The following is a 56,895-nucleotide window of genomic DNA, read 5'->3' as shown; positions in this document are numbered from 1 at the left end:
CCGCCCACGGAACGCATCTGGAAGACGCCGTCCGGCAAGGCGCGGTTCCTGCCGTTCAAGGGCCTGCGCGAAGACCCGGCCGCGCCGTCGGACACGCTGACGCTGACCACGCTGCGCAGCCACGATCAATACAACACCACCATCTACGGGCTGGACGACCGCTATCGCGGCGTGTTCGGACGGCGCGACGTGCTGTTCATGAACGCGGCCGACCTGGCGCGCCTTGGCCTGGAACATGGGGACGAGGTAGACATCAACACCGGCCTGCCGGGCGAATCGCACCGCCATCTGCGGCTGACCGCCATTGCCTACGACATTGCGCCCGGGTCCGTCGGCGCGTACTACCCGGAAGCCAACAACCTTTGCCCGCTGGACTACCAGGACAAGCAAAGCGGCACGCCCAGCTACAAGTCCATCCCCGTGCGGATCCGCAAGGCTATCTGAGTTCCAGCGTGGCCCCGATGACGCGCAGCGTCGGCATCAGCTGACGCCACGCGTCGCGGGGGATGGCGGCGGGACGCTTCAATTCGGCCGCGGCCGGATCGTTCAGCAAGTCGCCCTTGCAGGCGAACACGACACTGTTGGTCATGTCGTCATCCACCACTTCAAACATTGACGAGCCGAACGAGGCCCGCACGCGCGCCAGGTACTCGTGATGCATCGGGTGGTTCACGTGGTAGTTGATGACCAGGATGCCGTTCTCGCGCAGCGCGCGGTGGCAGTCGGCGTAGAACGCTTCGGAACACAGCGCATCCGGAATGCCACCCACGCCATAGCCGTCCAGGAAAATCACATCGGCATGGTCCGACAGGCCGCGCAAGTGGTCGGCCGCGTCGGCCTGCACCACGCGAAAGCGGGCGTTGTCGGGTGGCACCATGAAGGCCTCGCGCAGGGCGATGACGGCGGGGTCGATCTCGACCACTTCAATGTCGGCACCGGCCAGGTAGCGATAGCAAAATTTGGGCAGCGAGCCGCCGCCCAGGCCCACCATCAGGATGCGCGCGGGCTCGGGGTTGAACAGCACGAAGCCCATCATCATGCGCGTGTATTCAATTTCCAGCGCGTCGGGATTCAGCAGCGACATGCTGCTTTGGATTTCTTTCTGCGTGAAATGCAGCATGCGCCGCGTGCCCACGTTCTGGACGAAAGGCCGGTGGATGGCTTGGGGCTCGTCGGACGGGGTGGTCGGCGCGGAAGGTACGTGGTCGGACATGGGGCGGGTGGCGTCTGCCTATGCATCTACATAAAAAACAGACACAAGATACCACTCGCCCCGGACGCTCGGGTTTGGCGGCCGCCGAATTCCTAGAACACAGTCGGAACGCTGCGGACCGCGCGCTCGGGCTCGCGGTAGCCCTGCGGCTTTTGCCGCTTGGGCAGCGTTATCTTTGCCCGGGGCAGCGCCTTGTACGGAATGCTCTTGAGCAGGTGGCTGATGATATTGAGCCGCACCCGTCTTTTGTTATTGGAATCCGCCACGAACCAAGGCGCGTAGTCCGTGTCCGTTTGCGCGAACATATCGTCGCGGGCGCGCGAATAGTCATACCAATGGCTGTACGAATCCAGATCCAGCTTGGACAGCTTCCAGATTTTCCGCTCGTCGTGAATACGCGCCTGTAGCCGCCGCGTCTGCTCGGCTTCGCTAACTTCCAGCCAGTACTTGATCAGAATCACGCCGGAATCGATGATGGCACGCTCGACCAGCGGCACCGCTTTCAAGAACGCCTTGGCCTGGCTTTTGGTGCAGAACCCCATGACGCGTTCCACGCCGGCGCGGTTGTACCAACTGCGGTCGAAAATCACGATTTCGCCGGCCGCCGGCAAATGCGGCAGATAGCGTTGCACGTACATCTGCGTTTTTTCGCGGTCGGTGGGCGACGGCAGCGCCACCACGCGAAAGACCCGTGGGCTGACCCGCTCGGTAATCGCCTTGATGGTGCCGCCCTTGCCCGCGCCGTCGCGCCCTTCGAACAGGATGCAGACCTTTGCCCCGCTGTGCACCACCCATTGCTGAAGCTTGACCAGTTCAACATGAAGCTTGGCCAGTTCGCGCTCGTACTTCTTTGCCGACAACCCCGCGACACCGGGCGCGCCGTTTTCAAGTGCGGCGCTGACGGGTTCGTCCTTTGCGATTGCTTTTTCGGTTTTCATCATCTCGCTCCTTGATCGGCCCATCGGGCATTGTGAGCCGAGTCGCAATTGAAGGTCCATGATGATTCCGGCGAAAAATCGTCAGGTTCGAATCACCAGAATCGCGCCCCGTGCGCACGGTGGTTGCAGCGTTATTGCGGATGAAAACGATTGCGCGTTGCGGAAGGCGTTTCAAGGAACAGCGCGCGGTATTGCGCCGCGGAATGCGTGGAATAGGGATAGCCATGCTGCAAGAAGCAGTCGGCCACCGTCATCCGTTTGTCCTCGCCTGATGCCAGGTCCCAATACACGTCGTGAAGCTTGCGCAGGCAAAGATAATGTCCTGGGCCCATGCCGAAACACGTTTGGAAGAAGTCGCGCAAACCGCGCTCGCTGATTTTCAGGCCCCGGCGTATGTCTTCGACGTGGGCGTTCTCATTACGCTCGCGAAAGACCGTCAGCGTGGCGTCGCACAACCATGCCAGCGATGACGAGGGGCGGCCCTTGCACCGGTCGTGCGGGAAACGACAGGCCATCAGGTCAAACAGCCTGCGTTCGATCAAGCGGCGGCCGATCGCGGGCGGACAAGCCGGGGTCATCGCCATCAGGGCCGCTTCGCGCAGGGCGCCCCATTGCAGGGGGTCTGTTTTTTCCATGCCGCCTGTACTACGCCAACGCCTGAGCGTCTGCGCCAGCAGGCCATCGCCTGTGAACAGCTCGGCATCAACCGGCAACGCGATACTGATCCATTCGTTGGGCCCTGCCGCGCGAAAGACGTAACCCTTGCCCGGCGCCAGGATGCCCAGCGCCGCCGCATTCAAGGGTGCCCCATTCAGCCAGGCCTGGCAGGGAGAAGGCTGCGACAACAGCAACGTCAGGTGAGTAGACCGGCACACCGCTTCGCACACGTTTGAAACGGCGGCGCTACCCTGCTGGAGGTCGATGCCGTCAATGTCGAAACGGCTGATACGCCACCCCCCGCCCCCGCTTCCCAAGAGAAATACGCGTGCCTGGGCGTCGAAGATGGCGCCAGCGTAGGAATCGAACGACTTGAAATGATGAAGATCCATCTGTTTCCCCTGGCAAGGTACCGACGACGTGGATCTGACAACATATTGCCGAAATTAGCATAGACACATGCTTGGGTCACTGGCGAAAATCAATTTGCTGTTTCGCAATAAGCCACCTTGGCAACGGTTGAGTTATTGGCATCCCATAGGGAAAAGGGGCGCGAAATGTCTTTGGCCCGTTCACGACATGGATTTGCCGTGGCCTTTGCCGTAGCCGCCGCAATGGCGCCGGGCACCGGGCACGCCGCGGCGGGCCATTGGGAAGACGCCATCGCCGACGTGCTCGTCTGGGTGGTGCTGGTTCTGGTGCCCATCCTGGCCGTCTGGATATTCTGGAAGCTGCACGTCCTGCCGGAAGTCATCGCCGAAAAGCGCCACCACCCGCAAGCCGAAGCCATCAAATCGCTATGCCTTTTATCCCTGGCGTTCGGCGGCATGCTGTGGCCCTTTGCCTGGCTGTGGGCGCACACCAAGCCCATCGGTTATCAGATGGCGTATGGCCGCGACACGCACGATGAGGCGCCGGTCGCCACGCCCGCCACCGATCTACCGCCCCCTCCATCCCGACCAGACGGTTGATGACCGGCGCGCCAGAGGAGTACGTGTCGCGTGGGCGCGTTTGCGAGACATGTGGATGCCGCACTTGTCCAGGAGGTTTGCATGCTTGAACTCATTGCTCTCTTCTACGGCGTGCTGGTGTGGCTGATCTTCATCAAGCTGAAGCTGCTGCCCTGGAATATTCAATCGCAGGTCGGCGTGGTGGCTGTGGGTGCGGCGGGCCTGACCGCACTTATTTTCATCATCAACGTCGTCACGCCTTCGTCCGCCGAATTGCGCGTGACCAACTACGTCGTCGAAGTCGTACCCCGCGTGACCGGACGCGTGGTTGAAATTGCCGTTGAAGGCAATCGGCTGATCAAGAAGGGCGACGTGCTGCTGCGCCTGGACGACGAGCCCTATCGTTTGAAACTGCGGCAACTGGAAGCCAAGTTGATCGATGCGCAGGCCACGCAGCAATCGCTGGACCGGGATTTGTCCTCGGCCAAGGCGATGACGGCGGCCGCGTTGGCGCAGGTTGATCTGGCCCGCATGCGGCTGCGCCAAAGCACCGCGCTGGCCGCGCGCGGCGCCGGTAGTCAATACGACGTGCAGAGCTTTCAAAGCGAGCTGAAGGTACGCCAAGCCAACTGGGAAGCCGCGCGCGAAGCGGAACAGAAAATCCGCTTGAACATCGGCGCCATGTACGAAGGCGACCAGGCCGCCGTGGCGCAGGTGAAAGCCGAATTGGACACGGCCAAGTGGGAGCTGGCGCAAACCACGCTGTATGCCCCGGCGGACGGATACGCCATCAACCTGCAAGCGCGCGTGGGCTCGTATGCCGCCGCGATCCCCTTGCGGCCCATCATGTCGTTCGTTGAAACCTCGCAGCAGGTCATCGCGTTCTTCGATCAAAACCAACTGACCAAGGTCAAGCCGGGCGACGAGGTCGAGGTGTCCTTGCGCACCATCCCCGGCCGCGTGTTCAAAGGCAGCGTCGATTCCATTGTGTGGGCCACATCACAAGGCCAGTTCCAGGCGTCCGGCGCCTTGCCGGGCACCACGGCGGAAGGCGCCAGCGCCGCCGCGCCGATGCAATACGCGGTGCGCATAGACCTGCAGGCGCCCGAGGACATCATGTTTGCGATGGGCGCGCGAGGCAACGCCGCCATCTACACAGACAGCCTGCGCGCGCTGCATATGGTGCGCAAAGTCATCTTCCGCGTGTCGTCCAAACTGGACTACCTGGTTCTCAAGCTGCACTGACCGGCCTTGCCTATGTCCGCGCCCCCGACCCTTCTTTCCCGCGCGCTGCCCCTGGCATGCATGGCCATGCTGATGGCCGGCTGCGCCAACCTGAACCGGCCGGCGGACGATGCCATGGTCAAGGACGCCATGGCCGGTACCGATGTGCCGGCGGCGTGGACGACCAGCGCGCAAGCTGCCGCGTTCGAGCCCGCGTGGGCGGGGTTTCCGCAGACCGGCACCTTGCAAGCGCTGATCGAGGAAGCGCTTGCCAACAATGTGGACCTGCGCGTGGCGGCCAGCCGGATGCAACAGGCCGCGCACCAGGCGCGGCTGGCGGGCGCATCGTTGCTGCCCACGGTAGGCATTGGCGCGCGCGCGGCCACGGACCCGACGCCGGGCAGTGCGTTTTCCGCCAACGGCTACGCCGTCCTGATGAACTGGGAGCTGGACCTGTGGGGCAGGGCCAGGGCCGAGAAACTGTCCGGCGAGGCGGGCTACCGGTCCTCGGAAGCCGACTACGCCTACGCGCGCCAGTCCATCGGGGCATTGACCGCAAAAAGCTGGCTCGCGGCATTGGAGGCAAGCGGGCAGCTTGCGCTGGCTCGCGAACTGGAAGGTGCAACAAGCGACCAGCTCAAGCTGATTCAATACCGTCGCAGTATCGGCCGGGTCGGTGAATTTGAAGTGGCGCAGTGGTCCGAGCAGGTTGCCGCGGCGGCGGACGTGGTGGCCCAGCGCGAACTGGCGCGGGTGCAAGCGCTGCGCGCGTTGGAATTGATGTTGGGACGCTATCCCGCCGGCGTCGCGCAGGCGGACGAAGCCATTCCCGATTCGCCCGCGCCGCTGGCGCCCGGCTTGCCGCTGGCGCTGCTGGACCGCAGGCCTGACCTGGTGGCCGCGCGCGAACGCCTCGTGGCGGCCTTTTTCGGCGCCGAGGAAGCCAAGGCAGCGCGACTGCCCACCATTGCGATATTTGCCGGCGCGGGGCGCTTTACCAAAGACTATTCCGGCTTGGCCACCAGCATGCAAAGCTGGGTCTTCCCCGTGGGCGCCTCGTTGGCCTGGCCGCTATTTGACGCCGGCCGTCGCCAGATCACGCTCGAATTGCGCACGGAACAACAGCGGGAAGCGCTGGCGTTGTACGCGCGCGCCATCCTGGGCGCCATGGCCGAAGTGGAAAACGGCTTGACCGGCGAGCAGCAGTTGGCGATGCGAGAGCAATCGCTGCAACGCCAGTATTCCGAAAGCCGCCGCGCGCTGGCGTTGGCGCAGGTGCAACGCCAGATTGGCCAGTTTGACGACTTCGACGTATTGCAGCGCAAGCGCGACGCGCTGCGCGTGCAAAGCGACCTGATGCACGTGCGCGCCGAAAGGCTGGTGCAGCGCGTGAACCTGCATCTGGCGCTGGGCGGACGCTTCGAGTCGGATGCGCCGACGACCCCCGCGACGCCAGCGTCAACGCGAATCAGCCCCGACGCCGATCAGGCCGCGTCGCACGCTACGGCTGCGGCTGCGAGCCCGCGCCAAACAGATCCGCTTGCCGGGGGTCCGCCGACGCCAGGTCATAGCCAATCTGCGCAGCCACCTCACGCAAAATATTCTGCGCCAGATTGAACGCCGTATTGGCCGCCGGCACGCCGGCGTAGATGGCATTCTGCAACAGCACTTCTTTCAACTCATCGGGCGTCAGGCGCGACTCATCCGGCGCGGTCAGCGCGGCGCGCACGTGCAGCTCGAATTCTTCCCAGCGGCCCAGCGACAGCGTCACGGCCAGCACCATCATGCGGCGCGCCTTGTGCGGCAAGCCCGGACGGCTCCAGATATCGTGCCACGCGTAACGCGTGATCATGTTCTGGTAGTCGGCGGTGAACGTGGTGGCGCGGTCCAGCGAACGCTGCACCCATTCGTCACCCAACACGGCGCGGCGGTTCGCCAGGCCGCGCTCGAAGTCTTCTTCTCGGCTCATCGTGTGCTTCTCCCTGCAACGGGTTGAAAAGGGAACGGGCCAACGCCGCGCCCGTTCCCGTCGGTGGATCAGTTCACCGTGATGTTATTGGCTTTCACGACCTCGGCCCAACGCACTTGCTCGGCGTCGACGAACTTGGCGAAGTCGGCCGCGCTGCTGCCCACGGGGGTCAGGCCCAGCTTGGCCAGCTTGTCGCGCGTTTCGGGACGCGCCAGCGCCTTTTGCACCAGGTCTTGCAGCTTGGCGACCACTTCCGGGCTGGAGCCGGCGGGCAGGAACAGGCCGTTCCATTCGACCACGTCAAAATTCTTGATGCCGGCTTCGCCGACCGTGGCCACATCGGGCAATTCCGGCATGCGCTTGGCCGAGGACACGGCCAGCGCCTTGAGCTTGCCGCCGCTGACGTAGTTCAGGCTGGATGCCGCGTTGGCGAAGTACACGTCCACCTGTCCGCCCATGACGTCCACGATGGCCGGCGCGCCGCCCTTGTAGGGCACGTGCACCACGTTCACGTCCGCATCCTTCTTGAGCAGTTCAGCAGCCATCTGCGCCAGGCTGCCGGGGCCGTACGAGGCAAAGGTGTACTTGCCGGGGTTGGCACGCGCGGCCTTGATGAAGTCGGGCAGGTTGTTGAACGCCGAGCCCGGCGCCGCCACCAGGATGTTGGGCACGCTGACCGCTTGCGAGACCGGCACGAAGTCCTTCTTCGCGTCGTAGGGCAGCTTGCGCAGCACCGGGTTGATCGAGAACGCGGACGCGTCGAACAGCACCGTGTAGCCGTCCGGCTTGGCGCGTGCCACGAAGGCCGCACCGATCGAGCCGCTGGCGCCGCCCTTGTTTTCGATCACGACGCTTTGGCCGGCCACTTCGCTCATGCCCTGGGCGATGATGCGCGCGGCATTGTCAGCGCCGCCGCCGGCGGAATACGGCACCACCATCGTGATGGGCTGCTCGGGATAGCCGGCGGCGTTGGCCGCGCCGACTGCGCCGACCAGGCCGATGGCCGCAACCAGCGGACGCAATGCGGCCAAGGCCGCGAAACGGGTCTTCTTCATGTGTGCTCCTCACAACTCCCCGACGGGGATATTCGATTGATGATGAATCGTTGCGCGATCCGCCTGACGGGGTCAGACGGTCGCGATGGGGTTGACCGGCGCGCCGACCAGACCGGGCACGTACATGGGTGCGGCGGTCAGGAAGAAAGCGTGTCGGCCATGCTGGCGCAGCCAGTGCGCCAGCGGGGTCAGATGCCAGAGCTCGCCCAGTGGCAGGCCCAGCTTGAAGAGGCATTGTTCGTGCAAGGGCAGCAGCGGCCCGGGGCCTGCGTCCAGCTGATGGTTGCGCAGTTCCACGGCGTGGTTGTCCGCCGCGATGGCGGCAATGCGGCTGTCCTTGATCCAGGCCAGCAGTTGCGCGTCCGCGCCGTCCAGCACGCAGCAGCTGGTCTTGAGCCGTTCCTGTTCGTGCTCGCCCAGCGTCAACGCCAGGTCGGCCAGGCCAGTGTGCAGGCACAGCACGTCGCCGGGCCGCACTTGCACCCCGTCGGCCTCGATCACGTCCATGAGGTCGCGGTACGACACCTTGCGGTGTTCATCGCCAAAGCGGGCGCGCAGGTCAACCATCACGCCGCGCCCCTGGATGCCATGGCGCGCCATCGGCGCGATGGACAGGTCTTGCGTGCCGGTGAAGTTGTCGGTGGAAGGCTCGCTGACGGTAAAGCCGTTGTACCCGGTGGGCTGCGGCTGGCCCGTGCCGTGGGCGTCATACATCGAGCCCACATGGCCCAGTGCGTCCCATTGCGTCGAGTACTGCGGCGACAGCGTGACGCGGTCGTCGCTGACGACGTCGGTGGCGCCGGGCACGTCCAGGCCCAGCGGATATCGGTACACCGGCACGCCGCTTTTCTCGGCGGGCTGGATCGACGGCCCCTTGCGGCGCGGGTTCAGCACGGGCGCGCGCGGCACTGTCAACGGCAAGCTGAGCGAAAACGAAATCCCGGTCTTGATTTCCGCGACGGCGGCCAGACGCGCCTGGCTGTCCAGGTGGTTCAGCGTGCCCAACTGGTCGTCGTGGCCGAAATCGCCCCAGTTCGAACCCTGCGGGCGGCGCAGGTATCGTGGTGTTTGACTCATGGTCACTGTCCCCTCGTCCTTGGCGGGACGAATTTGTAAACGTTGTTACGCTTATTGCAACACGTTGCGTCGCAATTTCAGGGGGACAACAACCCGGGTGTATCTCAGAGTGGACAGTTTTTTGTCGCGCAGCCTTGACGCCTAGCCGCCGCAGCTGGAGCCGGTTCTTGATGCAGGCAGGGGCGTATCGCCACCGGTGTTGCCGGCAAACTTGCGGATCTTGTCTGCCAATTCCGGCGTCGGGTGCTCGTAGCCGTAACAATACGGCGGCGTCGGCGCGGCATCGGGTCGGTAGTCCTGCAACACCGGCTTGGCATCGCCCAGGTACAGGTTGTCTTTCAGGCGCAGGAAGGCTTTGTAGTCGCGCGTGTAGCCGTGCTGCGACTTCAGTTTCTCGTACGCGCCGCGATCCGACTCGCCGTTGTCCAGCGCGCTGCGTTTGGCGGCAATGGGAATGTAGTGGCAGTAATTGACGTTGACGCCTTCCACCGTGGGAAAGAATTCGGGCTCGACGCACTTGCGCTGCGCCGTGTTGTTGAAGATGTTGCCTTCGACCAGCGCCTTGGCTTCCAGGCTGAAGCTCATGCCGTAGAAATCCCAGTCTTCAAGCAGGTTGTTGAACAGGTGGAACGTGCCGAACTGCCCGCGCGGATTGCGCTGCACGGTGTTGAAGAAATAGTTGTGATGCAGCGTCACGCGGGCGATCGAATCACGTTCGTAGTTCTGGAACAGGTTCTTGGACGTGATGTTGTTCAGCAGCATGACCTTGTTCGAGTTATGGAACTTGGTCCATGAAATCGTCACGTCGGTGGACCCGTTCTTCACGTTCAGCAGCCGGTCCGACATGCGCGACAGATCCATATGGTCCACCCACACATCGCGGCTGCCATTGGCCACGTTCACGGCCTGCGTCAGCCGGTTTAGGCGGCCGTCGATGGTCAGGTGCGTCAGGATGACGTTCTGCACGCCGTACACGCCCAGCCCGTCGTCGATCAAGGCAACGCGCTTGCCGCGCCCGTCGATCGTCACGTTCGAGGGCACGCGCAGCTGCTTGTCCAGCACGATCGTCATATCGGATGCGAAGCGGATCCAGGTCGGCCCCTTCTTGGCTTGCGCCAGCGCGGCGCGCAAGGTGCCCGGCCCCGAATCCTGGTCGGACGTCACCTCGATGAACTTGCCGCCCAGGCCGCCCGTGGCCTTGGCGCCGTAGCCTTCGCGTTGAGACAGCAGCGATGAAACGAGCGGGCAGTGTTCGTCCGGGCTGGGGCAGGCTTCATTCGCGGCCGCCGCCCCGCCTTGCAGCAGGGCCACGGCAAGCAGCCAACGCATCGTTTTCATTGCAGACTTCATCAAGGCTTGTTCCTATTGCTGCGCGGAGCGATCCGCGGACTGCACATGACGCCAGATGCCGCCGCTCAAGCGCAGATTTTCAGGGGGACCGGCCACGTGTTCGCGCAACCGTTCGAAATACGCCTTCTGCCATCGCAGCGCGTAGGCATCGGCGTCTTCGCCGGGATTGGCCGCCGGCAGCATGGCCAGCGTGTACGTCACCTGGCCGTTTTCCCAACGCGGCGCGTAGAACACCGACGGCACGCCCATGCGATGCGCCAGGTGCGACGCAAAGGCGGAATACGTTACTTCCTGACCTTCGAAGGTGGTGCGGGGCGCGGCGGGATTCGCCGCGCCGTCGATGGCCAGGCACAGCACAAAGCCCGAGTTGATGGCGCGCATGCAGGCTTTGGCCACCTGCGCCTCGGTTTGATCGGCGGTGGAAATCAAGGCCGTGGCATAGCTGCTTTGGGCCACCGTGGGCGCGGTGGCGAGCCAGCGCGACGGAATGCCCAGAAGCTCCAGCGCCATCAGCCCGGCATACATGGGGCCGACGTGCGCGGTCGCCACCACCACGCCCTTGCCGGCCGCCAGCAACGGCGCGAAAAAGCGCTCGCCAGTATCCAGTTCGCCCAGCAACTGCATGGCCTCTTCGACATCGTCTTCGCGGCATTCCAGCCAGTCGAACAGCAGATGGTCGATCATGTGGCCCCAGCGCGCGCGGCGTTCCCAATCCGCGCGGTCTGCATTGGCGTCGCCGCGCAGCGACCACGCCCAATCCAGCCGCGCCTGTGGAATCGGCGCCATGTGCAGCCGTTGCTCCATCTGCGCCATGGCTTCCTGGAAGGTCTTGGGCAGGTGTGCGCTGCGCGTGGCGACGTACTTCGTGTACAGCGCCTCGGCCTCTTGCTTGCGGCCCGCCTGCGACAGCGCCCCGATGGCCGAGCGCTGCCAGATCAGCTTGTCGGGAGACTTCTCGACAAGCTTCAACATCTGCTCGGCGGCCTCGTCGTACTCCAAGGTGTAGCGCAGCGCACGTGCATACAAAGCACGCGTCTGCTCCAGCTCGGGCGCCAGTTCAATGGCCTGCGCCAACGGCGCCGCGGCCTCCTTGTAGCGGCCGGCACGCAGCAGGGTTTCGCCGTACAGCGTCAACAGCCGCACGTCCGTGGGCGCGGCGGCCAGGCCCGCTTCAAAATGGGTCAGCGCGTGCACCTTGCGGTCATCCTCAGTCGCACGCCGCAGATGCGCCATGCCCAACGACGCGCGCAAGGCGGGGCTGTCGTGGCCAGCGTTCAGCGCCCGGTCGCCCAGTTCAATCGCCGCCTGGGCGCGCTCGTCTTCCAGCAATGCGCGCACGGCCATCGTGGCCACGCGTTCATTCGGCAGCTGCGCGGGGTCCAGGCTTGCGGCGATGTCGGCGGCCAGGGCCGTGTCGCCATTACGCGCAAAGGCCATCATCCAGGCATACGCCTCGGCGGGCTCGTCGCGCGCCATGGACACGGTGGCGCGTGCGACCTCGGCGGCTTCCGACACGCGGCCCGCCTGCACCCGCAATTGAATGCGTGCGGCGTGGTGCGATGCGTTGGCGGGCTCGATGCCGGCCGCGGCATCCACCTCGGCAATAGCGCGGTCCCACTGCTTGGTGCGGCCCAGCAGGCTGGCCAGCAGGCGGCGGTCATCGGCGCGGGCCGGGTACGCCGCAATCAGCGTTTCCAGGGCGGCGATGGCGGGCGCAAGCTTCGCTTCGCGCATCCAGGGCGCGACCAGCAGGCGGCGCACATCGCGCCAGCCCTCGTTCGTCTTCGCCAGCGCCGGTCCCAGTCTTGCCAACTGGCCGGCGGGTTCGTCGGCCGCCAGAATGTCGCGGATGACTTCGCGCAGCTGCGTGGTGGCGTCGGCCTGGGCGCGGCGTTCTTCAATAGCGGTATCAACCATGGCGCAGCCCCCGCAACAATGCCATTGCCACGCGCGACACAAACATCAGCACAAAGCCTAGCGCCAGCGCTTGCAGCAACAGGATGGCGGTACGCGGGCTGCTGGGGCGGTCCGTGGGCACCGGCTGCGCGATGATGGACAGATAGCGTTGCAGGCGCAGCGCGTCCGTCATCGCCTGTTGGTACGACTGCTGCGCCAGCGTCAGGTTGGAATCCGCGAACGCCTGGGTGTTACGCAGCGCCTCGTAGGACTTGAGCTGCTTGGCTTCGGCATTGCCGTCGCCGCTGAGGCGACGGCGCACCGACGCAATGCGCTTTTGCAATGCCACCACCTGCATCTGGGCGGGCTTGAGCATGAAGTGGTCCTTGTTTTCCAACGCGCGGATCTTGTCCAGATTGATCTGCGCGCTGCTCAGTTCTGTTTCCAGCTGGCTGGACAGGTTCAACAGCATGGCCACCGTGGCCGTCGGGTCGATGTTGCCGTGCGTGGTGCGCCACGCCGTCAAGGCTTCGCGCGCGGCCAGCGCCTTTTGCTCGGCCAGCCTGACCGACTCTTCGCTGACCTTCAGCTTGTCGGCCACGCCTTTCTCGTTCATCGAGCTGACGAATTCTTCGGCCAGGCCGATCAGCGCCTTGGACAGCATCGCGGCGTCTTCCGGCGAGAACGCGCTGACGCGCAGCACGTCGATCTGCTCCAGGGCGTTGAACGAGACGTGTACCGCCGACTGATAGGCGCGGTACAGGTCGTCTTCGCTGGAATCTTCGGCCAGGTGGTTGAAGGGGTCGATACCCGTGTGGATCAGGTACTGGCGCAGGCCGACCTTCTTGTCCAGCTGTTGCATGGCATCGCGCGATTTCAGGAAATCGCTGACCGCCCAGCCGTCGACAAAGCCGCCCAGCATGCCGCCCATGTTGCCCGTGGTCAGCAAGCTTGCCGCGCCGCCTCCGCCGCCTTGCTGGCCGGAGCCCGACTGCACGAAAAAGCGCGATTCCGCTTCGTAGCGCGGGGTGGCGACGCACAGCACATAGACCAGCGCCAGCGCCACCGGCGCAATGACGATGAACGCGTTGATCCAGCGGTGGCGCCGGCGTTCGCGCAGCGCAGCCTGCCGTTCGCGACGGCGGCGTTCGATTTCGGAGCCGCCCTCAGATCCCGAGCTGGCTGTCTTCGAAGCCGCCTCCGAAGACGTCATCGCCGGTGCCGGAGTCGCTTCGAGATCGTCGCGGGGGGTATTTGCTGAGGCATTGGTCGAGGTCGTCTTCGATGCTGAGAGCGCTTCGTTCATAAATCAAGCCTTTGAGGCAGTAGTCCGCCATCTGGTTCTGGCGATAGCTAGAGAGAATTAGGGTCCGGCCGATCAACCGCTCTTCGAACAGGGCCAGCCAGAGCCGGGTGAACCGGCAGGGTTCGAAAGGGATGGCCCCTTCGATCACGTAAACGTCGAAAGCCGGCGCCAGCGCCAGGGCGAACGAGAATTCCTGCCGTGCGTAAAGCGGCCAATGTTCCATGGGTTTGGCCAGCACCTTGGGGTCGCTGATCAGGTCCGCGACCAGTTCGTGCGTGGCTTCGATATCGATTTCGTACATCTCGCAGACGAAGTCGATGATGGAAAGCCCGTTGGCCTTGCCCCGGATAAAACCTTGCCGCCCAATCGCCCACGACACATTGCCGTCGTGCTTGACGAAGCCCTGGCGCGGCGGCCGCAGATTGCACAACACGTCGACAATCTGGCGGTGCATCTCGGGCGTATGCGACAGCAGGGCGTAGCGCCCGACGGGTATGTCGAGCGTGGCGTTGGCCAGCAGCGGTTGCCGGCTGCCAAAGGCATAGGGTTCGTCAGTGACGCCATTCAGATGAATCATCTGGCCCCCTTACATCGGCTGGACATTGGGGCGTGCAAGACGCTCGGCCGCCAGGGCGACCACCATCATGAACACCAATGCCGTCAAGAAATAGCCCAGGCTGGCATCGTGGGAATCGTAGGCCGCGAAGTAAGCCGAACGCAGCAGCTGCATGCCGTGCGCGAACGGCGACCACAGAATCCATGGGCGCAGATGCTCGGGCAACTGCTCCGACACGAAGAACACGCTGGAGAATATCTGCAAGCCCCGTTCGATGACGGGCGCCAGGCGCAGGAAGAAATGCCAGAAGGTCGCGATTGACCCGAACAGCACGCCCATCGCCGACCCGCAGCAGCCCATCAGCACCACGAAAAGAATGAAGCCCGCCCAACTCTCCGGCAGCGTGATGAGTCCCAGCGCGTGGCCCGCGCTGATCAGCACGGCGAACACCACCAGGTACACCGATACGTAGATCATCGCCTGCACCAGCGCGCACATCAGCGGGGTGACGCCCTGGAAGTTCAACAGCCCGCGCGCCGAGATATAGGCGGTACTGCTTCGGAAAACGATCTGCCGGAACATGATCCATGTGGTGGCTCCCAACAGCGAAAACGTTTGCACGTCCATGCCAAGAATGAAGTGCGTGCCCATCAGGATGTACAGCGACGAGATCAACGTCAGCAGTACGACAGGGCCGACCAGCGCCCACAGCAGCGCGATGCGGCTTTCGCCGTGGATCACGCGCAGCTGATACACGAACAGCGCCATCAGCGTGCGCCCCACGGGCTGCCCACGGCCGGCACTGTCCGGATGGTGCCCCTCATGCAGCACCTGCAAGCGCTGCCGCAGAATGGCAAGATCCGCGGCCTCGCCCTGCGGCAATTCGATTTCCAGCGCGATGTCGTTGCGCGACGCATGGCGGCGCGCATCGCGCGCCTCGTCCTGCTTGCGCCGTTCGACGCGCCGCGCGTGCGCCGCCGCCAGCCGTTCGTCTTCCGCGATCAGCTTGGCGGGCATGTAGCCCGACGCGAAGACATCCACGCCCGCGCGGATATCCGTTTCCAGCAGGCGCACGATCAGGCGCAGCCGCCGCCGTGAAAAATCGGCCAGCGTCTCGTCGACCTTGCCGCGCGCGATCTCCGCGTCCAGCTCGGCCTGCACCGCTTCGTACACCGCCCGGCGGGCGGCAACGGAGTCGTGCGGCTCGCCCAGCAGCCGCGCAAGCAATGGCTTGAGCAGCACGCTGGGCGTGGCCTTGGCTTCAAACAGCGCGGCCGGGTCCAGGCGCCACGCATCGACGCCCGAACCCACCGCGTAGTTACTGTCCTTGCGGCGGTTACGCCACCCCTTGATCCGATCCTCGTTACTCATCGACACGCTATTGGGTCACGCCGGAAGAGCTGGAGCCCGAATCGCTATCGATCGCACGCGTGGCGCTGAAGCCCGCGCTCATGGTGACACGGAAGGCCGACAGCACCTTCTGCACCTGCGTGAACGGCGCGTCCGAAATGTAGATGGCCTGCCCTTCATGCACGGTGAATTCACGCGCCAACGCCACTTGCTCGGGCCGCGTCAGGTCAAACTGATACACCACCGGCAGCATGTCCGGCTTGCCGGCTACGCCGGCCTTGGCGGGCGTGAACAGGAACACGGAACGCGGGTCGGCCAGCTTGTCGTCCAGGCCACGCGAATCGGCCAGCGCGTCCAGCACCGAGTAATTGCGCTTGCTGATCGCCACGCGGCCCTGGTTGCCCGCCGCGCCCAGCACGGTCAGGTATTCGCGCGAGTCGTAGGCGGTAATGACATCACCCGGCCGCAGCAGAATGTCGTTGTTCTGATTGCGGTAGATGTCCGACAGACGCACCGAGGCCACCTGGTTGTCGCGGCGCAGGCTGATGACCAGCTGCTCGGGGTTGGTCTGCACCGGCGCGGCCTGCGCCAGCGCGCTGCTCAGGCGCTGCGCGGTCTGCGTGATCGGGTACATGCCGGGCTTGGTCAGGTTGCCCTGCACCGTCACCATCTGGCCGCGCGCATCGGTCACGCGTGTGACGCTGACGTCCGCGCCCACCACCAGCTTGGCCAGGCGGCCCACCACGGAATCATGCAGCTGCGCCAGCGTCAGCCCTTCCGCGCGGAACTTGCCCAGGATGGGGAAATAGACGTTGCCCGACCGGTCGATCTCCTGGTTGCCCAGGTCACTGACCCCGGACGGGTCCGCCGCGAATACGCCCAGCCCACCGCGTTCCCACACGCGCACGTTGATGCCGTCGCCAGGCACCAGGCGGTCGAAGCCGGCTTGGGTCAGGTCGCGATAGCGGACCGGAAAGTCCGCCACGTCAGGCACCCTGCTGGCTTGCACCAGTTCGCGCGAGGCGGGCATCACGATGACGTCCTTGTCGTCGTGTGCCCCCGTCATTTCGCTCAACATCGGACCGGAACGCGGCAGCTGGCAGCCCGAAAGTGAAAGTGCGGCCAGCACCACCATGGCGAAGGCCGCGTTGCGCCGCAGGCCGAAAGCCGGGACGTTCATGTGCATAAAACCCTTAAATCTATTGGACCTTGAAAAGACTTGCCGCCGATCACGCAAGCATGCGTTGCATCTGCGGGAAGTCGATGCGTTCGTCGTTCTCCGAGACGGCCATGACGGGCACGCACAGGCTCAGGAACTTGGACAGCATCGCGTCGAGCGAAAACAGGTCTTGTGCCCGTTTGCGGCTCTGCGCCTTCAATGACTCGTTACTGCGCACCAGGTCGACCATCGACTCCACCTTGTCGCAGGCTTCTGTCATGTCGGGATGTTCGACGTCGCTAAGCAGGTGGCCCGTTTCGTTTTCGACGAAGCATTCGCCAGCACCACCGGCGGGTGTCGAAATCACCGGAACGCCCAGCAGCTGCGCTTCGATCAACACGTTGGGCAAGCCTTCATAGCGCGACAGCAGCACGCTGGCGTCCATCTGCGAATACCAGTAGCCCACGTGATTGGACAAGCCCACCAGCAGCAGCCGGTCAACCACGCGCAGCTCTTCCGCCAGCGCGACGATGTTGTCGTGCAGGCGTCCATCGCCCACGATGACAAAGCGTGCCTGGGGTCGTCGCTTCAGGTACATCGCGGCCATCTTGATCCATAGCTGCGGCCGCTTGTCCGGCTCCAGCCGGAACACGCCGCCGACCGTCTCGGTGGCATCGGCGGTGGCTTGTTTGAAGGCCTCCCACTTCTGCTCGTCAACAGGCGACGCGTTGGTGGCCAGGTCAGGCACGCCGTTGTACAGCACGTGAAAGCGCACGACCGGAATGCCCAGCCACTGCGCATACGCCTCGGCGGCGGTGCGGCTGTTGCTGACGAAGTACACGCCCGGCACTTGCGCCAGCGCCTGGAACAGCTCGGGATACTCTTCGCGGAATCGGTCCTTGCGAATGTTGGGCGGCAGCCCGCGAAACACCAGGTGGATGGTGGGCACACCGGCCAGCAAAGCGGCCAGCGCGCCGAACAGGCAAGTGCCGTCCTGCCACAGGCTGACAACATCGAACGGATTGGCGCGCAGCACCGGCGCCAGGCGCGTCACACCGTAGTGCACGGGCGGCGGCAGCTGTTCCAGCATGCGGCCCAGGCGGCCATCGGGCACCGATTGGTGCGCCACCGAAATGGCGGGCAGCTTGTTGATCTCGGTCACCGGTATCTGCGCCTGCACCAACACCGGCAGGAAGAAGTCCAAGCCCTGCTTCTTCTTGGTCGAACCCGCCGGTTCGGTGTGCTGCTTGACCATGACCTCGACCTTCTCGGGCCGCATCACGACGTCAGGCAGTTGCCGATCCGGCTGAGCCGCCATGCGCGTCAACTCGCCGGCCAGGCGGGTCAACTGGCGCTCGGCGCCGCCAGGCCCCAGGCTGCCCGTCACCAGGGCGACGGACACGGGCTTTTCCGGCGGTTGCTCGGCGATCTTGCGGTTGCGAAAGTGCAGGATGGCGTGCTTCATCGACACGATCCGCACGTCCTTGCCCGCCAGGCCACCTTCGGGCTCCAAGCCCTTGAAGAAGGCGTAGTCGGCCGCCAGCGCGGTGGCCAGTTCGGCCGCCTTGCTGCCGGGCGCCAAGTGCGCGGCGACCGGGCGGATCGCTTCATACGCGTCCGCCAGCAAGCCGCGCTTGCGCAGCCGCTTGGCGAATTCGACGCGGATATTGCGATCCGTGTGTTCCAGGATCAGCCGCCGGAACAGCTGGTCCGACTGCTCGTGCGCGCGGATGTCGCTAAGCAGCTTGGCGCGCGAGAACAGCCGCGACGGGTTCTCGGACGAGGCCGGCAGATGCCGGTCGACCAGGGACAAGGCCTCGTCCAGATGCCGTTCCTTGACCAGTCGCGTCGCGCAATAACGCACGATCTGCAAGTCGTCGGGGCATTCTTGAAGCAAGGTTGCCCACTGCTCGGCCATCCCTTCGTTCAAGCCCGCCGATTCCTTCAGCCGAAGCAACAGGAAACGGACCTTGGAATCTTCCAGATGATCGCGCGCCAACGCTTCGGCGCGCGCCAGGTTTTCTTGTGCGACCTGGACCCGCACCGACGCCGTGACGATCTCCTCCAACTGGGCATGCACCCATTGGAGATCGGACGAAACGTCCGCCCGTTCGGTAGTCAGTGGGGTATTCATGCTGCCTTCCTTCGGTTGGCTTTTTCGATCCACACCAGGCAGCGATCGATGTAGTGATCGAACTGCGTGGGGTTATCGGACAGTTCGCGAAGGCGGCGCCAGTACGGCAAGGCCTGTTCGAAGCGATGCAGGCGCATGGCGCCGACAGCGGCCAGGCGCAGGCCGATGGCGTCGGTGGGCACCAGTTCCACGATGCGTTCGCCCAGCGCCAGGCGCTCGGTGGTGCTGGCCGGATCCAGCGCGCGTGCCTCGGCGTACAGCACGGCGATGATGCGGCGCTTTTCGTGCTCGACTTCCGTCATCTGCGGCCACGACTGGGCGACGCGTTCCAGCAGGTTCCACGCGGCGCGATGATCGCCGGCGGCCAGCAGTTCGCGGGCGCCTCGAATGGCGCGCGGGCCGAGCCTGCCCAGTTGGCGTTCGGCTTCGTCCTTGGCGCTTTGGTCGGCCGAGGCGTTGGCCAGCACCGCCTGGTAGGCGTCGATGGCTTCACCGAACCAGCCACCATTGAAGGCCACGCGGGCAAAGTACAGCTGCGTGCTCAAGGGCGCGGCCTTGTCGGCGGCGGCCTGTTCCAGATGGCGCATGGCGGTTTGCTTGTCGCCCAGCGCATCGGCGGCGCGGCCACGCATCGTGTCCAGCTCGGGGAAATCAAGCTGCGTGTCCAACGCGACGTCGGTCAGGTCGATCACTTCCTTGTGGTTGCCGGCCAGCAGCGCGGCGCGCACGCCAAGACGCATCGCGCGTTCGAACGCACGCTGTGCGCGCACGGCGGTCAGGGCGTCGGGGTTCAGCAGGCGGTGCGCGCAGATGCGTTCGGCGGCGTCACGCAGACGGCCGTCTTCCAGTGCGCGAGTACCTTCTTCGGCCCATGCGGTGGACTGCGATTGCAGCCAGGCGCCGATGTCTTCGTGCTCGCTATTGGCCAGGCCGCAAGACGCGGCCAGCGCGGCGGCGGCCATGATGCAACCGCGCCACGAAGCTTCTTTGACCAGCTCCAGCGCGTCCATGTCTTCCAACGCGGGCGATTCGGCTGCCAGGGCGCGCAGACCAGCGCGGTCACCGGCCAACAGGCGGTCGCGCCACAGCACGGCAAAGCCGCGGCCATGCGTCGGGATGGCTTCGCGCACTTCATTGACCCAGCGGATCACGGCTTCCATGTCGCCGCCGGTCTGCAACAGCGACAGCACCGTGTCGGCCGCTTCCAGCGCGGTGGCGTCGGTGGGCGAGGAGATGCGGAACAGCTGCTTCCAGTTGCCCAGCGACTCATCCACATAACCCAGCTGGCCGGCGGAAACCGCCGCGATGCGCACGATTTCGGGCGTTTCGATTTCGTCGCCCAGAAGGCCGGCGGCAAGCGAGTACGCCAGGTCGTGACGGCCCAGCTTGAAGTGGTTACGCATCAGGATCTGCTCGGCCTTGCTGCCGGAGGCCAGGGCGCCGTCGGCGCTGCCCAGCAGGGCGAGCGAGCCTTCGTAGTCGCCCAGTTCTTCCTGGATGCGCGCAAACAGCAGCGTGTGTTCGGGCAGGCCAGGGTGGCGGCGCAGCACGTCGCGCACGCGGCGCGATGCTTCGCGCAGGTCGCCGGCATCCCAGATCTTTTCGATGCGTTCCGCGCTGTCGTCGGCGCCCAGCTTGGGCACGGCCACCTGCGTGGTGGACGCGCTCATGCGCGGACGCATGTAGTTCTTGAACCATTCGTGGCACAGGCGTTCGGCGAAGACCTGCGTGTAGTGCGTCAGGTCCAGCCCGCCGTCTTCCATCGCGTCGGCCTGGCCGATCTTGCTCATCAGCGGCGTGGGGTCGTAGCACGGCACGCCGATGCGCTGCGCGCTGGCGGCCACCGTGGCGATCAGTTGCGCGCGTTGCTCGATCGGCACGTTGTCCGGCGTCAGCGCGTTGACGTGGGTGACGAACACCACCTTGTCGTGGCCCAGCAGCGCGACCAGGTCACGCATTTCGGCTTCGATCTCTTCGTCGGTCTGATCGCGCTTGACGATGCGCGACAGCAGTTCCTGGTCATCGCGCGACAGGCTCTTGAACACGGCGTCCTGGTCCAGCTGCGCACGGCGCTCGGCAAGCCGATCGGTGCTGGCCAGTTGCCAGAACATGCGGGTGCGCGTGCGGTCAGCGAAGAACTCGCTGAAGTAGCGCCCCAGGTAGTTCGATTGAATGGGATGGCCGTCGATGGTGAGCAGTTTGCGCGAGGACAGCTCAACCATGTAGAGGTCGGCCGGCTTGTGCGTGCCACGGCGAGCCTGCTCGCCATTCGAAGGACGGAAGATCAGGCGCTGTACGTCGGCCGGAATGTCGGCCTGGCCGAACATGAAGCGCGCCTGTTGCAGCGCCTCGGCGCTGGTGTGCACGAAACCGTAGTTGCGCCCGAGTTGCAGCTTGATCGGGTAGCGTCCCACGGCATCGCGCAGCGGCGTATGGATCCGGCAGGTGCCGATCGGAGCGATAGTAAATGCAGTCATCCAGGGTCTCTCCTGTAGTGATGGATAGCGAGCCTGAACTTAAAGAGTCCAGTACAAGAGGTCGGGGGCAAGGCGTTTGCTATCCAGCACCGACTTCAAGTCGCACACCATGCCTCCACTGTTGACCAAGCCGGGGATGTCTTCCCAGATGGTCTCCATGGTTTCGCGGTGGGGCACCGCGAGAATCAACACGTCCATGCCGCCAAATTGCGCGCGGGGGACGAGCTTGATGCCGTATTCGTGTTCCATCTGCTCGGGGTCGACCATCGGGTCGCAGGCAACCGGCGTGATGCCGTAGCTGCCCAGCGCCTTGTACAGATCGACGACCTTCGAGTTACGGATGTCGGGCACGTTTTCCTTGAACGTCATGCCCAGGATGCCGACGCGGGTGGACGCATTCAGGCGGCCATTGCGGGCCAGCGTCTGCACGATGCGCTGCGCGACGTGGTTGGCCATGCCGTCGTTGATGCGGCGGCCCGACAGAATGACTTCGGGGTGGTAACCCAGTTCCTGCGCCTTGGAGGTCAGGTAGTACGGGTCCACGCCGATGCAGTGCCCGCCGACCAGGCCGGGCGAGAACTTCAGGAAGTTCCACTTGGTGCCGGCGGCGTTCAGGACTTCCGAGGTACGGATGCCGACCAGATCGCAGATCTTGGACATCTCGTTCATCAGCGCGATGTTGATGTCGCGCTGGGTGTTTTCCAGCACCTTTGCGGCTTCGGCGACCTTGATGGACGAGGCGCGGTGCACCCCGGCGTCGATGATCTTCTCGTACACGCCGGCAATGATTTCCAGCGACGCTTCATCCTGGCCGGATACGATCTTGACGATCTTTTCCAGCGGATGCTCGCGGTCACCCGGGTTGATCCGTTCGGGGCTGTAGCCCAGCTTGAAGTCGATGCCGCAGCGCAGGCCGGACACTTTTTCGAGCTCGGGGCCGCAGATTTCCTCGGTGGCACCGGGGTGGACGGTGGATTCAAACACCACGATGCAGCCTGGGCGCAGCACGGGTCCGATGGACTGGCAGGCGCGCACCAGCAAGGAAAAATCGGGGTTGTTCTTTTCGTCGACGGGCGTGGGAACGGCAACCACGAAAAAGTCGCACCCTTCCAGTTCAGAGATCTGGTCGGTAAAGGTCATTGCAGAGGCACGCAGGGCGTCGTCTTCAATCTCGCCGGTCCAGTCGTGTCCCTCTTTCAGTCGTGCGATTCTCCGCTTATCCACATCAAAGCCGATGACATCAAAGCGCTTGGAAAATGCAACGGCTACGGGCAGGCCGACATATCCAAGGCCACACACTGCGATTCTCTTTACCACGGGGGCCTCACTGTTTTCGTCGTGTCGTAGACACTAGAAATCGACACCCAAGGACGCGTATTCGATTCGAAATCGATATACGACTGTCCCTATTGGGCGGACTGATTACTTAAGGAAAGTTACGGCTCGAAACGTATACATACCCGTTTCTTGATGAGCCAACGAATCGTAGAGGGGCCAGACAGCAATATTCTTTCTAAAAATTTTTATTGCTGTGGAAATGAGTCAGAGCGCCCGTAATAAACCCCGGGATTTCCCTCAAATAATTACATTCATTACACAAACCGCAACACAGGAACGCCGGGTAATTGTGAGTGAATATAAAAAATGGTATTTCTTATTTTTGTTTAACCATACTGAAAAACATAATGCCCGTTCAGCGGCAATTTATTAATAGCCTAAAGCAATAATTCTGTAATGCAAAATCGTTGTGTACAAGGCAGTCATAATCGGCCGGATAATGCCCTGCAAACAGCTGCCATCAAACGCACTTGGCCCATCGCATGCGGTGGGCCAAGTGCTTGATATGAAAGACGCTTACCGTTCATGGCCGGCGCCGCGTACTTAGGTCTCCACCGCATCAGGGCGTCATTGCGTCGTCGATATTTCTTTGGCGGCCGCCTGGGCGGGTTCGCCGACCGATGTCGTGTCCGACCAGCCCGCGCCCAGCGCTTTGTACAAGGCTATGCCTCCCTGTAGTTGCGCCACCTGACTCAGCGCCAAGGCATCGCGCGTCTGGTTCAGGCTGCGCTGCGCCACCAGCACGGGCAGATAGGCGCTCAACCCTCGCGCGTAGAGCTGGGTGGCTTGTTGCAGGGCCAGTTGGCTGGCGGTCGCGGCTTTCTGTAACGCGGCTTGCCGTTGGCGTTCGCTGGTCCATGCCGTCAAGGCGTCCTCTACGTCGCGCAGCGCCGAACGCACGTCCCGCTCGTAGACGCGCCGCACGGCGTCGGCGTTGGCCTGTGCCGCGGCCACGCCGGCTCGCGCGCTGCCGGCGTCGTAGACAGACTGGCTGCCCTGCATCGCCGCCGACCATGCCAGGCTGGCGCCTGAGAACAGGTCGTGGATGACGCTGGCGGTGGTGCCGAATCCCAAGGGAATACGGAATGTGGGAAAGCGTGCGGCCTGCGCCACGCCGATTTGCGCCGTGGCGGCGGCCAGGCGCCGTTCGTCCGCGCGCAGGTCGGGGCGTTGGCGAATGACGTCCGAAGGCAATGACAGCGGCAAGTCGGCCGGCATGGGCAACGCTGGCGCGGACGTTGCGAGGGCTGCATGCCAGTCCCCGGGAAACCCGCCCGTCAGCACACCGATGGCATGGCTGAAACGGGCGATGTCTGCTTCCCGCAGGGGCGGCTGCGCCTCGGCAATCTCGCGCTCGGCACGGGCCTGGGTAACGTCGGCCAGCGTGCCCAGACCACCGCGGTGCGCCTGCTCGGCCAAGCGTTCAGCCTCGGCCAACGAACGAATGTTGTCTTGCGCGATGGCCAGGCGCAGTTGCGCGGCGCGCAGCCCGGCGTAGTCGGACACCAGTTCGGCCACCAGGCTCACTTGCAGCGCACGATGGTCCTCGGCCAACGCCTGGATACCGGCGTCGGCGGCCTCGACCGCGCGGCGCGTGCCGCCAAACAGGTCCAGCTCCCAACTCGCATCGAAGCCCAGATGCCAGGTTCGCGCCCGCCCGCCCGGCTGCGAGCTAAGTGCCTTGCTGCCGAGTGCGGACTCGCCGGCGGCGCCGACCGAGACCTCGGGCAGGGCGGCCGAGGCAATTTGCACGCGCTCGGCGCGTGCCTGGCGCAGGCGTGCCAAGGCGATGTCCAGATCCTGATTGTGCGCCAGGGTCTGTTCGACCAGCCGGTCCAGCAAGGGATCCTGGAAGGCGCGCCACCAGGTGCGCAAACCATCGTGGTCGCCGTCGGACATGGCGGCGTCGGCCTCAATCCAGTGCGCGGGCACATCCAGCGTCGGCGTGCGGTAGTCCGGGCCGACGGCAGTGCAGCCGGCCAGCAATGCCAACAGAAAAGGAAGCGGTGCCTGCCGAAGGCGTGCTTGCGTGCGAGGGATGGGTACATGCATGGCCTTGTCCTTACAACCAGCCGTGCAGCAGCGAGATCAGCCGACCCTGCGGCACCGGCGTACCCGCCGAGGGCGTGACCTCGATGCTGCCGGTCATGCCGGCCGCCAGCACGACGTCATGCGGGACATGCTCGAACTCGATGCGCACCGGGATGCGCTGCGCCAGCCGGACCCAGCTGAAGCTGGGTTCCACGCTGGGCAGGCCTTGCGCGTCGGCCTGCTGGTTGCTGTCGGTAATGCCTCGCCCGATGCTGGCCACCCGCCCCGGCAATACCTGGTCGAACCCCATCAGGCGGATCCGCGCCGCCGCACCGGGTCGGATGCCGCGCAGTTTGGTTTCCTCGAAGTACCCGGTGATCCAGAAGCTGTGGGCATCGATCAGCGCGACGTTGGGCTGGCCCGTCACGGCGTAGTCGCCCTTGTTCAACCGCAGGCGCGTGATGTAGCCATCGGTTGGCGCGCGCAGTTCGGTGCGTGCTTGATCCAGCTTCGCCCTGTCCACGGCGACCTGTGCACTGCGTAGGGCGGACCGCGCGATGGCGACCGCCTGGTTCGCCCGCTGGATGTCCTCGGCCGGCACCAGGCTTTCCATGCCACGGCGCCGCCGCGCCTCTTCGGTTTTCTGGCGCAAGAACACCTCGGCTGATGCCAACTGCGCTTCGGCCTGGGCCAATGCCAGCGCGAAGCTGGCATTGTCGATGCGATAGAGCACGTCGCCCTGTTTGACGTATTGATCGTCCATGACCGAGACCTGGACGACGGTGCCTGACACCTCGGGAGCGATACGTACGATTTGCGCGCTGACACGGCCATCACGGGTCCACGGGGCGACGACGTAGGCGCGCCACAGCGCAGTGACCAGAAAGGCGGCAGCAACGACCACCGCAAGGGTGAGTCCTGCCCGCAGCAGCAGCTTGGCGGGAAATAAGCGTTCAGACATAAAGCACCAACAGGGAAACAAGGCAAAGGGAAATGGCGAACTCGAACAGACCCGGGTGCCACACCCAACGCAGCACCCCGCAACGCGCCAGCACAAAGCGAAGGCCCATATAGATCGGCAAGGCCAGGCAGGCGTAGACAAAGAACGGCGGCAGGTAGATGCCGCCCAACGAAAATTCACTGAGCATGGGTGTGGCCTTCAGAGGGGTACGGATCGTCGTTCGCATGGCGTTCCAGCAGCGCGGCGATGTCGAGCAGCACGACCGTCACGCGCCGCACGTCATCCGTCGTGGCGCCGGACCGCGCCGGCAAGCGCGCCAAGGCGGTTGCGGCGCGGCGGGCATGGCGTGCGGCCCGCGCGGGATCCCCTACCCGCCGGCGCAGATGGCGCAGCGTGCGCGCCACCACGCGCGGCCACTCGGCGTGCTGCGGCGCCTGGCGCAGCCAGCGTCGCAGGCGCAGGATTTCCCGACCCAGATGCAGGCTCGCCAGCGCCTGGGCGATGGCGCGATCCATCGCCTGCGGCTGCGTCCTGAGCAAGGCGCCCAGTTGCGCGATGCGGTGTTGTTGGCGCCATTGCCAGGCCGATGCATCGGGCGGCACGCCGCGCAAGGTGCCCAGCGCCGCGGCGCGGATGCGCCGGCGCAAGCGCGTGACGTCGCGCGCCAGGTTGCGCGGCAGCACGATCCTGAATCCAAGCAGCGTGAAACATGTCGCCAGGACCCACGCCACGGCGCCATTGAGGAACAGTGCAAAGTCGTAGCGCATGGGGTTGTCCGCCGCCGCCAGTGTCGTGAACGCCACCAGATACGCCACGCCCGCCAGCGCATAACGCGGCATCGTGGTGGCATACACACCGGGCAGCCAGAACAGGCCCAGGATGACCAGCAGCAGCGGCAGGCCCGAGACGTGCGGCAGCACGATGAAGGTGCACAGAAAGGCCATCGCCACGGCGGCCGCCGTGCCCTTGATGAATTCCACGGCACCCAGCGCGGGATTAGGCGCGGTGGACAGCAGGGCGCATGCCGCCGCCAAGCCCGCCAGCATCATGTTGCCTTCCGTCCAGCCGGTGGCGATCCAGAAGGCGCCGCCCATCAACACCGTCAACAGGGCGCGCACGCCGTTCTGGAAAGCCGCCACCGTGTCGCGGTGAAACGGCACGGAGACGCGCGCCGGCGTCGGCGTGGGGTGGTGGAATCGCTTGATGCCTTCGATGGCTTGCAGGTAATCGTCCAACTGCTCGATCAGGCGATCGCCGGCGATCATGAGCGCGGCCTGCTCGGAGGCATCGTCCAGCGAGGCCGAGGAAAGGACGGCCACCAGCCGGGCGCGCAGATCGATCAGCCGCCCGATGGCACGCGTCGTTGCGGTCGGGCCGCGCTCGGCCGGGCCGCGATCGGTCGGGCCGCGTTCGGTCGGGCCGCGATCGGTCGGGCCGCGTTCGGTCGGGCCGCGTTCGGTCGGGCCGCGTACCTGCCCCAAAGCCTGCGCAACCTCCCGCCATGCCTGCTCCCATTCCGGCTGCAACGCCCTAAGCGCAGCGAGGCCGGCGCTGTGTTCGCGCCAGGGCGGCGCGCCGCCCACCAAGGCGGAAAACAACGACACCATCGTGTGCCGCACCGTGCCGGCACGGTGGGCCAGATCGGCGGACTCGGCCTTGCCCAGCGCCAGCAGATCGTCCACGCCATACAGCTCGGTGATAAGCGAACGCCGTCCGGCGTCAAGCGGCTTGGCGCCCGGCGCCGCGCTACCTTGAATGGCCTGGTGATGCGTTGCCAGCACGCCCGCCGTGGCGGCCGCAAGGCGGTCGAGCAGTATGGCCAGGCGGCTATGCACGCTGCGGCTGCTGAACAGGGCCGACACCAGCGCCAGGCAGACCACGCCGATCAGCACCGACGCGCCGCGCCCCATCACCTGATCGAAGGTGCGTTCCGGATGCTGCATGGCGCCGTAGGCCGCCAAGCCCACGGTGTAGCCCGCCAACGTGGCGCCATAGGCCCGGAAATGGCGCAGCAGCGTCATGCCCACCACGCACACCCCCAGCCATACGCCGAACCCGAGCAGGAAAAGCCAGGGCATCTGTCCGAAGGCGCTCATCAGGACGAAGGCGGCCAGCATTCCGGCCAGCGTACCCAGCACCCGCCACGCCCCCTTGCCGATCACGCCGCCCTGGACAGGGTTGATGACGAGCAGCACGCTGGAAGCCGCCGCGTAGGGCGCGTGCAGTTCCAGCAGATAGGCCACCACCAAGGCCAGCCAGGCGGCCAGGATCGAACGCATCACATAGGTCGCGCGTGGCGTCGTCAGATCGAGATAAGGCAGCCCACGCGCCAACCGCTCGCGAAACCGGGAAAGGCGTGGAAAGACGCCCGAATTTGCTTCAGGCACGTTCGCCGACGGCACGATGCAACCCTTCTACAGTGATCAATACGCGTCACTGTAGGCAGGGCCGATCATTCCGAAAAGTGAATTTATTGCACTCGAACGATTGCGTGATACGCACGCATCGGGGCAAGCTTTGCGCTATGGCTTGGCGCGCTTGGCCGCCTGCGCCTGGCTCTCGTTGCAGAGCGTATGAATGGTCTGCCGCAGCCATTGATGGGCGGGATCGCCCTCCAGGCGCGGGTGCCAGGCCTGTGTCAGCAGCACCGTTTCCAGCGGTGTTGGCAGGTCGAACACGCGAATGCGCAGGCCCGCGGACAGCGCGGTGCTGGCCAGATGCCGGGGCAAGGGCAGCAGCAGATCCGAATCCTGCAACGCGAACAGCGCCGTGTACGGATTGGGCACTACCAGGGCAACGTGCCGACGCAGCCCCTGCGCCTCCAGCGCGGCATCGAGCGGCCCGGCGGCCTTGCCGCGCCGCGACACATTGATGTGCTCCCAGCGCGTGAGGCGTTCGGGCGTGATCTCGTCGTCGAAAATCGGATGGTTGGCGCGCGCGACGCCCACGAACGTCGTGGTGAACAGGGGCTGCACACGAATCTCGGGCCCCAGCTTGCGCGAGGCGCTGATGAACAGGTCGATACGGCCATTGCGCAGCGCCTCTTCGTCCACGTCGTCTTCCTCTGGCGAAAAGCGCAGCATCGCCCGTGGCATCTCGCGCGCCATCGCATCCAGGAGATGACCCAGATGGATGCTCACAAACTCATCGGTAGCGCGGACATTGAAACGCCGATCCAGCAATTTCAGATCGATCTGGGCATCGGTAGCGAACACCTGCGAGGCCTGTTCGACCGCCGCGCGCACTTGCTCGCGTAATGCCAACGCTTTCGGTGTCGGCATGAGCTTGCGACCGACCTGGACGAACACGGGATCGCCCAGCGCCTCCCGGATGCGGCTCAAGGTGCGGCTCATCGCCGGCGCGCTCAGGTGCATGCGGCGCGCGGCGCCGATAACGCTGCCCTCGTCGAGCAGCGCATCGAGCGCCAGCAGAAGGTTGAGATCGGGACGTGGCATGGCAGCCCCTTTTTCTCGTTTTCAGAACCTGAAAGACGAACCGCGGCGTTATTCCACCGTGACGCTCTTGGCCAGGTTGCGCGGCTTGTCCACGTCGGTGCCGCGCGCGCATGCCGTGTGGTACGACAGCAGTTGCAGCGGGATCGTGTGCAGGATGGGCGACAGCTTGCCGTAGTTTTCCGGCATGCGGATCACGTGCATGCCTTCGGCGCTTTGGATTTTGCTGTCGGCATCGGCAAACACATACAGCTCACCGCCGCGTGCGCGCACTTCCTGCATATTGGATTTCAGCTTTTCAAGCAGCTCGTCCTTGGGCGCGATGGTAACGACGGGCATGTGCTCGGTCACCAGCGCCAGGGGGCCGTGCTTGAGCTCGCCGGCCGGGTAGGCTTCGGCGTGGATGTAGCTGATTTCCTTGAGCTTCAACGCGCCTTCCAGGGCGATCGGATAGTGCATGCCACGGCCCAGGAACAAGGCGTTTTCCTTGGACGCAAAGCGGTCGGCCCACGCCATGATCTGGGGTTCCAGCGCCAGCACCGAGCCGATGGCCACCGGCAGGTGACGCAGCGCCTTCAGGTGGTCGGCTTCTTGTTCTTCGCTGAGGTGGCCGCGCACTTGCGCCAGCGCCAGCGTCAGCAGGAACAGCGCGGTCAGCTGCGTGGTGAAGGCCTTGGTCGAGGCCACGCCGATTTCAACACCGGCGCGCGTGATGTACGACAGCTTGCATTCGCGCACCATGGCGCTGGTGGACACGTTGCAGATGGTCAGCGTCTTGTCCATGCCCAGCGAACGCGCGTGCTTGAGCGCGGCCAGCGTGTCGGCGGTTTCGCCCGACTGCGAAATCGTGACGACCAGCGAGCGCGGGTTCGGCACGCTGTCGCGGTAGCGGTATTCGCTGGCGATTTCCACGGCCACCGGAATCTTGGCAATGGATTCGATCCAGTACTTGGCGGTCAGGCCGGCGTAGTAGCTGGTGCCGCAAGCCAGGATCAGCAGCGAATCGATGTCCTTGAAGATCTTGTAGGCATCGTCGCCGAACAGCTCGGGCGTGATCGATTCGATGTCTTGCAGCGTATCGCCCACGGCGCGCGGCTGTTCGAAGATTTCCTTTTGCATGTAGTGGCGGTACGGGCCGAGTTCGGCCGCGCCCGTGTGCACGTGCACGGTGTGCACCTCGCGGTCCACGTTCTTGCCGTTGGCGTCCACGATCCACACACGCGACAGTTGCAGGTCGACAACGTCGCCATCTTCCAGATAGATGATCTGGTCCGTGGTGCCGGCCAGCGCCAGCGCGTCGGACGCCAGGAAGTTTTCGTTCTGGCCCACGCCGACCACCAGCGGCGAGCCTTGGCGCGCGCCCACGACGCGATGCGGTTCATCGCGGCAGAACACGGCAATCGCATAAGCGCCATGCAGGCGGCGCACGGCGTTTTGCACGGCTTCGAACAGGTCGCCCGCGTACAGGTGGTTCACCAGGTGCGCGATGACTTCGGTGTCGGTCTGGCTTTCGAACACATAGCCGACGGCTTGCAGTTCGGCACGCAGTTCGTCGTGGTTTTCGATGATGCCGTTGTGCACCAGCGCAATACGGGGCTCTTCATTGCCCAGGTGCGAAAAGTGCGGGTGCGCGTTGTGCGTGGCGGGCACGCCGTGCGTTGCCCAGCGCGTGTGCGCAATGCCGGTAAAGCCCTGGACCTTGTCCTGGGCAACCTGATCGGCCAGCTCGGCAACGCGCTGCGTGCTGCGCGTGCGGCGCAGGTGGCCGTCTGCATACACGGCGACGCCGCAGGAGTCGTAGCCGCGATACTCCAGCCGCTTCAGGCCTTCAACCAGGATCGGGGTGATGTCGCGCTGGGCGACGGCGCCAACAATGCCGCACATAGGAAAACTCCACTTAAGTTCGGGTACCGACGCATTGTGCGCGAGGCGCCAAGAAATATGATTTCTTATTATTGCTTCGTTTGGAATTTAATTTACTTACGTATTTGTGATTAAATTATCTTTCACAGAACCGACATTTTTGAATTAATCATGCAAAACCCGACGCACCCTCCCGCTTTGCCGCAGCCGGAACTGGACGATCTGGACCTGCGTATCCTTGAGCAGCTTCAAGTGGACTGTTCACTGACGAATCAGGACCTGGCCGCGCGGGTGCATGCGTCGCCTCCCACGTGCCTGCGTCGCGTGCGGCGCCTGGTGGACGAAGGCGTCATCGCCCGCCAAGTCGCCATCCTGGCGGCCGAAAAGCTGGGCAGCACGTTGACGGCAATCGTGGAAATCACCCTGGACGTCCAGGCCGCCGAAAGCCTGGACGCGTTCGAGCAAAGCATGCTGACCGAGCCCGCGGTCTTGCAGTGCTACCGGGTGTCGCCCGGACCGGATTTCGTGGTGATCGCCCAAGTAAAGGACATGCCCGCCTACCACGCGCTGGTCCACCGCGCGTTCACCGCCCAGGCCAACGTGCGCAACGTGCGCACGTTCTTTTCGGTGCACCGGGCAAAATTCGAAACGCGGATTGATGTCAGGGAGTGAAGCGGGATCGGCGCGGACGCAAGGTTGTCCCCTTGTGCCTCGCGGGCGCTATTCGCCAGCAACAGGCCCGCAGCGGGTTTGGACTACCCCGCGTCGAGCAAAAAACGTTTAGAGGCTAGGCGCGACCCAACAAGCGCTCGAACTGCGCCAGATAGCGGTTGCCCATCTTCTGCACGTCGTGTTCGCTTTTCACGTACTCGTACGCGCGTTGTGTGATGTCTTGCCGGAAGGCCGCGTCGTCCAGGCAGCGGGCCATGCCGGCGGCCATGGCCTGGTGGTCGCCCACGGCCACCAGCACGCCGCGGCCGTCGGCCAGGCTTTCCTTCAGGCCGCCCGCATCGGTGGACACCACCGGCACATGCTGCAAGAAGGCGTCCAGCACGCTGCTGCCCAGCGCTTCTTCTTCGGAGCTCATGACGAACACGTCAAGGATGCTGTAGAAGTCTTCGACGCCTTTGCGAAAGCCCGCAAAGCGGTAGACGTCTTCGATGCCCAGGCGGCGGGCTTCGTCCTTGGCCTGCTGTTCGCGGTCGCCGCCGGCGCCAAAGTGCAGGAAGACGAAGTCGCGGCGGGTCTTGGCCAACTCGCCTACGGCCCGCACGAGCGTCACGGGGTCTTTGTCGCGGATCAGCGCGGCGGACGTGGCCATGACCTTCTTGCCGCTCAGGTCGAATTCACGCACCAGGTTGGCGACGTTCTCGGCGTTGATGGTGTGCGGTTCGACCGCGCTGCGGATGATGACCGGCTCAATGCCCAGCCGGCGCGGTTCGCTGGCGGCCATCTCGCTGATGGCCACGAACAGGTTGGCGTGGCGCCACTTGAAGCCGGTTTTCCATTCGTCGCCGGGCTTGACCACGAACGACGTGCGCCGCGAGAACACCACGGGGCGGCGATGCAGCCATTTAGTCAGCACGGCCCACGTGATGGTGTTGGCGGTTTGCGCGTGGATGATGTCATAGCGGCCCGCACCCGCCAGGAACGCCAGCTGGCCGGGCACGTTGCGCCGCGTATGCGCCACAAACCCTTCCTGGCGCGCGCGTTCGGCCAACGGGGCGCCTTCCCGGCACATCACTTCGACATCGTGGCCGGCCTTGCGGAACGCGCGCATGCAATACAGCGTCTGCCGCTCGCCGCCACGCCAGCCTTTTTCGAAGTTCAGTTGCAGGATCTTCATGCGCGTCCGATACCGGAATACTCGAAGCCCATGCCGCGCACGTCGGCCGGCGTGTAGAGGTTGCGGCCGTCGATGATCAGCGGCGTTTTCAGCAGGGCCTTCACGCGGTCGAAGTCCGGGGCGCGGAAGACTTTCCATTCCGTGGCGATCAGCAGCGCGTCGGCGCCGTCCAGCGCGTCGTACATATCGGTGGCGAAACTGATGCCGGGCTGGCCGACCATCACGCGCGCGGCCTCGTGCATGGCAACGGGGTCGTAGGCGCGCACTTCGGCGCCGCGCCGGGTCAGTTCGGCAATGACGGTCAGGCTGGGCGCCTCACGCATGTCGTCCGTGTTGGGCTTGAAGGACAGGCCCCACAACGCGATCTTGCGGCCGCGCAGGTCTTCGCCGTAGCGCGCGACCAGCTTTTCGGACAAGCGGAATTTCTGCGCGTGGTTGGCGGCTTCGGCCGCTTCGATGACGCGCATCGGCAGTGAATTCTCGGCGGCCGTATTGACCAGCGCCTGCACGTCTTTCGGAAAGCAGGAACCGCCGTAGCCGGCGCCCGGGTACAGGAAGTGGTAGCCGATGCGCGGGTCCGCGCCGATGCCACGGCGCACCTGCTCGATGTCGGCGCCCAGCGCTTCGGCCAGGTTCGCCATTTCGTTCATGAACGAGATACGCGTGGCCAGCATGGCGTTGGCGGCGTACTTGGTCAGCTCGGCCGAACGCACGTCCATCACCATCAGGCGGTCGTGCGTGCGCTGGAAGGGCTCGTAGATGCGGCGCATGACGCCGACGGTGTAGTCGTCGTCGGCGCCGACGATTACGCGGTCGGGGCTCATGAAGTCATTGATGGCCGCGCCTTCCTTCAGGAATTCGGGGTTGGACGCCACGCTGAAGGGGATGTCGACCCCGCGCGCGTCCAGTTCCTTGGCCACCACGGCGCGCACCTTGTCGGCAGTGCCCACCGGCACGGTGGACTTGTCCACGATCAGCTTGCGCGACGTCATGTGGCGCGCGATGTTCTGCGCGGCCGCCAGCACGTACTTCAGGTCGGCCGAGCCGTCTTCGCCAGGCGGGGTGCCCACGGCAATGAACTGCACGTCGCCAAAGGCCACGCTCTGCGCGACGTCGTCCGTGAATTGCAGGCGGCCCGCCTGCACGTTGCGGCGGACCAGGTCTTCCAGGCCGGGCTCGTAGATCGGGATGCCACCCTGGCGCAGGAGGGCGATTTTTGCCTCGTCCAGGTCCAGACACATGACGTCGTTGCCCATGTCGGCCAGGCACGCTCCCGACACCAACCCAACGTAACCGGTACCCACGACCGTGATTTTCATGCCTGCACGCCTTCAAATAAGGAAATTCGCGCGCCTGGCAAAGGGAAGCCGGCGCCGGCCGCCATTATAGAAGCGGCCGGGACCCAGGGGCGCAACGGCCGCTAGGCACGCAGTTTGTTGAACCGGACCGTATTCACCACCACCGCCAGCGCCGCGCAAATGGTGCCCAGCACCAGCGCCAGCCCGGGGCCATGCGCCAGGCTGACGCTGAACGCGATGGCCACCAGCGCGGTGCCGAAACTTTGGCCGAACACGCGCGTGGTGGCCTGCAAGCCGCCCGCCGCGCCGCTGCGAGAGCGGGGCGCGGCCGACAGCATGGCGCGGTTGTTCGGGGTCTGGAAGAAGCCGAAGCCCACGCCCGCCACGAACATGCCCGCCACGATGGGCCAGTTGGACACCGTGGCCGGCAACAAGGTCAGCCACAGCATGCCGATCACCATCGTCGCCGCCCCCACGCCGCTCAAGGTGGCGGCCGAGTAGCGGTCAGACAGGCGGCCCGCCAGCGGGGCGATGATGGCCGTGCCCACGGGCCAGGCGCCCATCAGCATGCCCACTTCCAGATAGGGCCGGCCCAGCACCTGCTGGAAATAGAACGGCAGCGAGACATACGACGCCATCTGCGCGGCGAACGTGCAGGCGGACGCCCCCACGGCAAAGGCAAGCGGCCGGATGCGCAGCAGGTCCACCGGCACCAGCGGCGCCGGCTGCTTGCGCGCGCGGCGCACCAGCACCAGCCCCGCCACGGTCGCAATGGCCACCAGGCCGATACCGCGCAGCAGATCCTGCCCCATCATGTCGACGCCGGAAATGAAGACGCCCAGCGTCGCCATGCACAGCAAGGCGCTGATCCAGTCCAGCTTCACATCGTTGCGCGGCACTTCGGGCAGGTGGCGCAGGCCGAACATGGCCAGCACGCAGATCGGCAGGTTGACGGCGAAGATCCACGGCCACGGGGCCACCGACAGGATGGCGGACCCGATGGTGGGCCCCAGCACCGACATCACGGCCACCGTGGTGGCGTTGATGCTGATGCCTCGGCCCAGCATGTGCAGCGGATAGATGTTGCGCACGAGGCCACCGAACATGCACATCAGCGTGGCGGCGCCCACGCCCTGGAACACGCGCGCGGCGGTCAGCTGCCACAGCGTGCCGGCCAGCGCACAGCCTAGCGATGCCAGCGTGAACAGGATCAGGCCGAAGGTGAACATGCGGCGAAAGCCGATGCGTTCGGCCAGCGCCGACAGCGGCAGCAGCGCCATCACCACCGCCAGGTTGTAGGCGTTGACGATCCACACGGCCTGCGCCGGGGATGCGTTCAGGTCGACGGAAATCGTGGGCAAGGCCACGTTGGCGATGGTGGTGTCCAGCACCGACAGGCTGATCCCTGTCATGACGGTGGCGGCCGCCCAGTACCGACGCGGCGCCGGCAAGCCGTCGGGCAGCGCGCTTTTGGCGCTGCTGTTTGGGCTGCTGTTTGGGCTGCTGTTGGGGCCGCCGTTGGCGCTGCCGTTGGAAGCGCCCCGGGGGCCGCCCGAGGCGCTGTCCGGGGCAGGGTCGTTCTGCGCCATCACGACTTCTTCGCGGGACGCTGCCAACCCTCAACGGTAAGCTGCTTGGCGCGCGAGACGGTCAGCTTGTCGGCCGGCGCATCGCGGGTAAGCGTGGTGCCGGCGCCCAGCGTGGCGCCACGGCCGACGCGCACCGGGGCCACCAACTGCGTGTCCGAGCCGATGAAGGCGTCGTCTTCGATGACGGTGCGGTGCTTGTTAACGCCGTCGTAATTGCAGGTGATGGTGCCCGCGCCCACGTTGACGCGTTCGCCAATGTCGGCGTCGCCGATGTAGGCCAGGTGGTTGGCCTTGCTGTCGGCGCCCAGCACGCTCTTTTTGATTTCGACGAAGTTGCCCACATGGCTGCGGTCGCCCAATTCAGCGCCCGGACGCAGGCGGGCATACGGACCCACGCGCGCATCGCGGCCCACTTCGGCCTGCTGCAAATGGCTGAACGCTTCAATCTGCGTGCCCGCGCCGACGCTGACGTCGCGCAACACGCAATGCGGGCCGACACGCACGCCGTCCGCCAGCGTGACGTTGCCTTCGAATACGCAGCCCACGTCGATGAACACATCGCGTCCGCAAGACAGCGTGCCGCGCACGTCGAAACGGGCCGGGTCGGCCAGCGTGACGCCGGCTTCAAGCTGGCGGCGGGCCTGTTCGCCCTGCCAGCGGCGTTCCAGTTCGGCCTGCTGCACGCGGCTGTTCACGCCCAGCGTTTCCCAGCCCGCGCCCGGCTGCGCCGCGCCCACGGGCACGCCATCGGCCACGGCCAGGCCCACCACGTCGGTCAGGTAGTACTCGCCTTGCGCATTCTTGTTGTCGATGCGGGTCAGCCAGTCTTTCAGCTTGGCGGTCGGCGCGGTCAGGATGCCGGTGTTCACTTCCTTGATGGCGTGTTCGGCGTCCGACGCATCCTTGTGTTCAACGATGCGGCACACGTTGCCCTTGTCATCGCGCACGATGCGGCCATAGCCGGTGGAATCGTCCAGCACTTCGGTCAAGACGGCGGCGCCCGCGCCGCGCGCATCCAGCAGGCGTTGCAGCGTGTCGGGCTGCACCAGCGGCACGTCGCCGTACAGCACCAGCGTGACATCGTCCTTGCCATTGCCTTCTTGCAGCAGCGGCACCGCCTGCTGCACGGCGTGGCCGGTGCCTTGCTGCGGCTGCTGCAACACGAAGTGCAGATCCGGCTGGCCTTCAAAGTCCTGTTTGACGCGGTCCGCGCCGTGGCCCACCACAACGATGATGCGCGCGGGTTTCAGCTGCCGCGCGCTGTCCAGCACATGGGCCAGCATGGGTTTGCCGGCCAGCGTGTGCAGCACTTTGGGAAGGTTGGACTGCATGCGTTTGCCCAGTCCGGCGGCGAGGATCACTACATTAAGCATAGGTTCAGATAGGTTAAGAGACGGCGCAAACGGCCTTGCGACCGATGCGAGTCGATTGGAAGGAGATCAGGGCTTGCCGTCGGCAGGCCCGGTTTTCTTGGATGCCCGAGGAGCGGTCTTGGCGGCGCTCTTCGAAGCGGACTTGGCCGCGGTCTTGCGGGCGGCGGGCTTGGAAGCCTTGGGCTCGGACTTGGCGGCGGCCTTGTTGTCCTTGGGTTTGGATTGACCGGCGTCGTCACCGGCCGTTGGCGCGGCGGGATTGGTCGGCATGGATGCGGCGGTGGCGGCGGCGATCTGGTTGAACTGCTGCTGCAGCAGATCCCACCAGGCCTTGGAGGCGGACTGGGCGGCGGCGCCCATCTGCTCGGTCATGCCCGGCGCGGCAGATTCGGACGCAGCCGCGTTATTGGGGTTGGCGGCGTTGGTGGCGTCCGCAGCGGCATCGGCGGGCGGCGCATCTTGAGGCTTGTCATCGCGCGCGCTGAACGCAGACGATGATGATGACGCGGACGAACCCGACGATGCCGGCCTGGCGGCGGACTTCGGCGCGGGCTTCAAACCCAGCACCACTTCCAGCGGCGAGGCCGCGCCGCTATCGCGCACGGCGTTCATGTCCATGCTGGCCGCGCTGTCCACAAACGCGCGCAGCGTGCTGATCGTGGAGCGCTGCACTTCCATGCCTTGAATGGTGGAGGACAGCATCGACAAGTTCATGCGCAGCCAGTTCTCCACCGAGCGCAATTCGGCGATACGGCGGTCCAGGTCTTCAAGATTCATGGGAGGCGCCATCGGCAGGCTGCTGGCCAGGCCGCCCGGGCCGGTCAACCCCGCCCAGGCCTGGCGCATCATTTCCATGCTGGCCAGCAAGGGGTTGCCCGACAGATCGGAATTCTGCCCCATGCCAGGAAGGACGAACGGGTTGGTGAATTGGTCGCTCATGCCAGGTCTCCCCAAAGACTAGTGCCGCCGGCCGCGGATCATCCGGGCAGCAGCTGGTTGTTTTCCACGCGCACGTGGTCGCCGGACGCAAAAGCAAACGGCTGCGCGCTGCGAAATTGGCGCGCACTGCCGTCGCTCATGCGGACCGTCAACTCATAGTGCGTCACCGTTTGTTGCTGTCTGATATTACGCTCAACTTCGCGGCCTGCCAAAGCACCGCCGACTGCGCCAAGCACCGTCAGCGCCGTCTTGCCGCTGCCTCCGCCAAATTGATTACCCACTACGCCGCCCACCACGCCGCCACCGATGGTGCCGACCAGGTGATCGCTGTTGTCCTTGACCGGCACCTGCACCTGGCGGATGGTTTCCACCACGCCACAGCTCTGGCAAGCCTGCTGCGCCGGGGCGGGCGCGGGTGCGCGAGGGGCCGACGCAGACGCCGGGCGGGCCTGCTGCGTCGGGGGTGCGGATGGCTGCGCCTGACGCGTAGCCGGTGCCGGGGCGGGCTCTGGCGCGGGCGCCAGGTTGGCGCTCTCGGGGCCGGCTTCGGCCACGGGCGTATCGGCGTGCGGGTTGGCCGAGGGCGAGGGCAACCAGCCCATCACCGCGGCCACGCCCACTGCGCACATGACGATCACGGCGATGGCGGCTGCCGCAACCAGCGGGTGCAAGCCGCTGCGCGGGCTTTGAATTCGGGTGGATGTATTCATGACGATGCTCCATCGTAACTAACCGGCATCGGTATAGCACCCGGGCGCGGTTTCGGCATGTTGCGATGGTGACGCTTCTTTGCAGGCGTTGCAGCGCGTCGCGGCGCGGTGGACAGCCTTGTGCATTCGTGGACAATAGGCGGATGGATTCCATTTCCCTGCCCCAACTCGAACAGGCGATCAATTACTGGCGCAACGTCTCGCCGTCTGTCGGCGACGAATCGCGCCTGTGCCCGGAAGCGGCGGCGCTGGCCACGCCCTATGCCTTGATGATCATTTCGCACCGCCACGACATCGCGGTTGCCGAACTGAATGAAAAAGCCCAGGCGGCGTTGGCCGGCTGGGCTGCTGCGGGCACTACGGCCCGCTGATTTTTCTGCTGATTCTTCGGATCGTCGAACTGATCCCTGCATGGATCCCTGTGCGGATCCTTCCCCGGCACTACACCCTCAGTTCTTGAACAGCGCCTGGATGTCGTGCGTCAGCGCGTCCACGCCCAGGTTGTTATTGGCCAGCACGCGCGATTCGCCCTTGCCATCAATCAGGTAGAACGCGGCGGTGTGATCCATCGTGTAATTGCCGTCCTTGGTGGGGGCCTTGGCGTAGTACGCCTTGAACGATGCCGCCGCCTTCTTGATCTGATCCGGCGTGCCGGTCAGCCCCAAAAAGCGCGGGTCGAATGCCGTCACGTACTGCTTGAGCACTTCCTGCGTGTCCCGCTCCGGGTCCACTGTAATCAGCAGCACTTGCACGCGGTCGGCGTCCGGGCCCAGCTTTTTCATCACCTCGGTCAGCTCTGCCAACGACGTGGGACACACGTCGGGGCACTGCGTGAACCCGAAGAACACCACCACCACCTTGCCGGCAAAGTCGGATAGCTGACGGCTCTTGCCGTTGGTGTCGGTCAGTTCCATGCCACGGCCCAGTTGGGTACCGCTGATGTCGCTGCCCTTGAACTTGGGCGCGGCATCGCCGCAGGCGGCAAGCGCGCCGGCAAGAACCGTCACGGCGGTGGCGGCGGCAAGGCGCAGGCCCAGCCGGCGGCTGGCGGAAAACACGGACATCAACAACCTCCAGGGGTCAGCGCAGCAGGCCGACCCAGTGGTCCACCAGCAGGGCGCCGAACAGCAGCGCCAGGTAGAGAATGGAAAAGCGGAACATGCTGCGCGCCAGTTCGTCGCTATAGGCGCGGTACAACCGCCACGCATAGGACACGAACATGCCGCCCAGCACCAGCGCCGACAGCAGATACAGTGCGCCGCTCATGCGGATGGCGTAGGGCAACAGCGTCGTTGCCACCAGCGCCACGCTATAGAGCAAGATGTGCAGGCGCGTGAACTGGTTGCCGTGCGTGACCGGCAGCATGGGCAGGCCGGCCTTGGCGTAGTCGTGGTTGCGGTACAGCGCCAGCGCCCAGAAATGCGGTGGCGTCCAGATGAAGATGATCAGCACCAGCACCCAGGCTTCGGCCGGAACCGAATCGGCCACCGCTGCCCACCCCAACGCGGGCGGCATCGCGCCCGACAGGCCACCGATCACGATGTTCTGCGGCGTACGCGGCTTGAGGATGACGGTATAGATAACGGCGTAGCCCACAAAGGTGGCGAACGTCAGCCACATGGTCAGCGGGTTCACCAGCGTGTACAGCACGAACATGCCCGCGCCGCCCAGCAAGCCGGACAAGCTCAATACCTGGAAGGCTGAAATGGTGCCACGCGCGGTGGCGCGTCGCGCGGTGCGCAGCATGCGCGCGTCGACTTCCTGTTCGATCAGGCAATTGATGGCGAAGGCGGCCGCGGCAAGCAGCCAGATGCCGATGGTGCCGAACAGCACGCGGCGCATATCGGGTACGCCCGGCACGGCGAGAAACATGCCGATGACCGCGCAAAACACCGCCAACTGCGTAACGCGCGGCTTGGTGAGGACGAGGTATTGGCGGAACAATCCGGGTTGAGGAGCGGCAAGACTGGTCATAGTGGACCCTATTTTAAACGCGCACCGAATTGGGGCCATAGCCCCCTGCCGGCACGCTTCCCGCCGTGGACAAGCGCACCATCAGCACCACGGCGGCCAAGGTCAAACCGGCCGCGCCCCCATTGTGCAACACCGCGATCAGCAAGGGCCACTGGAAAAAGATGGTCGTCAGGCCGGTGAACAGCTGGGCGCCCAACAGCGCCAACATCAGCGTGGCCGGGCCGCGCAGGCCCGGTTCGGCCCGCAACCGCCATGCCAGCGTGCCCAGGTACAGGAACACGACGAAGGCAAAATTGCGGTGCACCCAATGAATCGCGGTCAGCGCGGGTTGCGAGATCATTTCCCCTGAGGGCAATTCACCCAGGCCACGGATCACGGAATAGCCGCCATGAAAATCCATGTCCGGCACCCACTGCCCGTGGCACATGGGAAAGTCCATGCAGGCCAGCGCCGCGTAGTTGGTGCTGACCCAGCCGCCCAGCGTCACCTGCACCAGCAGCAGGCCGAAGCCCGCCGCCACCCACGGCTTCCAGCGCTTGGCCGCTGCGGCGATCGCCAGATGCGGGCGTTCACGCGCCGACAACCAGGTCATCAGCGCCAGCACCGACAAGCCAAACACCAGATGGGCCGTCACCACGGCGGGCATCAGCTTGTGCGTGACGGTCCACGCGCCGAACGCGCCCTGCACGCAAACGGCCACCAGGGTGGTCACGGCCAGCGCGGGCGACCGGCCCAGTTCACGGCGATAGCGCCACGCCATGTAGACGATGCCGATGATGAGCATGCCCAGGATGGATCCGACGTAGCGGTGGATCATTTCGATCCAGGCCTTGGACATGGTCACCGGGCCGAACGGCATGGCTTGTGACGCCTGGTGGATGTCGCCCTGTGCGCCCAGCGGCGTCACGCTGCCGTAGCAGCCGGGCCAGTCGGGGCAACCCAGGCCGGAATCCGTCAGGCGCACGAACGCGCCGAACATGATGAGGTCCAGCGTCAGGAACCAGGTAAAGAAAACGAGCTTGCGATAACGCGCTTTGATGCGTTCCATGTCAACCAGGAAAAAAAGAAAATGCCCGCGCCCCTCGGGGGAAATCCGTCAACCGATGCGCGAGTTATAGACGAGCTTGCTGATGTCCTTGCGCACTTTGACGCCATCGGCATCGGCAGGGTACTGCATCATCAGGTTGCCCAGCGGGTCGATTACCCACATGGGGTCCTGCAACGGCGGCTGTCCGGCTGCGCTATCGCGGGCCAGCAGATAGCGCGCAAGCTGGTCCGGGTTCACGCGCAGCATGACTGTGCCTTGATAGGCTTCCAGCACCTTTTCGGGCACGGGGGCATCGTCGGTGATGAACCAGACGCGCGCCAGGCGGTCCACGTTCTTGCCCTGACTGGCATGCGTGTTGCGCGTGATGTAGAGCTTGCGCGCGCAGCTTTCGGGGCAGGCGGCGCCGTCGGCGGCCACCAGCAGCCATTTGCCCTTGAGGCTTTGCAGGTCGAAGGGCTTGCCGTCCAGGGTGGTCAGCTTCAAGTCGGCGGCGGCGGGCATGGGCCGCTGGGGCGATACCAGCGTGCCGTAGTTGCTGGAATCCGATGGCCACCACTGCGGGTTCATGTAGACGACGAAGGCGGCCACGATGGGCGCCAGCGAACACAGGAACACCAGCACCATGGGCATCAACGAGCGCTTGCGCGCGGGCGGACGGGATGAAATGTCGCGAGCCACTTTATATCCTGGAAAAGTCTTTCATTGATGCGCGCTCAAGGCGTTGGACCTTGTCCCGCGCGCTGGCGCATGCGCTTGATGGCGCCCCCCAGCACCACCAGCCATGCGATGGCGGCAATCGAAGCAAATGCAAACCACTGCACGGCGTAAGACGTGTTTTTTTGAAAGTCCACCGGCGGCTGCGGCCAGTCGCGCACCAGGCCGTCGGCACTGTTCTGGCCGGGCTGGCCGGTCTGGGTAAGCACTACCGGCAGCAGGTGCAGCCCCGTGGCGCGGGCATAGGCATCCAGCGGCAAGTTCTGGACCTGCGGCAACGTGCCGCCCGCGATGGGCCACGTGGCGGGCAGGGCGGATTGGTCCTGCCCGCCCAGCGACCACAATTCGAACATGCGCGGCACGCGTTCGGCCATTTCACCGGTGATGGTCTGCGGGCCTGGCGGCGTGGCGGGCAGCGCGGGTTCGCCCTGGCCCGGCATGACGCGGGGCAACCAGCCGCGCAGCACCAGCACGGCCTGGCGCGACGAGGCATCCAGCAACAGCGGCGTGGCCAGCCAGTAGCCCGGCCGCCCTTCGTGGTTGCGATTGTCCAGCAGTACACTGAATTGCGGCAGCCACGCGCCCGTAGCCTGCGCCACGCGCCACGGCGTCAGGTCATCGGACGGGGTAGCGGGCGTCAGCATCACCGGCGCTTGCTTGCGGCCCGCTTCGATAGCGGCCAGAATGGCGCGTCGCTCATCGCTGCGACGCAACTGCCACTGCCCGAGCGACGCCAGAATCACCACGGCAACGCCAAGCAGAATCAGGGCGGCTATGGTGTTGCGGGTTGAATGCGGTCGGGCCATGTATCGTTGCTAACTCTGTTTTGTCCGGAGACCACCATGCGCGTTTTCGTCGTACTGGCCTTCATCGGAATTCTGGCCAGTCTGGCATCCGCCCTGGTCTATCTGATGCGGGACAAAGGGTCCACCAGCCGCACCGTCAATGCGCTGACCGTGCGCATCGGGCTATCGGTTGCCCTGTTTCTGTTTGTGCTGTTCGCCCACCACATGGGCTGGATCGAGAGCACGGGCCTGCGCTGACGCGCCGGCCCCGGCGTGCGGCAAGCCTGAAAAGGAATCGGGCGCCGCGCGTTAATCGACAGGCTTATCGCCCTGGAGTTCCCGCGCGGCGCCCAACTTGCGGCGCCGCCAGCCTAGAACCAGTACACAAACAGGTACAGGCCCAGCCACACCACGTCCACAAAGTGCCAGTACCACGCGGCGCCTTCAAAGCCGAAGTGATGATCGGCGGTGAAGTGCCCGCGCATCAAGCGCACCAGGATCACCGTCAGCATGGTGGCGCCCAGGATCACGTGGAAGCCGTGGAAACCGGTCAGCATGTAGAACAGCGAACCGTACGCGCCCGAATTGAATTTCAGGTTCAGTTCGGTGTAGGCGTGATGGTATTCGGCGGCCTGACAGGCCACGAAGATAAAGCCCAGGATGACCGTGGCGGCCAGCCAGAACATCGTCTTGCCACGATGGTTTTCGCGCAGCGCGTGGTGCGCGATGGTCAGCGTGACGCCCGAGGAAAGCAGCAGCGCGGTGTTGATCGTGGGCAGCCAGAACGGGCCTACCGTCTGGAACTCTTCGACTACGCCGGCCGGCCCGAAGTTGGGCCATGCGGCCTTGAAGTCGGGCCACAGCATCAGGCGGTGATCGATGTCGCCCAGCCACGGCGTGGTGATGGTGCGGGTGTACCAGAGCGCACCGAAGAACGCCGCGAAGAACATCACTTCCGAGAAAATGAACCAGCTCATGCCCCAGCGGTACGAACCGTCGATGCGCTTGCTGTTCAGGCCGGCTTCGGATTCCTGGATGGCGTCGCCAAACCAGTAATACAGCACCACGATCAAACCGATAAAGCCCGCCAGCACGGACCATTTTGCCCAGCTGACCCCGTTGATCCAGCCCGCGGCGCCCAGCCCCATGAACAGCAGCGCCACCGCCGTACGCACGGGATGCCCCGAGTCGGCGGGCACAAAGTAGTACGGTGCCTCTTTACCTTGAACCGAGTGGCTTGCACTCATGGCTTTCTCCCTGGTACAGATTTAGATTTAAGTGATTCAAGTCAGGCTGGAAACGGCCCAACGCACAATTAATACCAGCACAGTCACGAAGATTGCCGCCGCCAGCAGCCCAGCCAGAATCACGTGCACCGGGTTCAGCTTGGCGCTGTCTTCCCGGTAGCCCGCGCCCTTGCGTACGCCAAAGAACCCCCACGCCACCGCCTTCATCGTCTGAAGGAAACTGAGCTTGCGGCGTGAGGTTTCGTGCAGGTCGTCGCTCATGGGGGCCTAACCGACCGCGTTGCCCGTCAGCAGCGCCGAACCGCGAAACACGGTCCAGCCGAACACGGCAATGACGAAGGCCACGAGGACCCATCCTGCAATCTTGTTACGGCGGCGCTGCTCGGGAGTCATTGCTGTGCTACCTGGATCGTGGAAGACGGTTTACTTCACTTCGGGCGGGGTTTCGAAGGTGTGGAACGGGGCGGGCGAAGGCACCGTCCATTCCAGCCCTTCGGCGCCTTCCCACGGCTTGGCGGCCGCCGGTTCACCCTTGCCCATGTAGCAACGAATGATCGCCCACAGGAAGATCAGCTGCGACAGGCCGAACCAGAACGCGCCGATGGTGGCCATCTGGTGGAAGGTCGTGAATTGCGCGGCGTAGTCGGCGTAGCGACGCGGCATGCCGGCCAGCCCCAGGAAGTGCATGGGGAAGAAAGTCACGTTGAAGGAAATCAGCGTGGACCAGAAGTGCAGCTTGCCCAGCTTTTCGCTGTACATGCGGCCCGTCCACTTCGGCACCCAGTAGTAAGCGCCCGCGAACAGCGCGAACAGCGATCCGGCCACCAGCACGTAGTGGAAGTGCGCCACCACGTAATAGGTGTCGTGCACCTGGATGTCGATGGGGGCCACCGACAGGATCAGGCCGGTGAAGCCGCCCATGGTGAACACGAAGATGAAGCCGATGGAGAACAGCATCGGCGTTTCGAACGTCATGGAGCCGCGCCACATGGTGGCGACCCAGTTGAACACCTTCACCCCGGTGGGGATGGAGATGAGCATGGTGGCGTACATGAAGTAAAGCTGGCCGGTGACCGGCATGCCCGTCGTGAACATGTGGTGGGCCCACACGATGAACGACAGCACGGCAATGGACGCGGTGGCGTACACCATCGAGGCGTAGCCGAACAGCTTCTTGCGGGCGAACGCGGGCACGATGGCCGACACGATCCCGAACGCCGGCAAGATCATGATGTAGACCTCGGGGTGCCCGAAGAACCAGAACACGTGCTGGTACAGAACCGGGTCGCCACCGGCGGCGGCGTTAAAGAAGCCCGTGCCGAAGTGGCGGTCGGTCAGCACCATGGTGATGGCGGCGGCCAGCACCGGCATCACGGCCAGCAGCAGGAACGCGGTGATCAGCCAGGTCCAGCAGAACAGCGGCATCTTCATCAGCGTGAGGCCGGGCGCGCGCATGTTCAGGATGGTCACGATGATGTTGATCGCGCCCATGATCGAGGACGCGCCCATCAAGTGCATCGCAAAAATGCCCAGGTCCATGCCCGGACCCATCTGCAACGACAGCGGTGCGTACAGCGTCCAGCCGGCGGCGGTGGCGCCACCCGGCACGAAGAACGAGGCCGTCAGCATGATGGCTGCCACCGGCAGCAACCAGAAGCTGAAGTTGTTCATCCGTGCGAACGCCATGTCGGATGCGCCGATCTGCATCGGGATCATCCAGTTCGCAAAGCCCACGAAAGCCGGCATGATGGCGCCGAACACCATGATGATGCCGTGCATGGTGGTGAACTGGTTGAACAGTTCGGGGCGGAAGAATTGCAGGCCCGGCTCGAACAATTCGGTACGCAGCAGCAAGGCTAGCGTGCCGCCTTCCAGCAACATGGCAAACGAGAAGATGAGATACATCGTCCCGATGTCTTTATGGTTCGTGGCGAAAAGCCAGCGACGCCAACCCGAAGGCATGGCGTGGTGGTGGTCATCGTGACCGTGGCCGTGGCCCGGCGACACGTGGTCTACAGTGACGCTGCTCATGATGGACTCCTTCCTGCTGAGTGCCGGCCCCGATCCACGGGACCGGCAGGGTATCTCTAACTAAACGGAACCGGTTCTATCGGTGTAGGGCGCAGGGCTGCGCGATCAACGCGCGGCCGCAACGTCCTTCGGTAGAACCGTCGGGTCCTGCCCCTTGCCTGCATTGCTCCAGGCATGGCGTGTATAGCTGATGACCGCTGCGATCTCGACATCATTGAGCTGCCCGCCAAATGCCGCCATCGCGGTGCCGGGCTTGCCCTTGAGCACGGTGTTGATCTGGCCCGCCTTGGGGCCTAGAACAACCTTGTCTCCGTCGAGTGCCGGGAAGCTGCCCGGGATGCCCTTGCCGTTGGCCTGGTGACAGGCCACGCAATTCGCGGCGAAGACTTTTTCGCCACGGGCAACCAGTTCGGTTTCCGTCCACTCTTTATTAGGATCGTCGGCGTTTGCCGCCATTTTCTTCTTTTGGTCTTCAACCCACTTATCGTAGTCCGCTTGCGCCAGGACTTCGACAACGATGGGCATGAAGGCGTGGTCCTTGCCGCACAGTTCGGCGCACTGGCCCCGGTAGATGCCCGGGGTATCGGCACGGAACCAGGCGTCGCGCAGGAAGCCGGGGATGGCGTCCTGCTTGACGCCGAAGTCGGGAATCATCCACGAGTGGATCACGTCGGCCGCGGTCAGCACGACCCGGACCTTTTTGTCCACCGGCACCACCATGTGGTTGTCCACTTCCATCAGATAGAACTCGCCCTTGGGCTCGCGGTTCTCGATCTGCGCGCGGGGGGTGGACAATGTGGACAGGAACTTGACGCCGGCGGCAGGGCCGTCGAGGTACTCGTAGCCCCATTTCCATTGATAGCCGGTGACCTTGATGGTGAGGTCGGCGCTTGAGGTGTCCTTCATGGCCACGACCGTCTTGGTCGCCGGCAGCGCCATGGCGATGACGATGATGAAGGGGATGACCGTCCAGGCCACTTCCACGCCCAGATGCTCGTGGAAAGTCGCCGCCTTGTGCCCGCGAGATTTGCGGTGCGCCCAGATGGAATAGAACATCACCCCGAACACACCGATGAAGATCACGATACAGATCGTGAGCAGCATCCAATGCAGCCACATGATGTCGCGTGATATTGCGGTCACGCCTTCATGCAGGTTCAGCTGATTGACCTTCGGGCCGCCGGGCATGTCTTGCACCTGAGCACCGGCCACGCTGCCAATCAGCATCGCACAAGCCCCCAGTATCCCTCTCCACTTCTTCATGCTTACCTCGAAACACGGCGCGAGGGCCCTTGTCGCCTAGTGGCACGAGTGTCACTTCAACAGGACTACGCGCAATTATTAGATGGCAGGGTTAAGCAGGGAGATAGAGCGGCCCCCGCGTTCCCACTCGAAATCACAAAGAAACTGGCGGATTATAGCGGACACGCAAATAGATGTAAGACAAGGCTCTTGAATAAAAGGGGCCTGCCCCCATCTGCGCTCGCCCCGCGTTCGACCCTTGACGCGCGCCGCAAACCGTGTGGCATAAAATCGTCGCCACCCTCATCACAACACGCCAAGATGCCCAAGCAGTTGTCCGATCTGTATGCCGACCTGTGCGCCCGCGCGCAGCAACCCGCCCCCGACGGCGCGCACGTTTTATATGTGGCGGGCCGGCGCTGCGGCTGGGCCACGCATGCGGCGTGCGACGCCCTGCGCGACGCCCCCGGCATCGTCTGCGACGAGGCCGCGCTGCACATCGGCGCGCACCTGAAACCGGGCGCGGAGTTGAACGCCGTGCTGGAAAACACCGCGCAACTGTTGCGCCAAGCCAACTGCTTGCGCGGCTGGCGCGATGAACTGCTGGACGTGATGGACGGCAACGAACCCGTCGGCGTGATCGAACGGGCGGCGGTGCGCCCGCTGGGCCTGCTGACGCACGCGGTGCACCTTAGTGCCTGGACGCCGGACGGCCGCATGTGGGTGGCACGACGCGCGTTAAGCAAGTCCACCGATCCCGGTATGTGGGACACCCTGGTCGGCGGGCTGGCCGGTAGCGGCGAAGACCTGGAGCTGGCGCTGGTGCGCGAATGCGGCGAGGAAGCCGGGCTGGACCCGCACCATCTGGCCAGGCGCACGCCGCTACGCACCATCCTGCGCATTCACCGCCGGTTGCCCGAGGGCTATCAGGTGGAGGACGTGCTGACCAGCACCTGCGTGCTGGCCGCCGATGCCCGCCCCGCCAACCGGGACGGCGAAGTGATGGAGATCGCCACGCTGGATGTGGCCACCGTGCTGCGCCAGATCGAAGAAGGCGAGTTCACGCTGGAGGCGGCGCTGGTGATTGTCGAAGACATCATGCAACGCCGCGCCGCCGGCCAGATCTGACCTGACTTAGCGGGACGCGGCCCCGGGGGCATCGGCCGCGGGCTCGGCGGGCAGGCGCATGCCGGCTTGGCCGGTCTGGTCGGCCGGGTCGTCCTGGCGGGATTCGCGCCCGGCGCCGGCCGCCTCGGCCGCTTCTGCCGCCTGCGCCGGGCTGGGCGCCGAAGCGGGCGCGGGCGAAGGCGTGGCCGCCGCCTGGGACGCCTGCGAGAACTGCTTCCACACCTCGATGGCGCGCAGCCGCTGCTTGGCCACCACCTGGATTCGCTCGCGCAGATGCTCATCGCGCGCCAACAGGGCGTGGAAGTCGCGCGATGTCAGCATCAGCAGCTTGCTGTAGCCCAGCGATGTGACTTCCGGCGTGATCTGCTGTTCGCCCAGCAGCCCAAGTTCGCCAAAGAACTCGCCGCTGCCCAGTTCGATCATGGTGTTGTCGGGCAGGTGCACCGCCACGGCGCCCGACGCCACGAAGCACATTTCCTCGCCGTGCCGGCCCTTGGTCAGCACCCGCTGGTCAGGCAGCGCCAGACGCGGCTTGAGCAACTTGCTGATGGCACGCAGCGAATCCGGCGACAGGCCCTCGAACAGCGGCACGCGCTTGATGAGTTCGGCCGCGCTCATTTCAATATCCAGCGGCGGGTGCGTGTCGATGTGCGCCCAGCGGCTTTTCAACTGCGCCATCAGATCCGCGTAGACCTCGCCGCTGATCAGGAACTGCTCAAGCATGTCGCGGTAGCGGATGCGTTCAAGTTCGCGCGCGACGCGGCCCAGATAGCTTTCCTGCAACCATTGCGCGTACGACGGATATTGCAGGTTCAATGCCTGCAGGGCGCTTTCGACCAGGTCCAGGCGGCGCTGGTGCAGCACCACGATGCGCTGGGTGGCGTCTTCGCCCAACAGGGGCGTGATCTGTTCGCGGGCAAACACGATCAGCCGCTGCGCCACCGAACGCTTGCTCATCAAGTTGGCAAACCGTTGGCCCAGTTCACGTGCCAACCAGCCCTGGAAGCCGAACAGATAGTGCATCCGCAAGGCCAGTCGGAAGCCGGTGGAATAGCGCACGTCCTGCACGATAGCGCGCTCGAAGCCGGGCACACCGCCCAGCCGGATGGCGTCTTCCAGCCGCTCGGCCCGTGCCAGCAGCGTTTCCGCCATGCGCCAATCCACGATCTGCGCTTTCAGAATGTCGAAGAACATTTCCTCTTCGCGCTGCGCCACGATGGCCAGGCCCACGGCGACGCGCTGCTCGTCGCTCATCTGGCTGACCTGACCGTCGTGCACGCTGGTCAGGCTGGCGTCGAACACGGCGCGGATGCGGTCGCGCACTTCCGTGCCGATGTGCTCGGTCTTGGCGACTTCTTCCGTCTTGCCTTGCAGGTCTTCCAGGGCCACTGCCAGCGCCTGGTTGCGGATGGTGCGTTCCACGGACGACAGCTGGTTCAGCCCCAGCATGCGTATCAGCGGCCGCAGGCTGATGCCGTTGATGAACAGCGTCAGCAGCACATAACTGGTAGTGGCCACCGCGATGAACTGGCGCGCCTCTTCCGCCACGCCGGTCTGCTCGGTCACGGCCAGGGCCAGCGCCAGCGACACGGCGCCGCGCAGCCCGCCCCACAACATCACCACTTTGTAGGGGTTGCTGACCTTGGTGCCCAGCCGCGTCAGCCCCAGCAGCGGCAACAGGCCGAACACGACAATGGCGCGCGCCACCAGGGTGGCGACGAACACCACGGCCACCAGCACCAGTTCCTGCCAATCGGCGGCCGCCATCAGCTTGGGGATGAGCATGGCCGCGAACAGGAAAATCAGCGAGTTTGCCCAGAAGCCGAACTGTTCCCAGGCGCTGGACAGGTATTCGAAGGTGGTGGGCGACATGCGCGTGCGGCCGGTGGAACCCACGACCAACCCCGCGATCACGGTCGCGACCACGCCCGAGACGTTCAGATAGTGTTCCGAAATGAAGAAGGACAGATAGGCCAGCGTCAGCGTCAACGTGATTTCGGCCGTGGGAAAGCCGCGCAACCAGGCAAACAGGAAGCAGGCCAGCCGCCCCATCGCAAAGCCGGCGATGCCGCCCCCGATGAAGTGCACGATGAAGTCGTTGAAGATGCCGCTGACGGTGAGCTCACCGTGACCGCCTAGAACGGCCAGCAGCACGGAATACAGGGCGATGGACGCGGCATCGTTGAACAGGCTTTCGCCTTCGACCAGCGTCGTCAAGCGCTTGGGCGCGCCCACCTCGCGGAAAATACCGACCACGGCAACCGGGTCGGTCGTGGCCACGATGGCGCCAAGCAGCAGGCATACCACCAGGCCGTAGGACGAGATCGCGTCCAGGGTCACGCCCACCACCACGGTACAAACCACGACGGCCACAATGGCCATCATCAGAATGGGCCCGATGTCGTCCATCAACCGGCGCACGTTCATGGACAGCGCGGTTTCGAACAGGAGCACCGGCAGGAACACCATCAGGAAGGTTTCGGACGATATCTCGAAGCGTTCCAGCGAATCCAGGAAGTCGGCGATCCAGCTGGGCGCCCAGCCGTGCACATGGATCACAATCCCCAGCAAGCAACCGACGATAGCCAACAGCACCGAGTAGGGCAGCTTGAGGCGGCCCGCCAACGGCGGCATGAAGCAAACCAGAGTGAGCAGTCCGGCTAGGCCGAACACAAGAAAACCTACATCCATGAATAGCGCCGAGTCGCGAACGGTGAAAAGTTTCACAAGAATAGCGGCATTTTCGGCGGACGCCGGGCAGGAAACCGTAGGTATCGTAGAGAATGCACGTTTCGTTACCCGGCTTGCGAAGGCAGAAACGCGTCGCGCCATGTTTTTTGGGTAATGTTCAAACGTGCAAAACCCCGACAGGAGCGGCACTTGCCACGCGTCCATTCTTTGGCCCGGCGTCACGACGCGCCCGCCATGCTTGTCCAATTGACCGACAGCCATTTGTTCGGCGAGCCCGATACATCGATGCTGGGCGTCAATACCGACGCGAGCCTGCGCGCCGTGCTGCGGCAGATCGACGCCGACGGCAAGCGCCCCGACCTGTTGCTGGCCACGGGCGACCTGTCCCAGGACGGCGAGGCGGCAGCCTATCGGCGGTTTGCGGCAATTCTGGGCCAGGCAAGCGTGCTGGCCGGCGCGCAGATCCGTTGCCTGCCGGGCAATCACGACCAGCCCGCCGTGATGCGGCAGGAACTGGCGCATTGGTCTACGCCGGTCACCGACGTAGGCGCCTGGCGCGTGGTCACGCTGGACACCACCGTGCCCGGCTCCAATGCCGGGCATCTGCCGGACAGCCAGCTGGACATGCTGGAAGCCGCGCTTGCCGAGGCGCCCGGCCGTCATACCTTGATCGCCATGCATCACAACCCGATGCAGATGGACAGCCACTGGCACGACTCGATGATGATCGACAACCCGCAGGTGCTATTCAAGCGCCTGACCCGCTGGCCGCAGGCGCGCGTGCTGTTGTGGGGCCACGTGCATCACGAATTCGATCGTCGCCGCCACAACCTTCGCATGCTGGCCACGCCGTCGACCTGCTTTCAATTCAGCATCCGCGATGGCAAGCACGTGGTGGACAACCTGGCGCCGGGTTATCGCTGGATCAAGCTTTATCAGGATGGGTCGATGGCCACCGGCGTGCGTCGCGTGCAGGACGCGCTGTGGCATACGGCGCTTGCAGCGGACAACGCGCAGGCCGCATAAAAATCGGGGCACCAGATATACGAATATATGTGGTGCCCCGCAAGCATCCGTCTCATAGGGGAGGGGAAAGAGGAGAAGCCGAGACGGATGGCAAGACTGCTAACCAAAGTTCGCGGTCTACATGAAGTTAGTCGGCGCACTCTTTATTAAGTTTCTGAAGATCCCGAAATTCGCCGGCTAATTTGTATCAAGTTATTTATTAGTCCAGACGCCAGGCGACATCGTGGCGGCATCGGCGGAAGCATCGGTGCCAGCGCTGCAAAAAGCAAAGGGCCGCGCAAGCGGCCCTTCGTATGCAGCACCCGACGGATCAGGCGGCCAGGTTGCCGCGCATCTTCTTCAGCGCGGCGGCTTCGATCTGGCGAATGCGTTCGGCGGATACGCCGAACTCTTGTGCCAGTTCGTGCAGCGTGGCGCCGCCGTCGTCTTGCAGCCAGCGGGCTTCGACGATGCGGCGCGAGCGGGCGTCCAGCGCCTCAAGTGCGCTGTTCAGCCCGGTGCTTTGCAGTTCGTCGCGCGCCGCGCGTTCCAGCACCCGCGTGGGTTCCTGGCGGCCATCGTCGGACAGGTAGGCGATGGGCGCGTAGCTGTCGTCATCGTCGTCCTGGTTTTCCAGCGACATTTCGCGGCCCGACAGGCGCACTTCCATTTCGCTGACGTCTTCGCGGCGCACGTTCAATTCGCGCGCGATGTGGTCGACCTGATCGGGGTCCAGCGTCTGGCCATCGGGACGCATGCTGCGCAGGTTGAAGAACAGCTTGCGCTGCGCCTTGGTCGTGGCGACCTTGACCAAGCGCCAGTTGCGGATGATGTATTCGTGGATTTCGGCCTTGATCCAGTGCACGGCGAACGACACCAGCCGCACACCGCGCTCGGGGTCGAAACGCTTAACGGCCTTCATCAGGCCAACGTTGCCTTCCTGGATCAGGTCGGCATGCGGCAAACCGTAGCCCAGGTATTGACGCGCCACTGACACCACCAGGCGCAGGTGCGACAGAATCAGTTCACGCGCAGCGCCCAGGTCTTCCTGGTCGCGCAGGCGACGGCCCAGCTCGGTTTCACGCTCGGCCGACAAAACCGGCAAGCGGTTGACCGAAGAAATATAAGCGTCGATCGTGCCAAGTGCGCCCGGATTGGCAATGGCCAACGCCAGAGCGTTGCCGGAAGCGGCCAACGAGGTACTGGGTTGTTTCATAGCGGGGGTCTCCGGAAAGCGAAGGGGTAACGACATGGATTCGATGTTAGCACTCTAGTAAAGGGAGTGCTAATTCGACTATTGCGACGCATCAAAGTTTCCATTCTATGATCCGACCCTGTTTTTCGCAAAAGCAGGGCGGCCGGGAGGGTGCTACCAGCCCAGGCGTTTCAAGCCCTCGGCGGTGGCCTCGCCGTCCGGGCGGATGAACAAGGCGCCGCGCGGGTCCATGAACACCTGGTACTTCGCGCCGTCGAACAGGGGCATGTATGCGCCGCTTCCGAATTGGACATCCACAAACGGGAACCAGTTCGGAAAATTTTTCTTCAGCGACCCTAAATCAGGCGCGGGCCAGTCGTCCAAGGCGTGGACGGAGCGCGTGGCCGAAGCCTCGCGGGCCGCGTCGCTATACCTGCCCGACAGGCGTTCCAGGCGATACAGCGGCGGCACGCCCGCCATCAACGCCGGCAGACGCCAGCGCACGACGCGGGCATCGATCTGCCACTGATCTCCATATAGAACGTACTGCTTGGGGCCCACGCCCGGCGCGTCGGTGGTGACTTGGAACTGCCCCTCGGCCTGCTGCCGGACTTCAACGCGGGCCACGGATTCGTCAGCGGTCAGCCTGAAAAACTGCACCAGCGACAGGGCCAGCAGCCCGGACACACAACCCAGCAGCACCAGCATCAGGCCGAACAGCCGGCGCACCGGCCGGAACTGGAAGATCCTGCGGCCGCGCTCGTCGCGGGGTCCGCCCCGTCCGAGCAGCATGACAAGGCCGGGCAGCAGGACGACGATGGCGCCTAGCAAAATCCAGACAAAAGGGGCGAGGCCGTTGATCAAATGACGAGTTCCTATGGGACGCCGAGGGTTTCAGCCCGACGCGCCCAGGACGCCACGAGCCCGCCGCGGCAGGCATTTCAGTATAAAAGCGTGGCTTTATGCCGCCGGTTTTCCAAGGCGTTCGACGTGAAACCGGATGTGATCCTCGATGAACGTCGAGATGAAGTAATAGCCGTGGTCGTAGCCCGGTTGGCGACGCAGCGTCAGGGGCTGGTCGGCCGCTGCGCAGGCGGCTTCGAATACCTCGGGATACAACTGATCGGCCAGGAATTGGTCGGATTCCCCTTGATCGATCAGGATGCCGGCGGGAAAGGGCTGCTTCAAGCCGCGCATCAGGACCGATGCATCGTAGGCGGCCCAATCCGTTTCGTTGCCGCCCAGGTAGGCCCCGAATGCCTTCTTGCCCCAGGGGCAAAGGCTGGGCGCCGCAATCGGCGCAAACGCCGACACCGAGCGGAACTTGCCCGGGTTGCGCAGCGCCAGCACGAGCGCGCCATGGCCACCCATGGAGTGGCCGAAGATGCCGGTGCGCGACGCGTCGCCAGGCAGGGTGTCGCCGGTGACGATGGCGTGCAGCTCGTCAGTCACGTAGCTGTACATGCGATAGTGGTCGCGCCAGGCGGGCGTTACCGCGTCGACATAGAAACCGGCGCCCGTGCCCAGGTCCCAGCTTTCTTCTTCGCCGGGCACGTTGGCGCCGCGCGGGCTGGTGTCGGGCGCGACCAGCATGACGCCAAGCTCGGCCGCCAGCCGCTGCGCGCCCGCCTTGATCATGAACGTTTCTTCCGTGCAGGTCAGGCCCGCCAGATAGATCAGCACCGGCACGGGGCCGGCATCGGCTTGCGGCGGAACGAAGACCGAAAAGCGCATCGGCAGGCCGATCTGCGTGGACTCATGGCGGTAGTACCGCTGCGTACCGCCAAAACAGCGATGCTGGGAAATGAGCTCCAGGGCCACGGGCATGGACGTTCTCCGGTCGGGGGATGAAAAATTCGTCGACGGGTTAGGGTATATCCACGGTACGACGTTCCGTCGCCGAATGTTAACCTGCTGTGCATACAGGCCGGACGACAAAAAAACCCGAATCCGTGCCCATATTGTGATCACGGGACTTGACCAGCGCCCACCGTGGCACTATTTATATACCGTGAGCGAAGACAACCCGTTCTTCCAGATACGCAAGCCCTGACACTATGGCCCGTCTGCCCCGTCTGTACGCCCCTGGGCTGCCCCAACTGGTGCAGGCCAATTTCATTTCGCCGTTGGCGGCGCCGTCTCAACCCGCCCCGGCCGATATCCTGAACCAACTGGCCACCTGGCTGGGCGAATCTGCTCAACGCCATCGGGTATCGGTCCACGGCTGGTTGCTGGCCAATGACCGCATCCTGCTGCTGGCCACCCCTGCTGACGAAGAAGGGCTGCCCCGCTTGATGCAGACGCTGGGCCGCAACCTGGCGGCGCGCCTGCGTGGCGGCCGGGTCTTCGCGGGGCGCTACCGGTCCGCGCTGCTTGAACCGGGTGCGTGGGTGCTGCCGGCGCTGGTCTGGCTGGAAACGTATCCCGTGCGTAGCGGGGCATCGCAAGATCCGGATTCCTGGCCCTGGTCGTCCGCGTCCAGCCATACGGGCAACACCAATGCCGCGCCGGCGCAGTGGCAATCGGATCACGCCGACTACTGGGCTTGCGGCAACACGCCGTTCGACCGCCAGGCCAATTACCGCAAACGCTTGCAAGACGGCCTGTCGCGCGAAGAATCGCAGCGCATCGACCAAGCCGTCTCCGGCCAATGGGCATTGGGTGGCCCCAGCTTCATCGCCAGCCTGGCGCATACCGCCAGCCGGCGAGTGGCCCCGGGCCAGCGCGGTCGGCCGCGCAAGAAACCCGCGACAACGACGGAGTCGGATACGCCGCCCCCGCCCCCGCCGCCCGGTACTGGGCAAAGTTCTTCCTGATAAACGAACCCGCCGCAATCGGCGGGTTTTTCTTTGGGTTTCAGTTGCGCCCGGGCTCGCCTTTGTGCATTTTTTGCGACACGCGCGCCCGCGTTTTCCACGTGGTTTCGTGCCGCGATTGTCCCGCTTCCCGTCCACTATTAAATGGGGACGTAAGTCGGAATTTTGCCCAGTTCCGGTGCATGCGCCAAATGCTTCCTCTACACCCGCCCCTGGCCAGCCAATAACGGCGCGGATGTTGCTGTGTCCCCGTATTTGCGCCCTATGATGGAGCATCGATATAAATGGGGTCGCACCCCTTATGTTTC

At 64.6% G+C, this 56,895-nt stretch carries 51 protein-coding genes (1 of these 51 only partly in view); 10 read left to right on the top strand and 41 right to left on the bottom strand.

Annotated elements, in window-relative coordinates; all coding sequences use genetic code 11:
- Positions 1-444: the end of an FdhF/YdeP family oxidoreductase gene (locus tag AC6LJY_RS14390; protein WP_498136230.1), read on the top strand. The gene continues 1,821 nt to the left of window position 1, outside the view; 444 of the gene's 2,265 nt are visible here — the last part of the coding sequence; its start codon lies beyond the left edge, outside the window; it ends in the stop codon at positions 442-444.
- Here AC6LJY_RS14390 and AC6LJY_RS14385 read toward each other — a convergent pair.
- The 3 genes from AC6LJY_RS14385 to AC6LJY_RS14375 all read right to left on the bottom strand — a co-directional run bounded on the left by AC6LJY_RS14385 (position 437) and on the right by AC6LJY_RS14375 (position 3,200).
- Positions 437-1,213, bottom strand: coding sequence for a fused MFS/spermidine synthase (locus tag AC6LJY_RS14385; RefSeq protein WP_120153497.1), 777 nt, complete (start codon positions 1,211-1,213; stop codon positions 437-439). The two genes, AC6LJY_RS14390 and AC6LJY_RS14385, sit on opposite strands and share 8 nt — an antisense overlap.
- 92 nt (positions 1,214-1,305) lie before the next feature.
- A complete protein-coding gene (gene ppk2, locus AC6LJY_RS14380) occupies positions 1,306-2,154 on the bottom strand; it encodes a polyphosphate kinase 2 (RefSeq protein WP_046805326.1) in 849 nt (282 codons plus the stop codon).
- 128 nt (positions 2,155-2,282) lie between these two features.
- A complete protein-coding gene (locus AC6LJY_RS14375) occupies positions 2,283-3,200 on the bottom strand; it encodes a helix-turn-helix domain-containing protein (RefSeq protein WP_319307761.1) in 918 nt (305 codons plus the stop codon).
- Between the two features lie 198 nt (positions 3,201-3,398).
- Between AC6LJY_RS14375 and AC6LJY_RS14370 the strand changes: the two genes are divergently transcribed.
- The 3 genes from AC6LJY_RS14370 to AC6LJY_RS14360 all read left to right on the top strand — a co-directional run bounded on the left by AC6LJY_RS14370 (position 3,399) and on the right by AC6LJY_RS14360 (position 6,599).
- Positions 3,399-3,779 (top strand): DUF3302 domain-containing protein, encoded by a 381-nt coding sequence (locus AC6LJY_RS14370; RefSeq protein WP_314364360.1) that lies wholly within the window; start codon positions 3,399-3,401, stop codon positions 3,777-3,779.
- Between the two features lie 81 nt (positions 3,780-3,860).
- Positions 3,861-5,003 carry an HlyD family secretion protein gene (locus tag AC6LJY_RS14365; protein WP_046805324.1) on the top strand — a complete coding sequence of 381 codons (1,143 nt, stop codon included), beginning with the start codon at positions 3,861-3,863 and terminating at the stop codon, positions 5,001-5,003.
- A 12-nt stretch (positions 5,004-5,015) separates the two neighbouring features.
- Positions 5,016-6,599: a TolC family protein gene (locus AC6LJY_RS14360; RefSeq protein ID WP_498136229.1), complete on the top strand. Its 1,584-nt coding sequence runs from the start codon at positions 5,016-5,018 to the stop codon at positions 6,597-6,599.
- Here the strand turns inward: AC6LJY_RS14360 and AC6LJY_RS14355 are convergent.
- The 18 genes from AC6LJY_RS14355 to glmS form a co-directional block, all read right to left on the bottom strand.
- Positions 6,484-6,951 (bottom strand): carboxymuconolactone decarboxylase family protein, encoded by a 468-nt coding sequence (locus AC6LJY_RS14355; protein WP_219991559.1) that lies wholly within the window; start codon positions 6,949-6,951, stop codon positions 6,484-6,486. The genes AC6LJY_RS14360 and AC6LJY_RS14355 overlap by 116 nt on opposite strands.
- A gap of 68 nt (positions 6,952-7,019) precedes the next feature.
- Positions 7,020-8,006, bottom strand: a complete 987-nt coding sequence (locus tag AC6LJY_RS14350) for a tripartite tricarboxylate transporter substrate binding protein (protein WP_498136228.1) — start codon at positions 8,004-8,006, stop codon at positions 7,020-7,022.
- A 72-nt stretch (positions 8,007-8,078) separates the two neighbouring features.
- Positions 8,079-9,083 (bottom strand): cyclase family protein, encoded by a 1,005-nt coding sequence (locus AC6LJY_RS14345; protein WP_498136227.1) that lies wholly within the window; start codon positions 9,081-9,083, stop codon positions 8,079-8,081.
- A 141-nt stretch (positions 9,084-9,224) separates the two neighbouring features.
- Positions 9,225-10,433, bottom strand: coding sequence for a pectate lyase family protein (locus tag AC6LJY_RS14340; RefSeq protein ID WP_498136235.1), 1,209 nt, complete (start codon positions 10,431-10,433; stop codon positions 9,225-9,227).
- 12 nt (positions 10,434-10,445) lie between these two features.
- A complete protein-coding gene (locus AC6LJY_RS14335; protein ID WP_498136226.1) occupies positions 10,446-12,350 on the bottom strand; it encodes a Vi polysaccharide transport protein VexE in 1,905 nt (634 codons plus the stop codon).
- Positions 12,343-13,542, bottom strand: coding sequence for a KpsE/RkpR family capsule polysaccharide export protein (locus tag AC6LJY_RS14330; RefSeq protein ID WP_240434022.1), 1,200 nt, complete (start codon positions 13,540-13,542; stop codon positions 12,343-12,345). The genes AC6LJY_RS14335 and AC6LJY_RS14330 overlap by 8 nt, the downstream gene beginning before the upstream one ends.
- Entirely contained in the window at positions 13,496-14,212 is a 717-nt protein-coding gene (locus tag AC6LJY_RS14325; RefSeq protein WP_046805317.1) for a P-loop NTPase family protein, read from the bottom strand. The genes AC6LJY_RS14330 and AC6LJY_RS14325 overlap by 47 nt, the downstream gene beginning before the upstream one ends.
- A gap of 9 nt (positions 14,213-14,221) precedes the next feature.
- A complete protein-coding gene (locus tag AC6LJY_RS14320) occupies positions 14,222-15,562 on the bottom strand; it encodes an ABC transporter permease (protein ID WP_314364370.1) in 1,341 nt (446 codons plus the stop codon).
- Positions 15,563-15,569: 7 nt separating this feature from the next.
- Entirely contained in the window at positions 15,570-16,727 is a 1,158-nt protein-coding gene (locus AC6LJY_RS14315; RefSeq protein ID WP_120153483.1) for a polysaccharide biosynthesis/export family protein, read from the bottom strand.
- Positions 16,728-16,770: 43 nt separating this feature from the next.
- The gene (locus tag AC6LJY_RS14310) at positions 16,771-18,834 is read right to left on the bottom strand and encodes a glycosyltransferase (RefSeq protein ID WP_120153481.1); all 2,064 of its coding nucleotides are present in this window, start codon (positions 18,832-18,834) and stop codon (positions 16,771-16,773) included.
- Positions 18,831-21,311, bottom strand: coding sequence for a hypothetical protein (locus AC6LJY_RS14305; RefSeq protein ID WP_498136225.1), 2,481 nt, complete (start codon positions 21,309-21,311; stop codon positions 18,831-18,833). The genes AC6LJY_RS14310 and AC6LJY_RS14305 overlap by 4 nt, the downstream gene beginning before the upstream one ends.
- Before the next feature lie 39 nt (positions 21,312-21,350).
- Positions 21,351-22,610 (bottom strand): nucleotide sugar dehydrogenase, encoded by a 1,260-nt coding sequence (locus AC6LJY_RS14300; RefSeq protein ID WP_104144730.1) that lies wholly within the window; start codon positions 22,608-22,610, stop codon positions 21,351-21,353.
- Positions 22,611-23,216: 606 nt separating this feature from the next.
- Positions 23,217-24,701, bottom strand: coding sequence for an efflux transporter outer membrane subunit (locus AC6LJY_RS14295; RefSeq protein WP_498136224.1), 1,485 nt, complete (start codon positions 24,699-24,701; stop codon positions 23,217-23,219).
- A 10-nt stretch (positions 24,702-24,711) separates the two neighbouring features.
- Positions 24,712-25,641: an HlyD family secretion protein gene (locus AC6LJY_RS14290; protein WP_498136223.1), complete on the bottom strand. Its 930-nt coding sequence runs from the start codon at positions 25,639-25,641 to the stop codon at positions 24,712-24,714.
- Positions 25,634-25,828 (bottom strand): DUF1656 domain-containing protein, encoded by a 195-nt coding sequence (locus tag AC6LJY_RS14285; protein WP_046805309.1) that lies wholly within the window; start codon positions 25,826-25,828, stop codon positions 25,634-25,636. The genes AC6LJY_RS14290 and AC6LJY_RS14285 overlap by 8 nt, the downstream gene beginning before the upstream one ends.
- Positions 25,818-27,920: an FUSC family protein gene (locus AC6LJY_RS14280; protein ID WP_498136234.1), complete on the bottom strand. Its 2,103-nt coding sequence runs from the start codon at positions 27,918-27,920 to the stop codon at positions 25,818-25,820. The genes AC6LJY_RS14285 and AC6LJY_RS14280 overlap by 11 nt, the downstream gene beginning before the upstream one ends.
- Positions 27,921-28,163: 243 nt before the next feature.
- The gene (locus AC6LJY_RS14275) at positions 28,164-29,096 is read right to left on the bottom strand and encodes a LysR family transcriptional regulator (RefSeq protein WP_498136222.1); all 933 of its coding nucleotides are present in this window, start codon (positions 29,094-29,096) and stop codon (positions 28,164-28,166) included.
- A gap of 48 nt (positions 29,097-29,144) precedes the next feature.
- Positions 29,145-30,977, bottom strand: coding sequence for a glutamine--fructose-6-phosphate transaminase (isomerizing) (gene glmS / locus AC6LJY_RS14270; protein ID WP_104144725.1), 1,833 nt, complete (start codon positions 30,975-30,977; stop codon positions 29,145-29,147).
- 150 nt (positions 30,978-31,127) lie between these two features.
- On the opposite strand from glmS, the gene AC6LJY_RS14265 reads away from it, so the two are divergent.
- A complete protein-coding gene (locus AC6LJY_RS14265) occupies positions 31,128-31,628 on the top strand; it encodes an Lrp/AsnC family transcriptional regulator (protein ID WP_498136221.1) in 501 nt (166 codons plus the stop codon).
- 115 nt (positions 31,629-31,743) lie between these two features.
- On the opposite strand, the gene AC6LJY_RS14260 is transcribed toward AC6LJY_RS14265, so the two are convergent.
- The 6 genes from AC6LJY_RS14260 to AC6LJY_RS14235 form a co-directional block, all read right to left on the bottom strand.
- The gene (locus tag AC6LJY_RS14260; RefSeq protein WP_498136220.1) at positions 31,744-32,802 is read right to left on the bottom strand and encodes a glycosyltransferase family 4 protein; all 1,059 of its coding nucleotides are present in this window, start codon (positions 32,800-32,802) and stop codon (positions 31,744-31,746) included.
- Entirely contained in the window at positions 32,799-34,121 is a 1,323-nt protein-coding gene (locus AC6LJY_RS14255) for a UDP-glucose dehydrogenase family protein (protein ID WP_104144722.1), read from the bottom strand. The genes AC6LJY_RS14260 and AC6LJY_RS14255 overlap by 4 nt, the downstream gene beginning before the upstream one ends.
- A 101-nt stretch (positions 34,122-34,222) precedes the next feature.
- Positions 34,223-35,689 carry an MFS transporter gene (locus tag AC6LJY_RS14250; protein ID WP_498136219.1) on the bottom strand — a complete coding sequence of 489 codons (1,467 nt, stop codon included), beginning with the start codon at positions 35,687-35,689 and terminating at the stop codon, positions 34,223-34,225.
- The gene (gene glmU / locus AC6LJY_RS14245) at positions 35,689-37,062 is read right to left on the bottom strand and encodes a bifunctional UDP-N-acetylglucosamine diphosphorylase/glucosamine-1-phosphate N-acetyltransferase GlmU (RefSeq protein ID WP_046805302.1); all 1,374 of its coding nucleotides are present in this window, start codon (positions 37,060-37,062) and stop codon (positions 35,689-35,691) included. The genes AC6LJY_RS14250 and glmU overlap by 1 nt, the downstream gene beginning before the upstream one ends.
- 66 nt (positions 37,063-37,128) lie before the next feature.
- Complete coding sequence (locus AC6LJY_RS14240; protein ID WP_498136218.1) at positions 37,129-38,001, bottom strand: PhaM family polyhydroxyalkanoate granule multifunctional regulatory protein; 873 nt, start codon at positions 37,999-38,001, stop codon at positions 37,129-37,131.
- Between the two features lie 38 nt (positions 38,002-38,039).
- Positions 38,040-38,711 carry a glycine zipper 2TM domain-containing protein gene (locus AC6LJY_RS14235; protein WP_120153459.1) on the bottom strand — a complete coding sequence of 224 codons (672 nt, stop codon included), beginning with the start codon at positions 38,709-38,711 and terminating at the stop codon, positions 38,040-38,042.
- Between the two features lie 143 nt (positions 38,712-38,854).
- On the opposite strand from AC6LJY_RS14235, the gene AC6LJY_RS14230 reads away from it, so the two are divergent.
- Positions 38,855-39,082, top strand: a complete 228-nt coding sequence (locus tag AC6LJY_RS14230) for a DUF3717 domain-containing protein (protein WP_046805299.1) — start codon at positions 38,855-38,857, stop codon at positions 39,080-39,082.
- Positions 39,083-39,160: 78 nt separating this feature from the next.
- On the opposite strand, the gene AC6LJY_RS14225 is transcribed toward AC6LJY_RS14230, so the two are convergent.
- The 5 genes from AC6LJY_RS14225 to AC6LJY_RS14205 are packed head-to-tail and all read right to left on the bottom strand — an operon-like array spanning position 39,161 to position 43,253.
- On the bottom strand, positions 39,161-39,775 hold the full coding sequence (locus AC6LJY_RS14225; protein ID WP_498136217.1) for an SCO family protein: 615 nt from the start codon (positions 39,773-39,775) through the stop codon (positions 39,161-39,163).
- A gap of 16 nt (positions 39,776-39,791) precedes the next feature.
- Positions 39,792-40,685, bottom strand: coding sequence for a heme o synthase (gene cyoE / locus AC6LJY_RS14220; protein ID WP_046805297.1), 894 nt, complete (start codon positions 40,683-40,685; stop codon positions 39,792-39,794).
- A 13-nt stretch (positions 40,686-40,698) separates the two neighbouring features.
- Positions 40,699-41,733 carry a COX15/CtaA family protein gene (locus tag AC6LJY_RS14215; RefSeq protein ID WP_104144719.1) on the bottom strand — a complete coding sequence of 345 codons (1,035 nt, stop codon included), beginning with the start codon at positions 41,731-41,733 and terminating at the stop codon, positions 40,699-40,701.
- Positions 41,734-41,781: 48 nt separating this feature from the next.
- The gene (locus AC6LJY_RS14210) at positions 41,782-42,411 is read right to left on the bottom strand and encodes an SCO family protein (protein WP_185975343.1); all 630 of its coding nucleotides are present in this window, start codon (positions 42,409-42,411) and stop codon (positions 41,782-41,784) included.
- A 35-nt stretch (positions 42,412-42,446) separates the two neighbouring features.
- Positions 42,447-43,253, bottom strand: coding sequence for an SURF1 family protein (locus AC6LJY_RS14205; protein ID WP_498136216.1), 807 nt, complete (start codon positions 43,251-43,253; stop codon positions 42,447-42,449).
- Positions 43,254-43,289: 36 nt separating this feature from the next.
- Here AC6LJY_RS14205 and AC6LJY_RS14200 point away from each other — a divergent pair, with 36 nt between their 5' ends.
- Positions 43,290-43,490, top strand: coding sequence for a twin transmembrane helix small protein (locus AC6LJY_RS14200; protein ID WP_006216871.1), 201 nt, complete (start codon positions 43,290-43,292; stop codon positions 43,488-43,490).
- Positions 43,491-43,603: 113 nt separating this feature from the next.
- Here AC6LJY_RS14200 and AC6LJY_RS14195 read toward each other — a convergent pair whose 3' ends face one another.
- From AC6LJY_RS14195 to coxB, 5 genes are all read right to left on the bottom strand, one after another.
- On the bottom strand, positions 43,604-44,479 hold the full coding sequence (locus tag AC6LJY_RS14195) for a cytochrome c oxidase subunit 3 (RefSeq protein ID WP_006216870.1): 876 nt from the start codon (positions 44,477-44,479) through the stop codon (positions 43,604-43,606).
- A 36-nt stretch (positions 44,480-44,515) separates the two neighbouring features.
- A complete protein-coding gene (locus AC6LJY_RS14190) occupies positions 44,516-44,740 on the bottom strand; it encodes a DUF2970 domain-containing protein (RefSeq protein WP_006216869.1) in 225 nt (74 codons plus the stop codon).
- A 6-nt stretch (positions 44,741-44,746) separates the two neighbouring features.
- Positions 44,747-44,872: a cytochrome oxidase small assembly protein gene (locus tag AC6LJY_RS14185; protein ID WP_046805294.1), complete on the bottom strand. Its 126-nt coding sequence runs from the start codon at positions 44,870-44,872 to the stop codon at positions 44,747-44,749.
- A 30-nt stretch (positions 44,873-44,902) separates the two neighbouring features.
- Positions 44,903-46,510, bottom strand: a complete 1,608-nt coding sequence (ctaD, locus tag AC6LJY_RS14180) for a cytochrome c oxidase subunit I (protein ID WP_046805293.1) — start codon at positions 46,508-46,510, stop codon at positions 44,903-44,905.
- Positions 46,511-46,615: 105 nt separating this feature from the next.
- Complete coding sequence (coxB, locus tag AC6LJY_RS14175; protein ID WP_046805292.1) at positions 46,616-47,773, bottom strand: cytochrome c oxidase subunit II; 1,158 nt, start codon at positions 47,771-47,773, stop codon at positions 46,616-46,618.
- Between the two features lie 300 nt (positions 47,774-48,073).
- Between coxB and AC6LJY_RS14170 the strand changes: the two genes are divergently transcribed.
- The gene (locus AC6LJY_RS14170) at positions 48,074-48,880 is read left to right on the top strand and encodes an NUDIX hydrolase (RefSeq protein ID WP_046805291.1); all 807 of its coding nucleotides are present in this window, start codon (positions 48,074-48,076) and stop codon (positions 48,878-48,880) included.
- A gap of 6 nt (positions 48,881-48,886) precedes the next feature.
- Here the strand turns inward: AC6LJY_RS14170 and AC6LJY_RS14165 are convergent, their stop codons facing one another.
- Positions 48,887-51,571, bottom strand: a complete 2,685-nt coding sequence (locus AC6LJY_RS14165; protein ID WP_498136215.1) for a cation:proton antiporter — start codon at positions 51,569-51,571, stop codon at positions 48,887-48,889.
- 234 nt (positions 51,572-51,805) lie between these two features.
- On the opposite strand from AC6LJY_RS14165, the gene AC6LJY_RS14160 reads away from it, so the two are divergent.
- Positions 51,806-52,597, top strand: a complete 792-nt coding sequence (locus tag AC6LJY_RS14160) for a phosphodiesterase (protein WP_223264919.1) — start codon at positions 51,806-51,808, stop codon at positions 52,595-52,597.
- Between the two features lie 310 nt (positions 52,598-52,907).
- Here the strand turns inward: AC6LJY_RS14160 and rpoH are convergent, their stop codons facing one another.
- The 3 genes from rpoH to fghA form a co-directional block, all read right to left on the bottom strand.
- Positions 52,908-53,828 (bottom strand): RNA polymerase sigma factor RpoH, encoded by a 921-nt coding sequence (rpoH, locus tag AC6LJY_RS14155; RefSeq protein ID WP_370512728.1) that lies wholly within the window; start codon positions 53,826-53,828, stop codon positions 52,908-52,910.
- A gap of 117 nt (positions 53,829-53,945) precedes the next feature.
- Positions 53,946-54,635 carry a hypothetical protein gene (locus AC6LJY_RS14150; RefSeq protein ID WP_498136214.1) on the bottom strand — a complete coding sequence of 230 codons (690 nt, stop codon included), beginning with the start codon at positions 54,633-54,635 and terminating at the stop codon, positions 53,946-53,948.
- Positions 54,636-54,731: 96 nt separating this feature from the next.
- Entirely contained in the window at positions 54,732-55,598 is an 867-nt protein-coding gene (fghA, locus tag AC6LJY_RS14145) for an S-formylglutathione hydrolase (RefSeq protein ID WP_314363660.1), read from the bottom strand.
- Positions 55,599-55,828: 230 nt separating this feature from the next.
- Here fghA and AC6LJY_RS14140 point away from each other — a divergent pair, with 230 nt between their 5' ends.
- Positions 55,829-56,587, top strand: a complete 759-nt coding sequence (locus AC6LJY_RS14140; RefSeq protein WP_104144712.1) for a hypothetical protein — start codon at positions 55,829-55,831, stop codon at positions 56,585-56,587.
- Positions 56,588-56,895: the final 308 nt, after the last annotated feature.

Source organism: Achromobacter sp. RT286_PF (assembly GCF_059760425.1).
This window is presented reverse-complemented; position numbering and strand designations above follow the sequence as displayed.

Coding starts and splice junctions, on each gene's coding strand:
- AC6LJY_RS14185 (WP_046805294.1), bottom strand. CDS start 44,872: ATGACTCCCGAGCAGCGCCGCCGTAACAAGATTGCAGGATGGGTCCTC.
- AC6LJY_RS14265 (WP_498136221.1), top strand. CDS start 31,128: ATGCAAAACCCGACGCACCCTCCCGCTTTGCCGCAGCCGGAACTGGAC.
- AC6LJY_RS14165 (WP_498136215.1), bottom strand. CDS start 51,571: ATGGATGTAGGTTTTCTTGTGTTCGGCCTAGCCGGACTGCTCACTCTG.
- AC6LJY_RS14310 (WP_120153481.1), bottom strand. CDS start 18,834: ATGAATACCCCACTGACTACCGAACGGGCGGACGTTTCGTCCGATCTC.
- AC6LJY_RS14225 (WP_498136217.1), bottom strand. CDS start 39,775: ATGTCCGTGTTTTCCGCCAGCCGCCGGCTGGGCCTGCGCCTTGCCGCC.
- fghA (WP_314363660.1), bottom strand. CDS start 55,598: ATGCCCGTGGCCCTGGAGCTCATTTCCCAGCATCGCTGTTTTGGCGGT.
- AC6LJY_RS14350 (WP_498136228.1), bottom strand. CDS start 8,006: ATGAAGAAGACCCGTTTCGCGGCCTTGGCCGCATTGCGTCCGCTGGTT.
- AC6LJY_RS14195 (WP_006216870.1), bottom strand. CDS start 44,479: ATGAGTGCAAGCCACTCGGTTCAAGGTAAAGAGGCACCGTACTACTTT.
- ppk2 (WP_046805326.1), bottom strand. CDS start 2,154: ATGATGAAAACCGAAAAAGCAATCGCAAAGGACGAACCCGTCAGCGCC.
- AC6LJY_RS14140 (WP_104144712.1), top strand. CDS start 55,829: ATGGCCCGTCTGCCCCGTCTGTACGCCCCTGGGCTGCCCCAACTGGTG.
- AC6LJY_RS14285 (WP_046805309.1), bottom strand. CDS start 25,828: ATGCTCAGTGAATTTTCGTTGGGCGGCATCTACCTGCCGCCGTTCTTT.
- AC6LJY_RS14360 (WP_498136229.1), top strand. CDS start 5,016: ATGTCCGCGCCCCCGACCCTTCTTTCCCGCGCGCTGCCCCTGGCATGC.
- AC6LJY_RS14385 (WP_120153497.1), bottom strand. CDS start 1,213: ATGTCCGACCACGTACCTTCCGCGCCGACCACCCCGTCCGACGAGCCC.
- cyoE (WP_046805297.1), bottom strand. CDS start 40,685: ATGACCAGTCTTGCCGCTCCTCAACCCGGATTGTTCCGCCAATACCTC.
- AC6LJY_RS14305 (WP_498136225.1), bottom strand. CDS start 21,311: ATGACTGCATTTACTATCGCTCCGATCGGCACCTGCCGGATCCATACG.
- AC6LJY_RS14275 (WP_498136222.1), bottom strand. CDS start 29,096: ATGCCACGTCCCGATCTCAACCTTCTGCTGGCGCTCGATGCGCTGCTC.
- AC6LJY_RS14205 (WP_498136216.1), bottom strand. CDS start 43,253: ATGGCCCGACCGCATTCAACCCGCAACACCATAGCCGCCCTGATTCTG.
- AC6LJY_RS14230 (WP_046805299.1), top strand. CDS start 38,855: ATGGATTCCATTTCCCTGCCCCAACTCGAACAGGCGATCAATTACTGG.
- AC6LJY_RS14240 (WP_498136218.1), bottom strand. CDS start 38,001: ATGAGCGACCAATTCACCAACCCGTTCGTCCTTCCTGGCATGGGGCAG.
- glmS (WP_104144725.1), bottom strand. CDS start 30,977: ATGTGCGGCATTGTTGGCGCCGTCGCCCAGCGCGACATCACCCCGATC.
- AC6LJY_RS14295 (WP_498136224.1), bottom strand. CDS start 24,701: ATGCATGTACCCATCCCTCGCACGCAAGCACGCCTTCGGCAGGCACCG.
- AC6LJY_RS14345 (WP_498136227.1), bottom strand. CDS start 9,083: ATGAGTCAAACACCACGATACCTGCGCCGCCCGCAGGGTTCGAACTGG.
- AC6LJY_RS14160 (WP_223264919.1), top strand. CDS start 51,806: ATGCTTGTCCAATTGACCGACAGCCATTTGTTCGGCGAGCCCGATACA.
- AC6LJY_RS14255 (WP_104144722.1), bottom strand. CDS start 34,121: ATGAAAATCACGGTCGTGGGTACCGGTTACGTTGGGTTGGTGTCGGGA.
- glmU (WP_046805302.1), bottom strand. CDS start 37,062: ATGCTTAATGTAGTGATCCTCGCCGCCGGACTGGGCAAACGCATGCAG.
- AC6LJY_RS14365 (WP_046805324.1), top strand. CDS start 3,861: ATGCTTGAACTCATTGCTCTCTTCTACGGCGTGCTGGTGTGGCTGATC.
- coxB (WP_046805292.1), bottom strand. CDS start 47,773: ATGAAGAAGTGGAGAGGGATACTGGGGGCTTGTGCGATGCTGATTGGC.
- AC6LJY_RS14215 (WP_104144719.1), bottom strand. CDS start 41,733: ATGGAACGCATCAAAGCGCGTTATCGCAAGCTCGTTTTCTTTACCTGG.
- AC6LJY_RS14260 (WP_498136220.1), bottom strand. CDS start 32,802: ATGAAGATCCTGCAACTGAACTTCGAAAAAGGCTGGCGTGGCGGCGAG.
- AC6LJY_RS14250 (WP_498136219.1), bottom strand. CDS start 35,689: ATGGCGCAGAACGACCCTGCCCCGGACAGCGCCTCGGGCGGCCCCCGG.
- AC6LJY_RS14200 (WP_006216871.1), top strand. CDS start 43,290: ATGCGCGTTTTCGTCGTACTGGCCTTCATCGGAATTCTGGCCAGTCTG.
- AC6LJY_RS14375 (WP_319307761.1), bottom strand. CDS start 3,200: ATGGATCTTCATCATTTCAAGTCGTTCGATTCCTACGCTGGCGCCATC.
- AC6LJY_RS14325 (WP_046805317.1), bottom strand. CDS start 14,212: ATGATTCATCTGAATGGCGTCACTGACGAACCCTATGCCTTTGGCAGC.
- AC6LJY_RS14235 (WP_120153459.1), bottom strand. CDS start 38,711: ATGAATACATCCACCCGAATTCAAAGCCCGCGCAGCGGCTTGCACCCG.
- AC6LJY_RS14330 (WP_240434022.1), bottom strand. CDS start 13,542: ATGACGTCTTCGGAGGCGGCTTCGAAGACAGCCAGCTCGGGATCTGAG.
- AC6LJY_RS14290 (WP_498136223.1), bottom strand. CDS start 25,641: ATGTCTGAACGCTTATTTCCCGCCAAGCTGCTGCTGCGGGCAGGACTC.
- AC6LJY_RS14280 (WP_498136234.1), bottom strand. CDS start 27,920: ATGCGTTCGATCCTGGCCGCCTGGCTGGCCTTGGTGGTGGCCTATCTG.
- ctaD (WP_046805293.1), bottom strand. CDS start 46,510: ATGAGCAGCGTCACTGTAGACCACGTGTCGCCGGGCCACGGCCACGGT.
- AC6LJY_RS14190 (WP_006216869.1), bottom strand. CDS start 44,740: ATGAGCGACGACCTGCACGAAACCTCACGCCGCAAGCTCAGTTTCCTT.
- AC6LJY_RS14320 (WP_314364370.1), bottom strand. CDS start 15,562: ATGAGTAACGAGGATCGGATCAAGGGGTGGCGTAACCGCCGCAAGGAC.
- rpoH (WP_370512728.1), bottom strand. CDS start 53,828: ATGTCGTTACCCCTTCGCTTTCCGGAGACCCCCGCTATGAAACAACCC.
- AC6LJY_RS14355 (WP_219991559.1), bottom strand. CDS start 6,951: ATGAGCCGAGAAGAAGACTTCGAGCGCGGCCTGGCGAACCGCCGCGCC.
- AC6LJY_RS14340 (WP_498136235.1), bottom strand. CDS start 10,433: ATGAAGTCTGCAATGAAAACGATGCGTTGGCTGCTTGCCGTGGCCCTG.
- AC6LJY_RS14315 (WP_120153483.1), bottom strand. CDS start 16,727: ATGCACATGAACGTCCCGGCTTTCGGCCTGCGGCGCAACGCGGCCTTC.
- AC6LJY_RS14335 (WP_498136226.1), bottom strand. CDS start 12,350: ATGGTTGATACCGCTATTGAAGAACGCCGCGCCCAGGCCGACGCCACC.
- AC6LJY_RS14170 (WP_046805291.1), top strand. CDS start 48,074: ATGCCCAAGCAGTTGTCCGATCTGTATGCCGACCTGTGCGCCCGCGCG.